36 protein-coding genes and 1 riboswitch are annotated in these 47869 nt (G+C 49.7%); of the genes, 15 read left to right on the forward strand and 21 right to left on the reverse strand.

Annotated features, from left to right (window positions below; genetic code table 11):
* Positions 1-241, forward strand: a 241-nt coding sequence (locus tag AC50Y3_RS29550; protein WP_494822235.1) for a hypothetical protein, incomplete at its 5' end; no start/stop codon positions are given.
* Positions 242-302: 61 nt separating this feature from the next.
* Here AC50Y3_RS29550 and AC50Y3_RS29555 read toward each other — a convergent pair.
* Both AC50Y3_RS29555 and AC50Y3_RS29560 read right to left on the reverse strand, forming a co-directional pair.
* The gene (locus AC50Y3_RS29555) at positions 303-1085 is read right to left on the reverse strand and encodes a phytanoyl-CoA dioxygenase family protein (protein ID WP_494822236.1); all 783 of its coding nucleotides are present in this window, start codon (positions 1083-1085) and stop codon (positions 303-305) included.
* 40 nt (positions 1086-1125) lie between these two features.
* Positions 1126-1452, reverse strand: coding sequence for a nucleoside triphosphate pyrophosphohydrolase (locus AC50Y3_RS29560; RefSeq protein ID WP_494822237.1), 327 nt, complete (start codon positions 1450-1452; stop codon positions 1126-1128).
* A gap of 194 nt (positions 1453-1646) precedes the next feature.
* Here AC50Y3_RS29560 and AC50Y3_RS29565 point away from each other — a divergent pair, with 194 nt between their 5' ends.
* Entirely contained in the window at positions 1647-2561 is a 915-nt protein-coding gene (locus tag AC50Y3_RS29565; RefSeq protein ID WP_494822238.1) for an NAD-dependent epimerase/dehydratase family protein, read from the forward strand.
* A 95-nt stretch (positions 2562-2656) separates the two neighbouring features.
* Here the strand turns inward: AC50Y3_RS29565 and AC50Y3_RS29570 are convergent, their stop codons facing one another.
* Together AC50Y3_RS29570 and AC50Y3_RS29575 are read right to left on the reverse strand one after the other, a co-directional pair.
* Positions 2657-3055, reverse strand: coding sequence for a hypothetical protein (locus AC50Y3_RS29570; protein ID WP_494822239.1), 399 nt, complete (start codon positions 3053-3055; stop codon positions 2657-2659).
* A 50-nt stretch (positions 3056-3105) separates the two neighbouring features.
* A complete protein-coding gene (locus AC50Y3_RS29575) occupies positions 3106-3441 on the reverse strand; it encodes a hypothetical protein (protein ID WP_494822240.1) in 336 nt (111 codons plus the stop codon).
* A 183-nt stretch (positions 3442-3624) separates the two neighbouring features.
* On the opposite strand from AC50Y3_RS29575, the gene AC50Y3_RS29580 reads away from it, so the two are divergent.
* A complete protein-coding gene (locus tag AC50Y3_RS29580; RefSeq protein WP_494822241.1) occupies positions 3625-4254 on the forward strand; it encodes a DUF1796 family putative cysteine peptidase in 630 nt (209 codons plus the stop codon).
* Between the two features lie 39 nt (positions 4255-4293).
* Here the strand turns inward: AC50Y3_RS29580 and AC50Y3_RS29585 are convergent, their stop codons facing one another.
* The 3 genes from AC50Y3_RS29585 to AC50Y3_RS29595 form a co-directional block, all read right to left on the reverse strand.
* Positions 4294-4488 carry a hypothetical protein gene (locus tag AC50Y3_RS29585; protein WP_494822242.1) on the reverse strand — a complete coding sequence of 65 codons (195 nt, stop codon included), beginning with the start codon at positions 4486-4488 and terminating at the stop codon, positions 4294-4296.
* Positions 4489-4512: 24 nt separating this feature from the next.
* Positions 4513-5724 carry a glycosyltransferase family 4 protein gene (locus AC50Y3_RS29590; protein ID WP_494822243.1) on the reverse strand — a complete coding sequence of 404 codons (1212 nt, stop codon included), beginning with the start codon at positions 5722-5724 and terminating at the stop codon, positions 4513-4515.
* Between the two features lie 223 nt (positions 5725-5947).
* Positions 5948-11899, reverse strand: coding sequence for an alpha-amylase family glycosyl hydrolase (locus AC50Y3_RS29595; RefSeq protein ID WP_494822244.1), 5952 nt, complete (start codon positions 11897-11899; stop codon positions 5948-5950).
* 495 nt (positions 11900-12394) lie between these two features.
* Here AC50Y3_RS29595 and AC50Y3_RS29600 point away from each other — a divergent pair, with 495 nt between their 5' ends.
* Positions 12395-12841, forward strand: a complete 447-nt coding sequence (locus AC50Y3_RS29600; RefSeq protein ID WP_494822245.1) for a GNAT family N-acetyltransferase — start codon at positions 12395-12397, stop codon at positions 12839-12841.
* A gap of 90 nt (positions 12842-12931) precedes the next feature.
* On the opposite strand, the gene AC50Y3_RS29605 is transcribed toward AC50Y3_RS29600, so the two are convergent.
* Entirely contained in the window at positions 12932-13942 is a 1011-nt protein-coding gene (locus AC50Y3_RS29605; RefSeq protein WP_494822246.1) for a Gfo/Idh/MocA family protein, read from the reverse strand.
* A gap of 14 nt (positions 13943-13956) precedes the next feature.
* Positions 13957-14805, reverse strand: coding sequence for a sugar phosphate isomerase/epimerase family protein (locus tag AC50Y3_RS29610; protein WP_494822247.1), 849 nt, complete (start codon positions 14803-14805; stop codon positions 13957-13959).
* Between the two features lie 183 nt (positions 14806-14988).
* On the opposite strand from AC50Y3_RS29610, the gene AC50Y3_RS29615 reads away from it, so the two are divergent.
* Positions 14989-15900 (forward strand): AraC family transcriptional regulator, encoded by a 912-nt coding sequence (locus tag AC50Y3_RS29615; protein ID WP_494822248.1) that lies wholly within the window; start codon positions 14989-14991, stop codon positions 15898-15900.
* A 1021-nt stretch (positions 15901-16921) separates the two neighbouring features.
* On the opposite strand, the gene AC50Y3_RS29620 is transcribed toward AC50Y3_RS29615, so the two are convergent.
* The 3 genes from AC50Y3_RS29620 to AC50Y3_RS29630 all read right to left on the reverse strand — a co-directional run bounded on the left by AC50Y3_RS29620 (position 16922) and on the right by AC50Y3_RS29630 (position 19870).
* Positions 16922-17080, reverse strand: coding sequence for a DUF3934 family protein (locus AC50Y3_RS29620; RefSeq protein WP_091225646.1), 159 nt, complete (start codon positions 17078-17080; stop codon positions 16922-16924).
* 10 nt (positions 17081-17090) lie between these two features.
* On the reverse strand, positions 17091-17513 hold the full coding sequence (locus AC50Y3_RS29625) for a HEAT repeat domain-containing protein (protein WP_494822267.1): 423 nt from the start codon (positions 17511-17513) through the stop codon (positions 17091-17093).
* 65 nt (positions 17514-17578) lie between these two features.
* Positions 17579-19870 (reverse strand): AraC family transcriptional regulator, encoded by a 2292-nt coding sequence (locus tag AC50Y3_RS29630; RefSeq protein WP_494822249.1) that lies wholly within the window; start codon positions 19868-19870, stop codon positions 17579-17581.
* A gap of 240 nt (positions 19871-20110) precedes the next feature.
* On the opposite strand from AC50Y3_RS29630, the gene AC50Y3_RS29635 reads away from it, so the two are divergent.
* From AC50Y3_RS29635 to AC50Y3_RS29645, 3 genes are all read left to right on the forward strand, one after another.
* The gene (locus tag AC50Y3_RS29635) at positions 20111-21037 is read left to right on the forward strand and encodes an ABC transporter permease (protein ID WP_494822250.1); all 927 of its coding nucleotides are present in this window, start codon (positions 20111-20113) and stop codon (positions 21035-21037) included.
* Between the two features lie 26 nt (positions 21038-21063).
* Positions 21064-21948 (forward strand): carbohydrate ABC transporter permease, encoded by an 885-nt coding sequence (locus AC50Y3_RS29640; RefSeq protein WP_494822251.1) that lies wholly within the window; start codon positions 21064-21066, stop codon positions 21946-21948.
* 65 nt (positions 21949-22013) lie between these two features.
* Positions 22014-23630 (forward strand): DUF3502 domain-containing protein, encoded by a 1617-nt coding sequence (locus tag AC50Y3_RS29645; RefSeq protein WP_494822252.1) that lies wholly within the window; start codon positions 22014-22016, stop codon positions 23628-23630.
* Between the two features lie 72 nt (positions 23631-23702).
* Here the strand turns inward: AC50Y3_RS29645 and AC50Y3_RS29650 are convergent, their stop codons facing one another.
* From AC50Y3_RS29650 to AC50Y3_RS29690, 9 genes are all read right to left on the reverse strand, one after another.
* Positions 23703-24401 (reverse strand): response regulator, encoded by a 699-nt coding sequence (locus AC50Y3_RS29650; RefSeq protein WP_494822253.1) that lies wholly within the window; start codon positions 24399-24401, stop codon positions 23703-23705.
* The gene (locus AC50Y3_RS29655; protein ID WP_494822254.1) at positions 24398-25957 is read right to left on the reverse strand and encodes an ATP-binding protein; all 1560 of its coding nucleotides are present in this window, start codon (positions 25955-25957) and stop codon (positions 24398-24400) included. Before AC50Y3_RS29655 ends, AC50Y3_RS29650 begins: the two co-directional genes overlap by 4 nt.
* 34 nt (positions 25958-25991) lie before the next feature.
* Positions 25992-28313 carry a histidine kinase gene (locus AC50Y3_RS29660; RefSeq protein WP_494822255.1) on the reverse strand — a complete coding sequence of 774 codons (2322 nt, stop codon included), beginning with the start codon at positions 28311-28313 and terminating at the stop codon, positions 25992-25994.
* 78 nt (positions 28314-28391) lie between these two features.
* Entirely contained in the window at positions 28392-28952 is a 561-nt protein-coding gene (kdpC, locus tag AC50Y3_RS29665) for a potassium-transporting ATPase subunit KdpC (RefSeq protein WP_494822256.1), read from the reverse strand.
* A gap of 12 nt (positions 28953-28964) precedes the next feature.
* On the reverse strand, positions 28965-31007 hold the full coding sequence (kdpB, locus tag AC50Y3_RS29670; RefSeq protein ID WP_494822257.1) for a potassium-transporting ATPase subunit KdpB: 2043 nt from the start codon (positions 31005-31007) through the stop codon (positions 28965-28967).
* An 18-nt stretch (positions 31008-31025) separates the two neighbouring features.
* Positions 31026-32699: a potassium-transporting ATPase subunit KdpA gene (gene kdpA / locus AC50Y3_RS29675; RefSeq protein ID WP_494822268.1), complete on the reverse strand. Its 1674-nt coding sequence runs from the start codon at positions 32697-32699 to the stop codon at positions 31026-31028.
* Between the two features lie 31 nt (positions 32700-32730).
* Positions 32731-32808: a potassium-transporting ATPase subunit F gene (locus tag AC50Y3_RS29680; RefSeq protein ID WP_091225672.1), complete on the reverse strand. Its 78-nt coding sequence runs from the start codon at positions 32806-32808 to the stop codon at positions 32731-32733.
* A gap of 329 nt (positions 32809-33137) precedes the next feature.
* Positions 33138-33554, reverse strand: coding sequence for a hypothetical protein (locus AC50Y3_RS29685; protein WP_494822258.1), 417 nt, complete (start codon positions 33552-33554; stop codon positions 33138-33140).
* A 129-nt stretch (positions 33555-33683) separates the two neighbouring features.
* A riboswitch (cyclic di-AMP (ydaO/yuaA leader) is annotated at positions 33684-33853 on the reverse strand.
* Positions 33854-34126: 273 nt separating this feature from the next.
* Complete coding sequence (locus AC50Y3_RS29690; RefSeq protein ID WP_494822259.1) at positions 34127-40594, reverse strand: DUF4350 domain-containing protein; 6468 nt, start codon at positions 40592-40594, stop codon at positions 34127-34129.
* Between the two features lie 198 nt (positions 40595-40792).
* On the opposite strand from AC50Y3_RS29690, the gene AC50Y3_RS29695 reads away from it, so the two are divergent.
* From AC50Y3_RS29695 to AC50Y3_RS29725, 7 genes are all read left to right on the forward strand, one after another.
* Positions 40793-41938: a HupE/UreJ family protein gene (locus tag AC50Y3_RS29695; protein ID WP_494822260.1), complete on the forward strand. Its 1146-nt coding sequence runs from the start codon at positions 40793-40795 to the stop codon at positions 41936-41938.
* A 146-nt stretch (positions 41939-42084) separates the two neighbouring features.
* Positions 42085-42825: a spermidine synthase gene (locus tag AC50Y3_RS29700; protein ID WP_494822261.1), complete on the forward strand. Its 741-nt coding sequence runs from the start codon at positions 42085-42087 to the stop codon at positions 42823-42825.
* 31 nt (positions 42826-42856) lie between these two features.
* Positions 42857-43453 (forward strand): RNA 2',3'-cyclic phosphodiesterase, encoded by a 597-nt coding sequence (gene thpR / locus AC50Y3_RS29705; RefSeq protein ID WP_494822262.1) that lies wholly within the window; start codon positions 42857-42859, stop codon positions 43451-43453.
* A gap of 81 nt (positions 43454-43534) precedes the next feature.
* Positions 43535-44503 carry a hypothetical protein gene (locus AC50Y3_RS29710; RefSeq protein WP_494822263.1) on the forward strand — a complete coding sequence of 323 codons (969 nt, stop codon included), beginning with the start codon at positions 43535-43537 and terminating at the stop codon, positions 44501-44503.
* 162 nt (positions 44504-44665) lie between these two features.
* Positions 44666-45250 (forward strand): type IV pilus modification PilV family protein, encoded by a 585-nt coding sequence (locus AC50Y3_RS29715; RefSeq protein ID WP_494822264.1) that lies wholly within the window; start codon positions 44666-44668, stop codon positions 45248-45250.
* Positions 45234-45860, forward strand: a complete 627-nt coding sequence (locus AC50Y3_RS29720) for a prepilin-type N-terminal cleavage/methylation domain-containing protein (protein ID WP_494822265.1) — start codon at positions 45234-45236, stop codon at positions 45858-45860. The genes AC50Y3_RS29715 and AC50Y3_RS29720 overlap by 17 nt, the downstream gene beginning before the upstream one ends.
* 19 nt (positions 45861-45879) lie before the next feature.
* The gene (locus AC50Y3_RS29725) at positions 45880-47724 is read left to right on the forward strand and encodes a hypothetical protein (protein ID WP_494822266.1); all 1845 of its coding nucleotides are present in this window, start codon (positions 45880-45882) and stop codon (positions 47722-47724) included.
* Positions 47725-47869: the final 145 nt, after the last annotated feature.

Genomic DNA, 47869 nt, shown 5'->3' on the forward strand with positions numbered 1-47869 from the left:
TTTCGCGATTTATGACCATTTGACTGGTCGCTCATTGTTCAGTTTTCAAAGAACAAATTTCATGTTCTGGTTTGTTGACCCAGAATCAGATCTTACCATACTTCGAAACATAATTGCAAGCTTTATTTTTCAACTTGCTTTCGTTTCGATCACCGCGTCCCTGTATCTCTCAGCGGCGGAATTAGAATATACCATGATTGCCAACGCACTTGCAACAGGTATTATTTTACAATCCATATAACCCATAACAAAAGCGCGCCTGCGTGAACAAGCGCGCATCCATGATGTCTTTCAGTTCTGCATTATTTCCATTCTTCGCTGCCTTGAAACGGCATATGGCGAGCTTCATCAAACTTAGGAAACGGCAAGTAATCATTAATACCCGGAACGGCTTTGCCGCGCAGCAAGAACGCCGAAGGCCACTGCGGTACTTTGATTAACGTGCTGGTCGGGATGTAGCGAATCGTCAATCCGCAGCGGCGCAGCGGGGAGTGATTGGCTTCAGAGCCGTGAATGATGCTTGGGTGATGGACGGATACGCCGCCTGCACGCAAGATGAGATCCACTGCTTTCTCCTCTTCCACTAATGCTGGATCCACTTCGGATTCCAGAACATTCGCTGTTGTCGTGTTGGCTTTCATTTCTTGAAGCTCCATCGTTTGCGTGCCCGGGATTACTCGCAGACAGCCGTTCTCAGGCAAGGAGTCATCGACTGCAAGCCACAATGTAACTACATTCATCGGTTCAAGCGGCCAGTAGCTGCCGTCTTGATGCCAGAGAACAGGGCGGCCATCAAATGGCGGCTTACTAATATAGTGGGAAGCAAACAAGGCGATATCCGGACCAATGTACTGCTCTGCGATATCGAGCAGGCGATCATCGCTTACAAGGCGAAGCCAGAATGGGTCATCCGCCAATAGCGTATGGCCAAGATTCTCCGGGCGAAGTCCCGGGTTCTTCTCCATGAGCCACTCCACATGCTGCTTGGCTTCTTGAATCAGTGATGCATCGAGAACTTCCGGATAGACGGCATAACCGTCACGATCGAATTTTTCTTTAGCCAGCTTTAATTGTTCTTGGGACATTGTTGGATCCTCCTCATGAATTTGAGAATAACTACGTGGATCAAGCTTCTTGTACATCCTCCAGATAAATTCGCTCGTCAAACCCGCCGCGCTTTGCGGATTTCTCCGCTCTTATCGTTTCCAACTGCTCGGCATTGAAGCCATGAACACGTGATAGCGCATGAAGGAGCTCAAGGATATCAGCCAACTCTTCTAGCGCGCTCGCGTTATCCTCCGCCTCCAAATACTCGCGGAGCTCCTCCGATAATTTAAGGCGCAGTTCTGCAAGATACGAAGCTTCATCCAGAATACGAGTCGTGCAAGTTTCGCCGTTGTTTGCGATGATTTCCGGAATACGGTCGCGTACAAGCTTATTGTATGTAGGCATACAACGACTCCTTCGTTAGCAAGTAATCATGGTAAGTAATCCTCACTTCGAGCCTATTATACCGTGATGAGGACACAGAATAAAACAGCTTCCGGATAAAAATCAGCACCATCGCAAGGCTTGTGCCCCATGCGGTTTCCCGGCTCCATGCGTACGATAAAACATCGGGATTCCAACGCGGGAGGAACAGGCGCATGAAAGTGGTTGTAACAGGAGGGGCTGGGTTTATCGGCTCGCATCTCGTAAAAGGTTTGGTTGAACGCGGAGCGGACGTTCATGTCATCGACAACCTCTCGTCGGGTTCGGTGGAACGAGTAGATCCGAAAGCGATCCTTCATATAGAAGATGTTCGGTTCGGAAGAGCAAAACGAATCATAACGTCCGTCAAACCGGATGTCGTCTATCACCTCGCCGCGCAAGCAGACGTACAGCGCTCTATCGCACATCCAAGCAGAGACGCCTCCATTAATGTCGGAGGTACGATAAATATGCTTGAAGCCTGTATACTAGCCGGCGTTCGCAAGCTGATTTTTGCCTCCACATCCGGGGTATACGGCAATTTGGAAAGGGATCGCATTACCGAACAGGATCCCACGGATCCGATTTCGTTCTACGCAATGTCCAAGCTGACAGCTGAACGTTATATCCGCCTCTATAGCCGTTTCTATGGATTGGGATATACAATTCTCCGCTACGGCAACGTATACGGTCCAGGTCAAACGGCCAAAGGCGAAGGCGGTGTCATCGCAAACTTCATAGAAAGAACAGTGAAGGGCCTGCCGCTTATGATCAATGGAGAAGGTCTCCAGACGCGGGATTTCATCTATGTAGGGGATGTCGTCTCGGCTAATCTTGCTGCAGCATCACGCGGGAATCTTGAAACGCTGCATGTAAGTACAGGGCTTCGGACGTCGATCAATCAATTGGCTGAGCTGCTCCAAGACCTTCACCCCAGCGAAATTGAACTGCTGTACCGTCCGGCTAAACCGGGCGACATTATGCACAGCTGTTTATCTTGTGAGCGAACACGTCACACGCTTCAATGGGAGCCGATCACCAGCATAGAGCGTGGCGTCGGTGAAACGTACCGATTCTGGACAGAATCGTAAAGCGAAGCACATCCAGCAGCTGCGGCAAAAATAACAACAGCCTCGTTCTCAGCTCTGAAGACAATCAGAGTGACGAACGGGGCTGGTTTATTTGCTCATGGTCCATAGACGAATCCTTGAAGGGAGAACGGACCCGTAATTCGCGCACGCGTATCGTTTGATCGGACAGTCAAGTAATAGTGCCGCTGCGGAACAGTTCCTCCGAAGGTCAGTTGTTCTTTCGTTCTGACTTTCATGAAACAGGACTCCATATTCCAATAGACAACCGCACCATCCGGACTGTCTTCTCGCAGCATGATTTCCATCTCACCCGAGTCCCAGCTCATGATATCCGAATTCTCCCACCCAACCTCAAGCCGCAGCACCAATCGGTCACCTGGCAGGATGGAAGTAAGCAATAGCGAAGTGAGAACCACTTGCTCGGGACCGACGAGAATGGGCTCAAAGCTGCCGACATCTGCACCACTTTTATCCGAGTATTTCATGCCGAACATTCCTTTCCTATTCCTTAAATGATTTGCAGCAAATGCACGAATGCCTCTCCTTAATCCAGCCGATCAAAGTCCTTCTCTGTCAATGTCGCGATCACAGCGCCTTGATTACGAAGCACGGCTTTAATTCGCATCGGCTTATACGTCGAATAGTTCGTCACAACCAGCAGACTGAACGGCGCATAGTTCGGCGTCAACGGGGGCAATTCAATCGGTTTTCGCGATTCCATCTCCTGCAGCGTCTCGTAGAATAAAATCCCGTTATTATAGACGTGCACGAGGCAATCGAATACCTCCTCGCCGTCATTGACGATCGACCACGAAATAAACTCTATAAACCGACAATCAATTCTCGCGAAAGCTGCGGCATCCAGCCGAAATATCGCCATGTATTCCCTCCTCCGCACGTCTTCCTTCTATTATCGTATGAGAAGCTATGGCAAACGTAAGGGCATAACCGCCCCGAACAGCCACCCAAAAACAAAGGTCACGCATCCATTTGTCCAAGCGGAATCCCTATCAGAAGCATTAACTAAATAGAGTCTATCTACGAAAGGAAGGATGTGTGGACGATGCAACTCGTAGACTTGAAAGGGAGCTACGACGCCATCTACAGCCTCGGCGATCTTTGTTTGCCGGCCATTCAAATGGAGCTTAATGAGATTCGGCCATTCGCCGGTCCGCTGGACTGGATGCAATCGCAGAACCTCTCCGATGTCACAAGACTGCTTCGAAACCGGTTCGCCCGCTTCATGGATTACAGCCATTTGGAGGTCATCAGCAAGGCAAGCGAGAAACTGTACTATGTCAAAGAGACCGAATACAATGTGTTCTCGAATCACGACTTCTACACCCACAACAATTTTCCGCCGGAGTTAAACGCTTATCCCGAGGTGAAAGCCAAATACGACCGAAGGGTCGCGCGTTTCCTGGAAAAGGCCGCCTTGAGCGAGCAAATTCTATTCATTCGTACAGAAGCAACCATCGAGGAAACGAGAGAATTGACTGACGTTCTTTCGGCTATGGTAGCAGGCAGTTATCGTCTGTTGGTTGTGAATCATGCACCGGTAAGCGGTATCGTCGAGCAGCACTGGCCATTGCCGCATGTATGTGCCATTCAGCTGCCGAACGAGGAAATATGGCACGGGAATGATCAGCTGTGGAAAGAGATTTTTCAGGGTATCGTGCTCCGTGAGGAATAAATGAGAAAAGGGCATCCTTATTGGATCGCCCTTTTGCTGTTATGACTTCTTCTGACTATCGACCACTGTTGAAAGCACAGGCCAGTCGGGCAGCTTATAGTCTTCCGCCCTTCTAAGCCCGGCTAATATTCGGTTCCACACCTCATAGTCCACCATGATCCCGGGATCCGGCGTTTGATCGGCGAATATACGGTTGTATAAATCGCCCTTCACCATGAATCGCTGATTCAGCATGGGTTCCCACCTCACTTCTCGCTGTTACTTCTTAATAACCGATTGATACACATCAAGTACCCGCTCCACCATCCTGTCCATCGACCAGTGGACAGTGCCCCATGCTCTTGCGTTACGTCCAAGCTGTTCTCGGAGACTGTCATTTGCAAGCAACAGCCCCAGCTGCTCCGCCAGTTTAACCGAATCCCGCACGGGAGAGATCAGACCCGTCACTTCATGCTCAACCATCTCAGGCAAACCGCCTGCAGTCGACACTAAGGAAGGCAGCCCAGCCACCTGTGCTTCCATTAAAGAGAAAGGCTGATTATCTTGAATACAGGAGTGAACGAAAATATCGGACATCCGAAGCAGCCCGGGAATATCATCCCGGACGCCTAGAAACAGGACATTTTGCTGGAGCTGATGGGCCGCAGTCAGCTGCTCAAGCTCAGCCCGTTGCTCCCCGTCCCCCACGATCCAGCACACCCAGTCCTGCCGTGTCCATTTCAGAATGCCAAGTGCAGCAATGAGAATATCGATTCCTTTAACGAATGAAAGGCGGGCAGGGCATATAATGATTTTCTTACCCAGTGGGCGCTGCATCGTCGTTCCTTTGCTTGCCTGCCGCTCGAATGCATCGATGTCGAGGCCATATGGAAACACCTTAATTCGCGTTTCCGGCACTCCGAACGTGTTTACCAGCAGCTGCTTCTGCCACTCGTTCGCCGTCAGCGTTACATCGCCCGAGTTCGCGCCGTAATGCTCGATGCCGTTAAAATAATTCCAAGCCGGCGAGTTCTCCGCTACGCCTAACTGGGGATTTAACCGATAGTTCATCGTCACTTCGATCGCGACAGAGCCATGAATATGCGCAACCAGCGCCGTTCTGGGGGACTTCACCCGCCCGAGCGCCCTAGCGGCAAAAATATCATGCGTATGGATAATGTCATAATGTTCAAGCCCAAAATAAGCAGCTCCCAGCTCCAAATAATAGCGTTCATATTCGCAATGCATCACATAGTGATCCACGTGAATCTGCGGGATACGAGACGCGTTCAGCTTGGCGGAGATTAGAGGACGCAGTACTTCCTTGGCAATCTCCTTGTTTAGTCCGGGCATATGCACTTTATCGGGACCGTTGCCGAGCAGGTCCACTTGATGTCCCATCAGCTCGAGCCGCTGCTTCAGCTGCGTCATATACTTCCAAACGCCGCCAACATGCGGAACCTGCCAAAAGGTGGCCAACAATATCTTCATGCTGTCCTCTCTCCCTGCATCCGTTAGCTGCCGGGACAGCTGCTCCGGCGCGGAAGTGGTCATACGTTGTCGTAGTACCATCATATTAACGAGACATTTCAAGAGGCACGACGGTTGAACCCCGTCAATGAACTATTTACTGGGTAGTTGCGAGATTTGTATAGCAAAAAGAAACCTGCTCCCCCTATCGGGGAGCAGGTTTCTTCATATAGAGGTGACTAGATTATGCCTCAAGCAGCTTATAAATCACTTTCGCGCTTTCGGCGCGAGTTGCATTACCTTGCGGCTCGAAGCTGCCGCCTGTCTTGCCATCCAGGAGGCCCAGCTCCTTTGCTGCTCCGATCGATGCTGCAGCCCAGCTGCTGATGGCATTCACATCGGAGAATTTCTTCAGCTCAGCTGCGTGATCAGCTGTATGTTTGCCATGCTTCACTTCATAAGCACGCATGAGCATGACCGCCATCTCTTCACGCGTAATCGTGCCGTTCGGTGCGAACGCCGTTGCGCTGCGCCCGTTCACGATGCCCGCTTCAGCTGCAGCCGCCACGGCAGGTGAATACCAAGCGCTTGCTGGTACATCAGCGAACGCAGCCGTCTTCGTCGCTTTGAGCTCCAGTGCATGCACAAGCAGCGCTGCGAACTCAGCACGGGAAATGCTGCGGCTTGGCTCGAAACGATCCGCGCTCGTACCGTTCATAATATGCTTCGCCGTCAAATCACCAATCATCGCAGCTGCCCAGTGAGTCGCGGACACATCTGCGAAGCGCTTCGTGAACTCCAGTACAGCGTAGCTGGAGAAGTGAGAAATCTCCACGGTCATCGTACCGTCATCATTCAGTTTACCGCCGATAAACTCAAGTTGACCGTTATCTGCGATGTAGTAGATACCGATCCGCTTCGTATTGGCATTAGCCTTCACCTTGAAGGTAAGAGTAAGCGGTTGTGCAAACTTGCTCAATACCGTCTTTTCCTTGCCAGCCGCGTCTACAAGGGCGAGGCGGAAATCGTAAATATCCGATGCCGCATTCAGCTCAGTTGTGCCATCTTGCTCGGCTTTAGCCAGTAGTGCTTGTTTAGCTTGCTCGTTCAACGGCTGCATGTGAAGTGTAATTTGCCCAACACCGTTGGCCGCGCCTTCGCCTTGCTTGACTAGCTCTTTCAATACACCGGTTGGAAGAGCAACTTTAACATCGCCTTGGATCACTTCCAGCGACTTATCGCCGAGAAGCTCTGCCGTATTAAGTGGCAATACCAGCTGACTCTTGCCTTCCGTGTCGACAATCACTTTGCTGCCTGTTGCTTTGCTGATTGCAGCTTTCAATTCGGATGGTGACATTTGTTTGCTATCGGTAACTACGGTTACAGAGCCCGATCCGCCGGATGAAGGCGGCGTAAGATCGCCTTCTCTTGTAATCGTAAGCTTAAGCGTCTTCGTCGCTTGTCCCGCACGACCTGCATCGGTGTACCACGGCAGTGCCAGTGTTTCCGCACTCGGCTCAATATGCAGCGTGAAGTTATTTTCACCCACTGCAAGCGGCACGTTCTCGACAAGCACATTCCCCGCTGCATCCATATCCGCTGCATCAATCGGCTCACCGTTGATGGTGAAGTTCACGCCATAAGGTACGTTTGCTTTTAGCGTGAAATCTTCTTCATCCGTCGTATAGGCAATATCATCGCCGTAGGAGATACGCGGCATAGTTACGATCATCGGCATATCCACCCAGCGCAGAACGTAATCGTCCACAACCATCGTGTTGCCGCCTTGGTTCTTGATCGTCAATTGCATATTCGTATCCGTCGAGGAGTACGCGTAATTGCCGGCATCCTCGGTGTCATTGGCCTTACGCGTATGCGAAGTCAATGCCTCCGTCGACCAAGCTCCACGTGTGTATTTGTATTGAATGGATTTGCCGGCCATCATCTTAAAGCTGTATTCCACCACATCGCGCGTCGTTGCACCGCTTGGTACATTCAGCTTGTTGCCCGATGCATTCCAGCCATTCAAGTCGCCTGCCAAGAAGATATCGTCTTGAACCGGCGTGTAGTTCGGAAGATGAACGCGCAGTTTCACATCCACCATGACAAGCTTCGGTGTAACCGACTTCTCATCGGAATACCCGCGATTATAAGCGCTGTCCACTGCTGCTACTTTGTACGTATACGCCGTATCATTGCTGACCGTAAAGTCCACATACGAAGAAACCGTAGGGTCTACAACAGCAATACGGACGAATTCCGTATCCGCCTTCTTGCGATACACTTCATAATGATGTGCCGCTTCTTCAGACACTGCCGCAGTCCAGTTCAATTGAACGCGGTTTGACTCCGTCATAATATCAGCGAGCCCAGGTGCTTCAGGTGCCGTCGTGTCCCCATTGTCTGCATGTACATCAACGCTCTGCTGCGCGGACTCTGTGAACGTATCGCCGTTGTCGCTTGAGACTTTGGCGAAGTAATAGTAGGCACCTGCTTCGATTGGCTCGAAAGCCGCCCAATACACTTTCTTCCCGTCTTGCGTGTCTTGCTTATAGCGCAGTTTGGTTTCTACCGCTTCGGCTTTGTTTGAGCCTTCTTGGTAATAAGCAAGGCGTGCAATCAGATTCGGCGCTTCGCTGCCTGCATAAGCTGCGTTATCCGTAAGTCCCGGAATATCGATCGTGACTTGGATTTCGGAGGTTTTGTGACCCACGCCAAGCGTAACCGCGTCAGATTGCTGCGTGATAACTACCCCATTCACTGCAAAAGAAGGCGTCGCCGATGCATACTCGCTCAGCAAACTCTCCCCGCTGCCCGTAACGGCTGTCACGGTGTAGTAGTACTTCTTCCCATTCTCCACGTTTACATCGGTCCACGTGTTGCCTTCTGCTTGGCCGGCCAACTGCAGCTCGGCACCTTCGATTGCCGCACGGTACACATTGTAGCCCGTTGCACCTTGAGCAGCATCCCATGTCAGCGCAACTTCGCCGTTACCGCCTACTGCAGTAAGGTTCTGCACCTGCGGCACAGTAACTAGCTCAGTCGTTGAAGTCAACATCAAACCGCTCATAGCTTTAACTGTAAGCGAGATCGTGCCTCCTGTAACCGTACCTTCAATCTCACTGCCCAGCTGATCTGCCAGCGTGATGCCTTCAGGCAGGAATCCGGCTACATTGGCTTCAATTGCCACATCGGTTGTGCCGCGATTCACGACAACTAGTCCTGCTTGATTGTCCGTCTTGCGGGCGTAGGCGATTACATCGCCTTGGTTGTAGGCTGTCTTCAGCTCACCTGTGCGGAATACTTCATTGCTCTCACGGATGTTGGCTGCTTTCTGATACGTATCAAACAAGGTTGCGTACTTGCCAACTCCTGCATATTCGCCATTGGAACCGGAAACGCGCTCCCATGGGAATGTACGGCGGGAATCCGGATCTTTCGTACCGGTCAAACCAACTTCATCTCCATAGTTGATCGTTGGCGCACCGGGATAGCCCAGTTGGAAAATCGCCGTTAGCGCTTGCATCCGGAGCGCTTTGTCCGACGCATCCGGTGCAATGGCCAAATGCTCTTCTTCCCACTCCGGTTTATCGTACTTCGTAATGGAACGAATCGTATCATGGGAATCTACGAGGTTCAGCATCACTTGCCATGCTTCTGCCGGGTAATCCTCGCGAATGGACTCCAGTGCATCATTGAACTGCGCCGCATTGCCGCTGATAATGAAGCTTTGCAGGGCAGCGCGGAAACGGTAGTTCATGACGGAGTCGAACTGATCTCCCAGCAGGAAGCGAGTTGCAACGCCCCACTCTTCGCCAAGAATGATCGGGTCCGGAATGGTGTTGCCATTGCTGTCCACGCGGCCGGCTGTCGATTTCACCGCTTTGCGGAACTGCTGCCAAGTCCCCGAGGACACATCAGGCGCAACGTCCAGACGCCAGCCGTTCGCACCCATCCACTCCCAGCGCTGCGAGTTCGCATTTTGCATCAAGGCATCTGCGTCTTCGTCTGTTTTGCCGCTTAGGTCATGACCGATAACGAGATCACGATACCCTTGCACGTTCCACTCATGGTTGCCTTGAAGGGCATCCGTATCGCCGGCCGCTGCTTGAGGTGCATCCACAACCGGTAAGGAATCGTAGCCCCACCAGCCTTCGTATTTGTAGTGACCGTCTACTTGCTCGTTGGAAACGGTAAACCAAGTTGTAAAGTCAAAATCATTCGGATACGCATAATGCTCCCCAGTTGCAGGGTTAACCTGTGCAGTGAACGCATTGATTGTCTGCTGTTTGGCAGCTTCAAGCGTTGCGCCGTCCTTATTCACTTTGTCATACACTTTCGCCCAGAATTCGTAAGCGCCGATCTCCGGATATTTCTCATAGCGGTCAAAATAAATCGAGTCATCGCCGACATGGTTGAACACGCCGTCCACGATCAGCTTGATGCCCATCTCGCTTGCTTTCTTCGTGAAAGCCGTGAATACACGGTCGGAAGCAACGCGCGTTGCTTCATAATCCAGTCCTGAAGCCGGGTTCCCAGGTGTATTGTAGACCGGTTCGCCAAACATCGGATCGAGATGCTGATAATCCGTCGCATCATATTTGTGATTGGAAGCCGCCCATGCGACTGGGTTGAAGTAGATGACATTGACGCCAATGGACTTCAAATAGTCGAGCTTCTGCGACGCGCCTGCGATATCGCCGCCGTAGAACTCATTTGTCCAGAGGTCATCCGAAGTCGCCCCCGGGAAATACGGCTGCTGCTCAGGCGTCGTCCGGTCCGGATTCTCCGGTACATCGTTCCATGATCCCCACACCTGATCCGGAGTAGGATCATTCGTTACGCCGCCATCAAAATATTGCAGCTTATGACCGTTCTTCTCTGTCAGGGTCTCGCCTGGGAGAGCTGCACCGCCGCGATAGCCATCTACGATCTTAGCGCGGTTGTTGGAAGCATCCCCATCGAAGAAACGATCGGGGAAGATTTGATAGACGACCGCATTCTTCATCCAATCCGGCGTCGTGAAATCTTTGTCGTACACAGTTAAATCGTAAGGTAGTACGCCCTCATCCGCAGAGGCTCCGCTGCCGCCGCGTGATCCATCGTCCCCATATTCAACTTTCGCAGGGCCGTCGATCAGAATGAATTTATACCCCCACACGCCAATCCCTTGGAATGCAGAAGCCGGAATCGTTACTTCCCAATAATCCTTCTCGTCAAATGAAGTCGCCTTGCGCATATCGAATGCGGAAGCCAGTCCTTGCGGGTTGCTCAGCTCGACGCGCACCACTTGTGCGTCGCCTGCTTCCGTTGCGATGCGGAGCGTTACCGCCTCGCTGCCTTCTTTGATCGCGCCAAAAGGTTTCTTATAGGTAACCGAACGGGAGTCATACACCAGCTTATCGCGGTGAATCATACCGTCGAACTGGCTATCTGCCGGTTTATAGTCCGTCGTAATCGTGCGGTCTGCTAGAACAGTAGAGAATGTCACATCCGCAGGATCCAGTGTTTGCAGCACGAAGTTGCCGCCGCCTGAACCGTAGTTGTTCGCATCCCAGTTATTCCCTTGCACCACTTTCATTTCGTAGCGCGCAGCCGGAAGCGTGCGTTGAAGCTTGTAAACCGATCCGTCGAAATTATAATCCACGAATAGCTGCTTCGCTTGATCCGGTGCCCATTCGGACTCGCCGAATACGGATTGAATGCTGCCGACAAGCCGCGGCCATTCCGCATAGCTAAGGGCAGGTGTATACTGCTGTGCACCTTCGACGTTCGGCAAGCTGATGCGCACTTGGCCTAACTCATCATTGAGATAGAAGTTGACTTTCGTTCGCTCAGTCAAAGTGAATTCGATGTTGTTGCCGTTGTTGGAATAACCGTCCCACGTACCTTGGTGCACGATTTTAAAGGCATACTGGCCTGCGTCCAACACAGTGGAGTACGCATAAAACTCACCAACAAGATGTTTCATCTGTGTCACGGTCGAGTCGTTACTCCAGCCTTGGAAGGAGCCAACTACAACCCACTTATGGTTGCCGCCCGGCTGTTCAACGAAGGTATCCGCTTGAATCGCATCCGCCCCGGCCTCGTCTGCATTTGCTTGCCGTGGAAAGAAGCCTACAATCTGTACAACCATAAGTATGGATAGAAGAAGTGCCCCTATACGAGTTTGACGTTTGCCTTTCATGGTTATCATTCCATTACCTCCCTAAGTTAAAATGACTGACGATGCTGTGCTCCCTGAGTCGATGAAAACATGAAATTTTGCGCAATCGTTTGCGCAAATGCCCGTAGAATCCCCTTTCTGCCGATAAAAAGAGCTATCCCCTGAAAGAAGAGATAGCCGGGTTGTTCCGCTTCGGTTCTCGAAGGCCGGAAAGCATTGCCCTTAAATTAGCAAGAATCAGCATAGTTCTTTGCCTTTATCTTAGTATGAAAACGCTTTACAGTCAATGATATCCATTAAGGAAAATCATTGGCGAAAATCATGTGGAGCTCTTAGCGGAGCGCAATCGTTTGCGCTAACTCCTATAAAAAGTGAATATTTCTTTATTTTGGCTGTGTGATTTCATGCTTAGCTTGTATGCAAACAAGTTTCTCAAGATTGTGTTAAAATTTCATGAACTGTATTGTATATTTATACATACTATCATATAATTATCCGTAACAAGATCATAAGGGAGGACCCATAATGTCACTCGTAGTACGCAATGTAGAGTTTGAGGATGTAAACGGCCTAACAGCCTTAATGCATAATTATATCGTGGACTTCTATCGGAAGGCATGGCCGGGAGATCGAGTTGTTCGTCAGTTGATTCAAACCTTGCTCGAGAAACAAGAAGGCATTCAATTCGTAGCGCTTAAAGATGGAGAACTGGTCGGCTTCGCCACGCTCTATTTTACATATAGCACCATGAAAGCCGAACGGATCACCGTTATGAACGACCTTTATGTCATGGAGCCCTATAGAGATACACAAGTGGAATCTCTGTTGTTCCTCGCTTGCCAGCGTTATACCCATGATCTCGGCTATGCGCGCATGTCCTGGATTACCGCCAAAGACAATACCAGAGCGCAATGCTTCTTTGACAAAATGGGCGGCGTGCAAGATGAGTGGGTCAACTATTCGATCGGATAAGATGATAGGACTGTTGACGTCTTTTCGGCAGAACTGCGTGAATCGTTTAAAAAAGCCGCACCCCTCAACAGGGATGCGGCTTTCGCCATTCTATAGGGAGATGAACGAACCGCCGGCATCTGCCGACTTCTGCTCTGCTTCGATAATATCCAGTGTGCGCGCTGCGCTCTCCGGCGTACAAACCGTAATCGGCTTATCGTTCGCCAGCGAATCGATGAATGAACGGATCTCGAAGTAGTACCCCATATCATCGGATAGCTCCGCTATGAAGCTCGGCTCCTCGTTTGGATTAACCTTCACCTTATTGTCCGCGAAGATGAGGTTCCCGCCCTCAAAATTAATGCGGTAAGTCATTTCGAAGCCGAAGTCGCCGCGAAGCGTCCAGTCTGCTTGTGCATTCAATACAAGACCACTGTCGTATACATAGTGCGTCGACACGATATCATAGGCGCTGCCAGGAATAACATTGCGACCTATTGTAGAAACCTTATCCGGCACACCGAACAGCCAGTGAACCATATCCGTATCATGGATGTGCATGTCAAGCAGACAGCCGCCGCTCTTGCTGCCATCTAGGAACCATTCTGCCGGCAGGCCTGAGCCGCGGAAGAATGAACCGCCGAGCGGCTTACCGTAACGTCCATCCTCGATGCATGCTTTTGCATATTCATAGGCCGGCCAGAAGCGCAGACATTGACCGATCATGAGTTTCTTGCCTGTGCGTTCTGCAGTCGCTACCATTCGCCATGCATCCTCGGCGGTGCGAGCAATCGGCTTCTCACACATGACGTGGTAGCCTTTCTCCAGCATCATACAAGTGATATCGGCATGAAGCCCGGTCGGCAGCGTGATATCGATCATATCCAGCTCTTCACTCGCGATCATTTCTTCAATATCCGTATAGAGATTGAACGGATCAAGGTTGTACAGCTCTTGATTCGTCGCAATATTACCGATTGCTTTGCCGTCCTTCAATTCCTCGATGCGCACATCGCAAATGGCCTTCAATTGAACCGGCGCGCCTTCTGCCATAAGCCGTGTATAGTTGTCAAAATGCATCCGTCCCATAAAACCGAAGCCGATCAGACCTACCTTAATCATGCTGCTTCCCCCTTTTAGTTGTTGCCCCGTCCCAGAATGGCATCCATCGCACGGGATGTGTTGTAAATGATTTGCTCACCGTGGTGCGTGTAACCCGGAATCATCTCTGCAATGACATAGTTGTTATACTCGATCGCGCGAAGTGCCTCCACTACTGCAGGATAGTTCACGTCACCTGCAAGCAGATCAACAAATCCATGCAATCCGCCCGCTTGTCTGCGGTAGTCTTTGAAATGCACTTTCTTGATACGGTTGCCCAGAATGCGTACCCATTGCTCGGGATATCCGTTGCTGACGACGTTACCCACATCGAAGTAGGAGCCGACATAATCGGAATTAACGGTGTCGATGAATGTCCGCAGCTCAAGCGGGGAAAGCAAGAACTTGTTCCACACGTTCTCGATCCCGATTGAAACGCCCGCTGCCTTAGCATCAGACGATAGCGTGGTGATACATTCAATCGCGCGCTCATAAGCACGCTCGTAGTCGACTACTTCACTATCCGGGATGAAATCAACGCCTACTGCTCCTGGAATAACCAAGATTGTATCGACGCCAAAAGATGCAGCAAGCTCCAATTGCTTGCGTGTAATATCCATTGCTTTCGTGCGGTTAGCCGCCGATTCGCTTGTCATGGAATAGGACCAGTAGAGACCCGTAGCAAGACCGCAAATTTCAAGATCCGCCTGCTCCAATCGGGACTTGATGTCACGAACCTCTTGGTCTGTAGCTTCCAAACTAAGCTCGCCTGTTTCGTTCAAGGACAGCTCGATTCCTTCGAATCCAGCGTCTTTAGCAATGCGTATCGATTCGGCAATCGTCGTCCCTTGCGGAAAAGACCAAATGTTAACTCCCTTTTTCATCAGGCTTGCCTCCTAAGTGATTTGTATTTTTCCTGTTTATTGCTTGGACCTCATCATTTATAATGAAACTGCCAACATTAATCAAAGTATAGTAGAAATAACGAGAAAAATATTTAGCGGAATCAGATATAATTTAAACTTTTCCGAGATCCTATCCGGTGAAGAAGAGTGAGGTTCGTTCAGATGGAGCAGCTGTACGCAGAAAATCGTCATCAACTTGCCCATGCCCATTTTCGGGAGTGGTCGCCAAGCATCCATTATGCCAAATATCAGAGCCTTCCCCCGGGGAAGCTGCCCAAACGGCGACTCTATGACTACGAAATTCTATATGTGAGTCAAGGGGAAGCCGCGACGACGATTGGGGAAACGCGATATGAATGGAAAGCCGGACAGCTGATCTATCTGCCAGCGGGCTTGTTCCATCAGAACGAGGTTGTCTCCCAGCCAAACGCCCAATTTCTCGGCATCCACTTCGATTACTTCGATGAGCTCGAAGTTGGCTCTGACGAGGATATGGTTGTGAATGAGGCGCACCCCCTGGCGGAGAAATTTTGCCGCGAGGCCGCAAATGAGACCTTCCCGCCGCTGTCGGAGCAAATTATCTATACGCCCTCTTTGCTCTGTGTGCAGCTTATGGAGCAGCTAGTCGAGGAGTTCACTGCGCGTCCTCCCGGGTATGAGCTCGCTTGTAAGGCGCTAATGCTGAACATTCTGTCGCAGCTGCAGCGTTCCAGATCCACGCTCCATCAGCGTGCGGCCGATACGGTTCACGGCCAGCGCCTGTTATCCCTCATGAAGCAGATGGAGTCATCTCTGTCTGAGGCGTGGAGCAACAAACGATTAGCCGATTTGCTGCTCATGAATGAGGATCACGCTGCGAAGCTGTTCAAGCAGGTTGCCGGACAGCCACCAGGTGAGTATCTGCGCTCTATTCGGCATCGCGAAGCCCGCAGGCTCCTCCGCGAGACCGACTTATCCGTGGAAGAGGTCGGCGAACGCACGGGCTGCCCCGACATCCACTACTTCAGCCGGCAGTTCCGCAAGCAGGAAGGGTTGTCGCCGAGTATGTACCGCAAGCTCTCGCGGGTGCTGTAGGGGGAACGTCCGCGTCCGGCGGAGTCGGGGGGCGAGGTGCGTGAGAAGCTGAGCGTTCGAAAGTTGGACTCTCAGCTCTGAGACCACTACGAAAAATCGAACTCTCAGGCCTCAAACTAACCAGGTTGGACTCTCTTGCGTGGCTGAAAGTTCGAAAGTCGAACTCTTAGCGCCGAAACCGCTTCGATTAATGACTGAGAGTTCGAAAATCGCACTCTCAGTCTCCAAACTAACCAATCTGTACCCTCACAAGAAGCTGAGAATGCGAAAATCGGACTCTCAGCGCCGAAAACACCTCGAAACGAGGCTGAGAGTATGAAAATCGAACTCTCAGTCTCGCGGTATATTGGGTTTGGGGTTGGGGTTGGGGTTATAGCTTGTGGTTTGCGGTTTGCGGTTTGCGGTTTGCGGTTTGCGGTTTGCGGTTTGCGGTTTGCGGTTTGCGGTTTGCGGTTTGCGGTTTGTTGCGGCAGCGGTTTGTGGTTTGTGGTTTGTGGTTTGTGGTTTGTGGTTCGTGGTTCGTGGTTCGTGGTTTGTGGTTGGTGCTTGGTGGTTAGTGCTTGGTGGTTGGTGCTTGCAGCTTGCGATTGCGGTTTACAACTAGTGATCGGCGGTTCGGGTTCGGAGAGGTGGAAGTTGGGGTTGGCGGTCGAAGTTGAGATCGACGTTGGAGCGCTAACGAACCGTACAGGTCTTATTCGGGCGAAATTAGCCCCACATTTATTCTAACGAACCGTAGGGGTCTTATTAGGGGGAAATGGAGCGAAAACGAGCCATTCAACACCAAATAAGACCTGTAGAGTTCGTTAGAATTTCAAACCCAGCCATTTGGCTGAAATAAGACCTCTGTGGTTCGTTAGAGTTGAAGTCCCACCTAGTCGATGCTTGATGCTGCTTTGCACAACGCGAAGCATTTGCGAAATGAAGTGGTAGAGGACTGCGCGTGCCACCCGCTCCCGCCGTACAAAAAAACTGCCCCACAAAGCGCGCAATCGCGCTTGTGAGACAGCTCTCCTTCCAACTATGAACCGTTGGCACCGCCGGTGCCTTCGGGATTCTTGGTTCCTTTGCTCTTGTAAGGCTTCGGAGCGCTTTTCTTCCGATTCTCGGCAGCCTGCCAGCGGTTCCAGCCTTTCTTGCCCGTGCCGCGGCCTGTGCCGCCGCCTTTACTCTTGGTCATATCAACTAGCCTACCTTCTCGAAAGCGATGCCCACGTGCTCTCGAGCCACTGATCGAAATCCGCTTCTTTATCGCCTTCGTAAATATCGTAAACGTCGGATCTCATCTTCTTCAGCTTCTCTTTGAACTCTTCGTATGTGTGGCCATCCGGCAAGCTCTTCTTGATCCGCACCAGAATTTTGTTCAGGCCTTTTACCAGTTCGCCTGTCTTGCGTGTCGGCACTTCCACATCTTCGCCAAGCTCCTTCAGCACACGCTGAGCGGCCGCTTGCACTTGATGCACCATATCGCTTTGCGCAATTCGCTTCAACAGCAGAGTAGCCTGCTCCTCGCCTAATTGCCCAAGCTCCTCAACAGCACGAAGGCGTTCACGCCAGTTCGACGTACGGCCTGCGGCTTTCTTCAATTCTTCATAACTAACGGGTTGTTCCATTACTTCTTCTTCGGTATGTTCCAATTTCGATCAAGCTCCCTCGATTAACTATTCTATACACGCTACTAGAATGATTCAGGAAAGTCAATGTTTGGCTTGTCCGAGTAGCCGGATTGCTTCGCATTCATGCGATATTGGCTGGGCGTTAAGCCATAGGCCTTCTTGAATTGGGTGAAGAAATGGCTCCGGCTCAAGAATCCCGACTTTTCCATAATATCCGTTATCGTATCCGTGGATGTCGCAACCAGCTGACTGGCATACGCGAGCCTCACATTATTGATGAAATCCGATACGGACACAAGCCTATGCTTCTTAAATAGTTTACCCAGATATGGCGGCGACAGATCAACCTCATCCGCAATATAGTCTAGCGACAGCGCAGGATTCGCCAGCTCACGGTGAACAATCTGATTGACCATATCGAGCAGCTTCAAATACTTATTGTCTTTCTTGGCTTCGAGCTCCTGTGCCAAACTGTCAAACAGCGCGGAGAAGTCGGCCATGATCTGCTCAATCGTTTCCATCTTCTGCAGCTTCATGAGGTAGGCGTTAAAATGAAAATCCACCTTCATCGCATGATTGGTTTCCAGCACCTCAATGGCATGCCGAATGAGCAGCAAAATCCGAATAAACATGGAGCTCAGCGCCGAATAGCTGTATGCCGAAGCATCCTTAAGCATGGCGGACAGCGCATCCTTCGCTTCTTGAAAATGCCCCTGGATAAGCGCCTCCTTCAATTCATCATCTTTCTCCTGCGACGATTTGAAATCATCCGTTCGGACCGTAATGTGCTCGCTGAAAATCATACTTTCATGACCGTAAATCAGTCGGTAATAGGAGAGGTCGAGCGTCTTCAAATAATGAAAATTCAGCTGGGATACCGTTTCGAACGGTTCACTGAATGTGACCGATACGGCAAGACGCAGATACTGTTTCGTATGCTGCTGAATCTGCTGCATCCATTCAACCAGCGCCAGCTGCTCGGACGGTGCGCCAAGCGAATCTACATTGAGCAGCAGCATGACCTGATCCTCTTCAACCTCCAAACATTCATGGGCGGCCTTCTGCTGCATCAGCTCAGTAACAATATTGACGATGCCAAACTTTAATAAACTCCGGTCCCCTCTGCTATATGTCGCGCAGAAGTCCGAGAAGTGATCGATTTTGAAGAGCACGATGAGAAAAGCTGCAGAAGGATCAAGGGAAATATCGTATTTGAGAAATTGCTTCCTTAATTCGTCCGCAGACAGCGGCCCCTTGGAATGCATGATTTTGCGCAGAAACTGCTGCTTCCGATCGTATGACTCGCCCCGCTTCTCCATCTCCAGCTGGTTATATTTCTGAATGACGAGGGACATCGGGACGACCAGTCTTCGAGAGAAATAGAAGGTGAGCAGAATGCTGCCGACGATAAACAAGACGACGAACAGATACGTCTTCTGCTTCATCCGTTCCACATCTTTGACGATGTCGTGATACGGCGTAATGCTGACGAGATTCCAATCGAAGGCATCCGTACTCGTATAGGTAACAAACGAATCGACGCCATCCACATTCATGCGGAAGTTCCCGGCCCGCACCTTAGAATCATTAATGCGCTTGATATACGGCTTGTCCGACAAATTCGCCAGCAAAGGATGCGTCTGATCTGCCGATAGCAGCATGCCTTTACTATCGGTGACGAAGATACGGCTGCCGCCGGCATCGTTCTGCGAATGGATGCTTTGGCGAAGCCACTCCTCCGATATATTCAGAATGATCGCTTCATTGACTTTGCCGCTCGCAACTTGGGAGTCAAAGAACAAATACGAATAAACGTACATATCCTTGACCGCGCCCGTGGCGATGCCGGACATGATATTCGGAATTTTGCGCAGCACGATGCTGTGCGAAGGGTGGTTCTTAATGTCATCGAGAATCGGGAAGATGCCTTGATCATCAAAGGTTGTGCGGTCATAGATGAATTGTTCACGGGGGACGGCATAGATTTGCTCACCGTTGTAGATATAGATGGATTGAAGGAACGGATAAATATTTTTGTAGGATTGCAGTTTAATCTGATACTTCACGTAGTCATCTGAATCGATATCCGAGTAAAGCAGGTCCGTAATAATGTCATCGAAGAAAGCCGTTGTCGACACCGATCTGGCCGTCTGCTCAAGCGTGCTTACATTTCGGCTCGTGTATTGAAGGTCGGCGAGCTGCTCGCGATAGACCTGTTTCAAGGCGAAGTTCTCGAAATTCCGGCTCAATAAGGAGGATTGAACGAAGAGCAGCAGTACAGTACTGACCAGGAAGGGAAGCAGGATCGTCAGAAAGAGCTGAAACGGGTTCTTCAGAACAAATTTCTTGAACATTTTGTATGCAACTCCTCTACCTCCAAGACTATCACACAACGCGAAAATGATTCAATTCGATTTGTATTTTGACCTCAAAAGCCTCTTTTCAGAACAAAAAGTGATTTTGAGAACTGCCCCATTCGTTCGAAAGCGAACTGAAATGACATTTTAGAAATTGTCAGCACCCACTCTGTTCAACTATGATCAAATCAGCTCTTGAGAACGTTTACATTCTTACCTGAAGGAGGCCTAGCTACTATGAACAAGATTCCGTTCTTAGCTTCATCTCGCCATCTAAAAAAGAATCTGCAGCTGGCGCTGCTCGCACTGCCCGCCTTCCTTGTGATCTTCGTCTTCTCTTATCTGCCGATGGGCGGGATCTTCATTGCCTTCAAAAATATCAATTATACCGATGGTATTCTGCGGAGTCCTTGGGTCGGGATTGATAACATCAAGTTCTTCTTTACCTCCAGCGACGCTTGGATGGTCGTTCGAAACACGCTTCTATATAATAGCGTCTTTATTGCAGTAGGCACCTTCTTATCCGTCGTATTCGCAATTCTCCTCAATGAAGTCGTTAGCCGCAGATGGGTCAAGGCCTACCAAACGGTTTTCTTCTTCCCCTACTTCTTCTCCTGGATCATCGTGGCTTACATGGCCTACTCGTTCATCGGGCCATATGGCGTCCTTACTACGTTAACCGAGAAGCTGGGCTTTGAGGCGTTCGACTTCTACTCCACCACGTGGGTCTGGCCCATAATGCTAACCCTCATCAATATCTGGAAAGGGCTTGGCTATGTCAGCATTATTTTCTACGCAGGCATTCTGGGCATTTCACAGGAATACTTCGAGGCGGCTGAGATCGACGGCGCTTCCAAACTTCAAATTATCCGCAACATTACCATACCGCTCATCATGCCGCTCATCACGATTATGACACTGCTCTCCATCGGCAAAATCTTTTACTCGGATTTCGGCTTGTTCTTCTTCGTCCCAAGGGAAGTCGGTCAACTATTCCCGGTCACCCAAGTTATCGATACGTATGTGTATCGGATGCTCAAAGTTTCAGGCGATATCGGCATGTCTTCCGCAGTCGGGTTATTCCAATCCGTTATGGGCTTTATCGTTGTTCTGGGAAGCAACTACGTCGTGAAGAAAATCGATGATGACAATAAATTATTTTAGAAGACGTCTGGAGATGAGATGAGCCTATGCCACAGAAGAAAAGGAAGATTTCGCAGCTTCTTATCCATTTGATCTTTATTCTCTTTAGTCTATGTTGTATCCTGCCGCTCGTCTCGATCTTGTCCATCTCCTTCAGCAATGAAGTGGACATCATCAAGAACGGATACAGCTTAATTCCGCGCATGTTCGATTTGAAAGCTTATACGTACGTCCTCTACCGCCCTATCCAGCTTCTAGGCGCGTTCAAAGTATCCATCATGGTCAGCTTCATCGGCACCTTTCTCGCCGTGCTGTTCATGGCCGGCATCTCCTACACGCTCTCCCGCGAAGATTTCAAATACAAGAATAGCCTCAGCTTCTACGTCTTCTTCACGCTGCTGTTCAACGGCGGCTTAGTACCTACCTACATCTTGATCAGCAATTACCTGCATTTGAAAAATACCATCTGGGTGCTCATCCTTCCATACTTAGCCGTACCGTGGTTCATTCTGCTGCTGCGCTCCTTTATGCAGAAGATCCCTTTCAACATCATTGAATCCTGCATGATCGACGGAGCGAGCGAGTTCCGCATCTTCTTCCAAATCGTGATCCCGCTTGCCAAACCCGGTTTGGCGACCGTTTCCTTATTCACCATGCTGCTCTACTGGAACGATTGGTGGCTCAGCCTGCTCTACATCGAGAATGAACACCTTGTTCCGCTTCAATATATGCTCTATCGCATGATGAACAACATTGCCTATCTCACCAGCTCGACCAACATGATGCCGGCTAATATGAAGAATGCTGAGCTCCCTTCGGAATCCGCGCGGATGGCGATGGCGATCTTGGCAGCAGGACCGATGCTCGCTGTCTTTCCGTTCTTCCAGAAGTATTTTGTCAAAGGACTTACTGTCGGTGCAGTGAAGGGATAGCTTAAACGTGGATCTATGATCCCATTTAAGATAGCAATGCCACTACAAAAAAGGGAGGATTCACAATGCAACGAGCAAGAGCATTCCGATTTTCCAAGTTAGGCCTTCTATGTACGATTATGCTTCTTGTATTCAGCATGCTGGCTGTCGCTTGCGGCAACAACTCCAATAACAATGGAGGAAATGCGAGCTCGAACAACACTAGCAAGTCCGACAATACAGCCGCGGCGAATGACACTTCAAATGCAGCTGCCACAACAGACAACACAGCAGCTACAGATGCGAATACAGCGGCGGATCTGCCTGAAGTGAAGCTTACCTGGTACTTCCCCGGAAACTTCCCGCAACCCCAACAAGATAAGATTTTCGCTGAAGTAAATAAAGTGATTAAAGAGAAAATCAATGCTACCGTTGATTTCAAAGCGATCCCATTTGGCGATTTCGATCAAAAAATGCAGGTGGTTATTGCCTCCGGCGAGCCTTATGACATTACGTTCACAGCCGGCTGGATCAACAATTATACGCAAAACGTAGCCAAAGGCGCATTCCTTCCGCTTGATGATCTGCTTGCCAAGTACGCGCCGACAACGTTAGCCTCTATGCCCGCTTCCTTCTGGGACGCAACGAAAATTAAAGGGCAAATCTACGGCTTCGTCAATCAGCAAATTTCTGCAAGAACGCCGGCCGTTACAGCTCCAAAAGCATTGATCGATAAATATGGCTTAGATTTGAATTCCATCAGCGGCAAAATCAATGAAAACAGCTTAGACCTGCTCCTGCCGTTCATTCAAGCGGTTCAAAAGGATTATCCTCAGAAATACCCGGTTATCGGGATTGACCCGGATTTCTTCAACATGGAGGCTATCGTCGGCTTCAATGTACCCGGCGTCGTGAAGTTTGGCGATGACTCGCTCACGGTTATCAATCAATTCGAATCCGATTCTTACAAGAAATTCGCAGCTACGCTTAGAGATTGGAACGAGAAAGGAATTCTGCATTCCAAAGAACGGATCTCCAAGAAAACCGATGATTGGACAGACGGAAAAGCAGGCAAATGGGTGCTGAACATCGGCGGCGCATTCAAGCCGGGCGGCGCTAACCTTGACTCTGCACTTGGCGGAGAGCCGTACCTTGAAGTTCCTGCCGGTACTGCGCATTTGACAACAGGCGGTATCACGGCAACGATGCAAGCGATCAACCGCAACTCCAAAAATCCGGAAAGAGCGATGATGCTGCTTGAATTGCTCAACACGGACAAAGATCTCTATAACCTCTTGAACTTCGGTATTAAAGGCGAGCAATACGATTTCGATGCTGACGGACTCATGATCCCGGGACCTGCGCAAGCCGACTACAACCCGCAAGTGCCTTGGATGTTCGCGTCCAACTTCTTGGCTAATGTAGAGAAAGGCATGCCAGCGGATGTTTGGGAGCAAACGAAGAAAGTGAACGCGGAAGCCGAGCCTTCCAAGCTGCTGGGCTTCACCTTCGATGCTGAGCCTGTAAAAGGCGAGATTGCGAAAGCATCTGCGGTAAATGACGAGTATTCCCGTGCGATTAGCTTGGGTGTTACTTCCGAGGAGAAATACAACGAGTTTGTGGCGAAAATGAAAGATGCCGGTGCGGAAAAAATTATCGCGGAAATGCAGAAGCAAATCAATGCTTGGAAAGCAGCAAAATAAGGATGGAATGAAAGAAGTCGTGCAGCGAGCTGCACGACTTCTTTTCTTTGTACTGATTTGTACCCTGCCGCGCTAATCCTGCAGCAGGAACCGATATCCGATGCCCGGCTCCGTCTCAATGAACACGGGTCTCGTCGGATCCTCCTCCAGCTTCTTGCGCAAATGGCCGATGTAGATACGCAGATAATGGCTGTCTGATTCATGGTGATGCCCGCCCCAAACCTGCTGCAGCAGCTGCCGCTGCGTAATGACCTTACCCGCGCTCGAGGCTAATACTTTGAGCAGATCGTACTCCGTAGGCGTTAGCTTCACTCGATTGCCGTCCAGTTCAACGACCCGCTGCGCCAAATCAATCATAAGCCGGCCGAATTGAAGAACCGGCTCATCGGTTGATTTCGCTGCATGACGGAGCGCAACGCGAATTCTTGCGAGCAGCTCCCCCATGCCAAACGGCTTGGTGACGTAATCGTCCGCTCCGCTGTCGAGCGCCGCAATCTTATCGTCTTCCCGGTCCTTGGCCGTCAATACGATGACCGGTATCCGCGTCCACTCTCGAACTCGGCTCAGCACCTCCATGCCGGATATATCCGGCAAGCCAAGATCGAGCACGATAAGGTCGGGATGGATAATGCTTGCTTGATAAACGCCGTCTTCTCCCGTTGCAGCCGTATGAATGTCAAAGTGATGCGCTTGTAAGGAGACTTGGAGCAGCTTGCGAATTTGCGGTTCGTCATCAATGATCAAGATACGTGCTCCGGTTGTCGTGGTCATATCAGTTCGTTATCCCCTTCCGGAGTCATTTGATCGAGAAAGCTCTGGTCTCCCAGTGGCAGCGCAATCCGGATAACAGCACCTTTCGGAAGGTTATGCTCAGCCGTAATCGTTCCCCCATGCGCTTCCATGATGCCTTTGCAGATCGCAAGCCCAAGCCCTGTTCCCGGTACATGCTTGGTCCTGCTGCCACGGTAAAATTTATCGAATATCCGCTCAAGGTCAGCGGCTGGAATCCCCATACCGGCGTCCGCTACCCTGATGATAACATGGGTTTCATCCTGTTCGACGGATATCACGACGGTGCTCTCATCCGGCGAGTACTTTATCGCATTGTTGACCACGTTAACGAGCACTTGCTCAAGCAGCACTTCATCGCCAAGCACAATCGGAATTCGCTCCGGCAGACTCACCTGTATTTCGCGATTATGCTGAAAGTCCTTCACTTGGGACAAGACAACTCCGATAATGTCTCCGACGTCGCACCAGTTTTTACGCAGCCGGAGCATGCCGCTTTCCAATTGGACCATGCCAAGCAGGTTCGTGACGAGCCGATTCATGCGCAAAGCGCCGTCTCTAATGGTCGCAAGCAATTCGAGTCGATCCTCGGAGGAAAACATCCGATCTCCCTCGATGAGTCCCGTTGCTGACCCGATAATCGTTGCGAGCGGTGTACGTAATTCATGGGAAACGGAGTCCAGCAATGCCGTTCGGAGGCGCTCGGATTCAGCCGTCAAATGGGCAAGCTTCGCCTCTTCCCCTAACTTCACCCTTGCGATTGCACTCGCCGCAAGTCCGGCGAAGGCTTCCAGCAGCCTTTTATTCTCCATAGATAGAGTAGTCGAATTACCGCTTGCAAGATTCACGGCTAATACCCCATACACCCGCTCTTCCGTGAGCAGCGGCACATACAAGCCCGGGAATTCTCTTAATGTGCCTGAACCCCGTCCTGCCATCTCTCCGTGTGAGTACACCCATTTGGCAATAGCCGTCTCCGATTCCCCTCTGCCCCAATCCTCGCTTGCGGAAGAAGCAGCAATTGTAAGCTCATCCTGACTGTCTGGCAAATAGAGCGCTACCTGCGAATGGATGGTAGCCGAAACTTGATGGCAAACGTTCTCAAGCAGCGATCGAATGTCCCCAATGGCCGTCATTTGCCGACTCAGTGTGTAGAGCGATGCCGTGTGGGCTTCTCTTTGCTTAGCCAGCTTCAGCTGCTGTTTGAGCCTTGCAGCCAGGCTGGCCGTCAGTGCAGCAACCGCAAGGTAGACGACAAAGGAAAAGATATAACGCAAATCCGCTACCGTAAAGCTGAGGAAAGGCGGGACAAAGAAAAAATCAAAGGCAAGCACGCCTAAAGCCGCAGCATAAAACGAAGGGGCAAGTCCCCAATATACGGCGCTGAACAATACAGGGAATAAATAAATAAGTGCAATGTTAACCATATCGAAAGCCAGCTCAAAAGCATGGAGGACGATGGTTAACAAGGTGACGCATAAAGTAACCCAAACATAAGGCTTCATCGAGAAAGCTCTGATTCTCAAGGCTAGATTCATTCTCATCACATCCTGTAGAGACGATATGCCATCATTATTGCGTTTGGGCATCAAAGTCCGCCACAATTAATACATCCATATGCCTGGTAAGCCGAATCAACTGATTGACGACGGAACCCTTCCATAGCGATTCCCAGAAGGATAGCTTCGGTTGACCTATAACCAGCTGTGTCGCTTCAACCTCATCTGCTTTCGAAGCTAAAACGGCGGCAATTTGTCTGTTCTGATGCTCTTCGTGGATAATAAACTTCCCGCCTAATCGCTCCGTCAATTTCTCCAAAGCAGCCAGCCGTTTCTTCAGTTCATCCGAGCAGCTGCCTCCCACTTGTACATAATTGACATACCATGCGGCTTTAAGCCTGTACGCCGTACGGAACCCGCGCCGTATCAGACGTTCGGCATGCGGCGTACTGTTGACGCAGATAAAGATCACTTCTTTCCTTCGCCACGGGCCACGCAGTGAACTCTTCCGCTCGAACGATTCCAATCGTTCATCGACATCGTCGGCGATTTCGCGAAGGGCCAGCTCTCGCAAAGCAATCAGGTTCCCTGTTTTGAAGAAGTTATTAAGCGCCTGATCGACTTTCGTCATGGCATAGATTTTGCCTTCCCGCATCCGATGCTGGAGCGCTTCCGGAGCAACATCAATGAGCTGCACTTCATCGGCCAAATGAAGAATACTATCGGGTACCGTTTCCCGTACGCGAACTCCGGTAATTTGTTCGACAGCATCATTCAAACTCTCCAGGTGCTGCACATTAACCGTTGAAATGACCGAAATACCCGCATCCAATATTTCCAGCACATCTTCGTATCGTTTCTTGTACTTGCTTCCGGGTACATTCGTATGGGCAAGCTCATCGACCAGTACAACCTCGGGGCATCGTCGGATGATCTCATCGGTATCCATTTCTTCAAGGGTAACTCCTTGATATACCATACGCTTTCGGTCTATGACATTCAAGCTGCCGATCTGCTGGATCGTTTCGGCTCGGTTGTGGGTTTCCAGCAGTCCAATCTGGACATCAATCCCCTTTCTCAGATGGTCATTCCCTTCGCGCAGCATCATATACGTTTTGCCCACGCCGGGAGCAGCGCCGATATACACTTTAAATTTGCCGCGTCTGATTTGGTCGATCTTCTCCGCTACTTCCTGCTGGCTGAGCCGCTTATATTTCTGCTGCTCCGTGGCCGCTGTCATTTGGGCGGGGAGAACCCGCTCTCCCTCATTCGCTGTGGAATCAGCGACCAGAAACAGATCGATATTTTTCGTGATCTTCAGCAGCTCACTTATAATGGATCCCTGCCAAAACTCTTGCCACCGTGTTTGCTTCGAATGCCCCATCACGATGCGCGTCACATTATGCTGTGTGGCATAGTTCACTAATGTCCTCGGAATGCGCCTTCGCTTCGGGAATGGCAGCTCTTCAAACTTACCATCCACTTTCTCTACAAGCTTTATCGTGCTCCTGCGGAAGGTTGCCTCTTCTTTCGATAAAGACTTCTTCAATTTGCGAAACGTGATCACGACCAGATCGCCGTTCAGTCGCTTGGCTATTTGCTGTCCTCGCCTTACATAGATGGATCCGTTCCAGTGGTACTGCGTCGTGACCAGGATGCGCTCCGCTGCGCCGGATGGGCCGATCAGCCCCATTTCTTCGCGATGCAATTTCAAGGATTCATTCACATCCTCCGCAACCAGCCGAAGCGCCAATTCACGGAGCACGCCCAAATTGCCTCGTTTAAACACCGTTGCATCCTTATTCCCTTTCAGATGTCCTTCGGCCATACGATTTAATACCGTTTCCGGGGTGACGTCAATCAACCTCACCTCATCGGCCAGTTCAAGCGTATCCGCGGGAACCGTACACGCCGCTTCAATCCCCGTAAGCTTATGGGCGATTTCGGTATAGCCCTCAAGCTCGTATACGTTAACCGTTGTGATCACGCTTATCGCATGCGAGAGCAGAAATTTGATGTCCTCCAGTCTGGTAGCAAAACGGGCATCCGGACGATTGCGGTGAGCAAGACCATCCACGAGAACGACTTCCGGATTTCGCTCGATCAGCGCATCGAGGTTCAAATCCTTGAACTCCGCTCCGTCTTTAAACCAATGTATACTGGGCACCCGCTCCAGATCACCCAGTTGCTCTACGGTCTCGGGACGCTGCAGTGTTGACACTGCGCAAATCACTACATCAATGCCTTGCTGCTTCAAGGTCTGTCCTTCGCGCAGCATATGATAGGTTTTACCCGAGCCGCTTACAGGACCGATATAAATCTTCAGCGTACCGCGGTGGAGCTTCGAGATGGAGTGCAAGATATCTTCCGGCGTTTTGCGTTTAAAGCTTTCCACTGGCGATTTCCCCTCTATATGAAAGATGAATAAAACCGAGAAAGCCACCCCCACAAAGTGGAGGCGGCTGCTTGATTATTACTTCACTTGCTTCATGAGTTCCATATTGATACCCGTTACGTTCACGCGCGGTTCTCCGAAAATGCCAAGCTGCCGACTTGTCGTATTGGCATCCACAAGTTCATTAAGCTCCTGCTCCGAAATCCCCGTCTCTTTGCTGATTCTCGGCACTTGCGCTTTGGCTGCTTCCGGAGACAAATCCGGATCATAGCCGGAGCCGGAGACAGTTACCAGATCGGCCGGGATATCCGTCAAATTCGGATTTTCCTTCCGAAGCGCGTCGATTTGCTCTTTCATCGCCTTCACGTATTCCGGATAGGCAATGGCCATATTGGAGCCCGCCGAGGCTGTTGGATCGTATTTCGCATTCGAAGCTCGCGGATGGAACAATTTGGACGATTGGAAATCCTGGGCTAAAAGCTCCGAACCGACAACCTTGCCATTCACTTCAATTAAGCTGCCTGCGGCTTGTTTCGGGAATAACGCTCCCGCTACACCGGTCGTGACTAAGGGATAAAGGAGTCCGCAAAGCACCATAAGCACTACGGACAGTCGTATCGCGGTCAGTGTCATCTTCATATGATTATCTCCTTAAACGAGTTGAAGACCATGAAGCACCAGGTCTATGATTTTGATGCCGATGAAAGGAACGATAACCCCGCCAAGGCCGTAAATCAGCACGTTGCGAGTAAGCAGCGTATCGGCTGTCATGGCACGGTATTTCACGCCTTTCATCGCAATTGGGATGAGCAGCGGGATAATGACGGCATTGAAAATTAACGCGGACAAGATCGCCGATTTCGGCGAAGTCAGATGCATGATGTTCAGCGATTGCAGCTGAGGCATCGCCAATATGAACATAGCCGGAATGATCGCGAAATATTTGGCGATATCATTGGCAATCGAGAATGTCGTAAGGGCGCCACGGGTAATGAGCAGCTGTTTGCCGATCGAGACCACAGACAACAGCTTCGTCGGATCGGAATCCAAATCGATCATATTGGCCGCTTCCTTCGCAGCCATCGTTCCCGAATTCATCGCCAGACCAACGTCGGCTTGAGCCAGCGCCGGAGCATCATTCGTACCGTCGCCCGTCATCGCAACGAGCTTGCCTTCTTGCTGTTCCTTCTTAATCGCGGCAATTTTGTCCTCCGGCTTCGCTTCGGCGATGAAATCGTCGACTCCCGCTTCAAGAGCAATTGTAGCCGCTGTGAGCGGATTGTCACCCGTACACATGATTGTTTTGATGCCCATTGCCCGCATCTCCGCGAAGCGTTCCTTCAGTCCGGGCTTCACGGTATCCTTCAAGTAAATGACACCGTATATGCGATTACCTACGGCCGTAGCGAGTGGAGTGCCTCCCGCTCTGGCAATCCGATTCGATGCTTCTTCTAAATCGCCCGGGATGCTGCCGCCATTGGCGGAAACAAATTTCTTAATGGCATCGACCGCGCCTTTACGGATCTGAACGCCGCCGGCCATATCAAGTCCGGACATTCTTGTTTCTGCCGTAAACTCAACAATTTCGGCACTTGCATATTCGCTCTCCGCCCAAGATTCGCCGAGTTTACCGGCAAGCTCTACGATCGAACGACCTTCAGGCGTTTCATCCTTTACAGAGGCCTGCAAAGCAGCGAATGTCATTTCCTTGGCCGTGACGCCTTTTACAGGAATGAATTCAGCAGCCATCCGATTCCCGTACGTAATCGTACCCGTCTTATCCAAGATCAGTGTATCGATATCGCCGGCAGCCTCAACGGCCTTACCGGACATCGCAAGTACATTATATTGCGTAACCCGGTCCATACCGGCAATCCCGATAGCGGACAACAGCGCGCCGATTGTTGTCGGTATTAAACAGACAAGCAATGCGATTAGGGTAGCAATATCCAGATTGACATTCAGATAGTTCGCCATTGGAACCATTGTCATGATAACAATAAGGAAAATGATCGTTAATACAGCAAGAAGCGTCGTTAATGCAAGTTCATTCGGTGTTTTTTGCCGTTTGGCGCCTTCTACGAGCGATATCATGCGATCCAGGAAGGATTCACCCGGATCTGTCATGACTTTTACAATAATATAGTCGGAAGCAACTCGCGTCCCCCCTGTAACCGAGGAGAAATCACCGCCGGCTTCCTTGATCACAGGTGCAGATTCACCTGTGATCGCCGATTCATCGATGGATGCCAGACCCTCGATAATCTCACCGTCTGTCGGAATAAGCTCGCCGGCTTCCACGCGGACAATGTCGCCTTTCTTCAGCTGCGTGGAAGGAACCTGCTTGAAAGAGCCATCCCGCTGAACAAGCTTCGCCATCGTTTCGGACTTCGTTTTCCGAAGGGTATCCGCCTGCGCCTTGCCTCGGCCTTCCGCTAAAGCTTCAGCGAAATTACCGAACAACACGGTAAAGAGCAGGATGAAAAACACGGCCAAATTATAGCCTCGACCCACAGTCTCTGCCCCAAATAGATCAGGCGAGATGGATAGAAGCAACGTAATAACCGTACCTACTTCAACGATAAACATAACCGGGTTCTTGATCATGACCGCCGGATTGAGTTTTTTAAAGGCATCTAGTATCGCCTGCGATGCAATTTCCTTCGTTATCGTTTTTCTGCGTGCAGCAGCCATTGTAATCTCTCCTTAAGTTTAGTGCGGCATGGCCAGATGTTCGGCGATAGGTCCCAGTGCAAGTGCAGGGAAGAACGTAAGCGCTCCGATCACGAGAATGATCATGATCAGAATACCCGTGAACAATGGCGTATTCGTGCGAAGCGTTCCTGTGGTTACCGGTACAACACGCTTCATAGCAAGAGATCCGGCAATCGCGAGCATGGCAATGATGGAAATATAACGGCCGAACAACATGACCAGACCGATTCCCACATTATAGAAGTCGGTATTCGAGGTCAGACCGCCAAATGCGGAACCATTGTTCGCTGCGCCGGACGTAAAGGCATATAGTACTTCGGACAATCCATGCGTACCTGCGTTCGCTATGGACGCGGTAGCCACCGGCGTTGCGAGTGCAATCGCAGTCGGTGCCAGAATGATCAAAGGATGAATGAGAAGTGCAATTGCAGCAAGCTTCACTTCTTTTCCTTCAATTTTCTTGCCGAGGAATTCAGGCGTGCGTCCAACCATCAGACCGCAAATGAATACCGATAAAATGAGATACAACAACCCATTGAGGAGCCCAACGCCTTTGCCGCCGAATACGTTATTCAGCATCATTTCGGCGATCGTAACAAAGCCGCCCATCGGCGTTAACGATTCGTGCATATTGTTTACGGCCCCTGTTGTTGCAGCCGTCGTAGTTGCCGCAAACAAGGCGGACTCGGAAATACCGAACCTAACTTCCTTACCTTCCATATTTCCGTGAAGGCCAGCCGCATCTAGAGCTGGAACGCCTCTGTACTCAGATACAAATATGACTGTAAGCATAACCAAGAAGATGAGTCCCATAGCCCCAAATACAGCCCAGCCCTGCTTCTTGTTCTTAATCATCAGACCGAATGCATAGACAAGCGCTGTAGGAAGCAGCATCATCGAAATAATTTGAACCATATTTGTGAGCGGTGTTGGATTCTCGAACGGATGCGCCGCATTCGTACCGAACCATCCTCCGCCGTTCGTGCCGATATTTTTGATGGATTCAAGTGTTGCAACAAGGCCCCTGGTGATCGTCTGCTGAGCACCTTCAAGCGTGGTCGCATCTACAGCACCTTGGAACGTTTGCGGAATGCCTTGGAAAACGAAGAATAAAGCGACCAGGAAGCTCAGCGGCAAGAATACACGCGTAATTCCGCGAACCATATCCACATAGAAGTTACCAAGATTATCCTGACGGCCGATGAGTCCACGTATGAACGCAATCGCTATAGCAAAGCCGGTCGCCGCCGACGTAAACATTGGAAACGTGATCGCAAGCAATTGAGACAAGTAAGAAAGTCCATTCTCGCCTGAGTACGACTGCCAGTTTGTATTCGTAATAAACGATACGGCTGTATTAAATGCCTGCCCTGCCGGCATATTGGCGATCCCGTCCGGATTGAGCGGCAAGAAGCTTTGAAACCGCAGAACAAGATACAGAAGAACCATCATGACGAAGTTGCTCAGCAGGACGGCTGCTATATACTTTTTCCATCCCATTGCTTCATCTTCGCGTACGCCCATCAAGCGATACAGCATGCGTTCGAAAGGACCGAACACACGATCGAGCCCCGTTTTTTCTCGTTGAAAGACTTTCACTAAATAACTGCCTACCGGCTTAACCAACAACATTAAGATGATAAGCGTTATGGCAACTTGTATGAACCCCATACTCATGTTATGAATCCTCCGCCCTTACCATTTAGAATTTTTCAGGTTTTACTAATACAAATCCAAGGTACAAGATTAGAACAGCTGCAATAATACCGACGATAATCATAGCGTTACCTCCCTAGGCTTTCTCACAAAACTTAAGAAATCCCCAAAATATAGCAAATGCAGCAACAAACAATACGACCATTGTAAAATCATTCATCATGTCTCTTTACTACCTCCCTGTACCTACAGCAATGAATTGAGAATATTTTCCCCAATAGGATGCAGACTATACTCCGTCACATTCAGCTGAATTGAAGTTTAGCTGCCCGATCGCAACCTTTATTCCCCCTCATCGGCATAGAGAAATCTTAATACGATTTGCTGTAAAAAGGGGGTAAAGAAACCTGCTGCCAGGTGTAAAAAAAATATAAAAATCGCCGTTATCGATGTTTAGAATGAGACATAGGCCTGCGAGTGATCGAATAAATACGAACGATCCCATAGTGCGCAATTGCGGTTGGTTATGCCTTTCGCTGTGCAATCCAGCTGCTCAGCCAAGCTCGTTAATGCGGATTCCATTAAATGTGCGCGTTCCGTTCCCCACGATTCTTCCTTCTGATGGATATAATCCAAACTTTCCGCTAGTGTAAGACCCTTGATTCGCTGGTAGATGGCCGTCCACTGCACGATGTCCCCCTTCAGGTTACAGCCGTGCATCTGGAATTCAATGAACCCACTTCCGCCGTCATTCGTGGTAATCGCAAGCAAACCGCAAATACAGTCTTCACTATGTCCGGGCAGCCTTTCATCGGTGAGTTCACCATCAAATTGAAACAGCTCAATCGCTTTAATCTTGCAATCTTTCACACTACTCACTCTCCTGATTGTTTGTTGGCAAATGATAGAAAACACAAAGAGGCCCGGGAGCAGAGAAACTCTGCTCCCGGGCCTCTTAAACAGCGTAAAGAAACAAGCTGTTGCTAGCTCGATTGAAGGGGGTTCTCTCTCATACGCTTACGAGGTTAGCTGTCGGATTCGGGCTTGAGAGTACCCTACCTTAACAAATAACACCTGTTATGGATTCACCCCAAGAAGCCGTTCTGATCGAAGTCGGCTTCCTAATTGGTTCCCCCGTTCCTCTTGCGAGGACTCAGCGTTTAAAGCAAGATTTGATGTTGTTGAATCAAATCTTATTCCTTCTCGTGATGCCTGTAAAACCCGATTTCAGTTCTATTTACGCCATTTTAATCGAAATGAGCGCATAATTGCGCTTCCATCTTGCGGACTCATTCTTTTCAATTGGATTTTCATAGGTATGCTTCCAAACCTTTCTGCGAAGACAGCAACAACAAAGGAGCTAAGCACATTCATCATGTCGCTTAGCTCCTTGTTCAATCCTATTATTTTATTTTTGTAACGATCCGTGAGGTAGCGTACTTTTATTTTGTAAAGCTAACTGCCGACAGCATTCGTGTGATTAGAGCGGCGCTTTCTGCACGTGTCGTCATCGAGCTCGCGTTAAATTTACCCGAAACTCCTTTGATCAGCTTGGCGCTCTCCAATTTCGTTACGGCATCCAGTGCCCAGCCGTGAATACTGCTCACGTCGCTAAAGCCGGACTCCGCTGCCGCTTCGTTATAGTGATAACCTGCGAGTCCCATCGCTCTGTAGAGAATGACCGCCATCTCTTCCCGTGTAATCGTTGCTGACGGGTTGAAGTTGCCTGCAGCGTCACCTTTCACGATGCCATAGCCTACCAACGATTGAACAGCAGCTGCGTACCAAGCATTCGCACTGACATCGTGGAACATCGAAGTCGAAGCTATGCCTTGCGTCTTCATCCCCAGCGCATTTGCCATCATGAGCGCAAACTCAGCACGGGTCACCTGTTGGTTCGGTTTAAACTCATCCGCACTAAAGCCTGCGATAATCATCTTGCCTGCCGCCGCTTCAATATCAGCGCGAGCCCAGTGCGTTGCAATGTCCTTAAACGTGTGCTTGTTGCTAAGAACAAGGTAGGTGCTGTTGGAAAGACTGTAAATATGAATGACTTTCCCATCTGTGGTAAACGGTACAGGCTCATACGACGTATTACCGTCAGCTCCTTTAACTTCTCTGACAACAGCAAGCTTGCTGTTGTCGATTGCAGTATCAAGTACAACGGTTCTCGCAACATACTGCGTAAATGTCGATAGCACGTGTTTCTTCCCATCTGTATCCGCTGCCGTCACCGTGAAATCAATCGCCGCAAGAACTTGATTACCAAGCTTCTCGGCGATTTGCTCCGCATCCTTATTCACGGAGATCATTACTTCGACGTTAGCTTCTGAATGATTGCCAAGCAGCGCGCTAATTTCTTCCATCGGCAGTGCATACTCACCGATCGATGTTTTTACCTTCAAAGTTGCCTTAGCCGAATCCGCCAGCAATTGACGAACAACATCGGCATCCAGAGAAACATGTACCTCGCCGACCTTCTCAGAAGTTGTTGCATCTACAGTGACTGTACCTTCCGCAGATGGCTTCAACGTCTCATCTACCTTGAGGGTGGCGATTTTGTTGCCGGCTGAATCCGTGGAGACTACCGGTTTGTCTGTGGATGGGTTCGTGCTAATCGGTCCTGTACCCGTTGGTGGCCTGCTGGCAGAAACCGCAGAAAGTTCCCGTGTATCACGTACCCTAATCCGCACACCTTCCGAATACTTACCTGTTACGCCTACTGCTTCGTACGTATCGCCTGCATCCATCTTCGGAACGGCAACGCCATTCTGAAGTGCAATATAACCGTCTGTAAATACGAGCACTGGGCCTGTTCCATCATCAATTACGTACGAGTTGTCGTCGTATTTGGAAACAACCGTGCCTTTTACCCTCACAAGTAAACCCTGGCTGTTCTCTTGAGCTGCATCATGTGTGGATACCTGAGCAGGCTCGATTGGGTTCACATGGCCAATCTTGACGACATCTCCAGCAAATGTATCAAAGATAAGCTCACGATTATTCTCGAACGTTTGCAGCTTACCATAAACGCGAACACGGTCACCAGGTACAAGGCTGCCTGACGGCACATCCTGGAATGCCATAATACCGCCTGTAGCATCTTGCAAATAGAAAGCATCAAAGAATACATCTGCGCCTGTCGTTACTGTACCTTCCACGACAACAGCGGTATCATCCGCATGCGACTTCGCATCTGCAATCGTGCTTACTGTGGCTTCATGTCCTGCCAGCCAATTGAACAGGTTAACACCAAGTTCATCATTGCCTTTAGGGTTATAGGCCTCATCCATTTGTTTATCATTCACGAAATTCATACCGGACACGACAACTCGGCCGGCACCGACTTGCTCCGATGCAATCGCCGGAATAGCACTGCCGCCTGTAGCATCAGATACAGTATCGTAAACATGATAGCCGCTAGTTACGCTGTCTTGATAGGTGGTTTCATTACCGGAAACGAGTACGGTCACCGTATCGCTGTCTGTTAACGGCAAATGACCGACTTTCTCAAGGCTTGAACCACTGTAATATTCGACAGTTGCCACATGATCCGTCAACAGATTACGGACCGGTGTAGGATGCAATCTGACCGCAAACAGCGAAGTTGCTGGTGTCGTCCAGAAGTTTCCTTCTTTGGATGCATCGAAGATACCGTCATGATTGATTTGAATCGTGGAGCCGATTTCCGTCAGCAAGTCGTTGTTAATCACCGAATTGTTGTTGTAATTACTCTTATCCGCCAAGAACAAGGAGCCGCCGTTTTTCACAAAATCAGCAACCGCGGTATTTTCCGCTGCCGTTAGGTCTGTTTTCGGATGGGAGACGAACAGTACTTTCACCCCGCTCAGAACAGCGGATGTAATCGTTGCTTTATTCTCCACAACCGTATAACCAAGCTGTCTCAGCTTCTGCGTAATGGCTTTGAGATTGTCTTTGTACGTACCGGCGTCCGTTGTCGTATTCTCGTTGCCATGCGCGGCATCGATCATAATGGTGATGCCGAGCGTCGGCTTCACGACCACATCTTTCGTGTAGCGATTGTCTGCCGGATCATCGGCAGGCGGCGTGCCTACAAGATCTACAATCACTTGATGATTGCCAAGCACAGGGCTCGCCCACGTTAATTTGGCATTATAGGTAGATCTTCCTGCCAAGTCAGGGATTGGAACGCTGCCGATCAGATGAGCTTCATCCACGACGTCATAGTAGAACTTAGCCGTAAACGTTGAAGCCGTTCCGCTTCCCATGTTGCTGATACCGGCTTGAAGCTCAACCGGATTGCCTGCAATCAGCGCGCCTCCGATGACATCGAAGCTGCTCACTTTCGCATCAACCGGAACCTCTTGCGACCAGATCGGCGAGGAGTAGATTTTTTCGCCGTCCTTTTGCGTAACTTTGATCATATACCACTGTTGACCGCCGTTAACGGCAACCGATGGCGACCATGTGAAGTCCTTCGTTCCAGGAGTATAAGTTTCAAGCACTTTACCACCGTTAGAAATCAGTTCCACCTTATCGATCACATCATTCGACTTATAGCTGTCGGAAAGGTAGGAATAGCTTGGCATCGACTTCGCTTCAGCAACAGGATCGCTGCCGTTCACTTCAAAGTTCAAAGTGTCGCCTTCAACGACTGCACCCATGTAATAACCGTTCGCTGAGAAATCGAGTGTAAAGTTAGCATCCTCTGTCATATAAACTCTGCGTTTCTTCATCGAGTCAAAGAGGGAGGCTTCGGATAGATCCTTTGCAACAATGACAGTCCGTTTCGTCGTTTGACCCCATGTCCCGTCATGGTTGTCTTCCCCGAAGGTAGGCGCAACATGCCAGCCCAGATCAAGCGCGTTATAGTACGTTTTCTCCGCATTCGCATAGGCATAGTGACCGGAGCCATTACCTACTTCAAGCATTGTAAAACGTTCATCAACCGCGCGTTGGTAAGGTTTGAAATTGTTAAACGCATTTGCGGACATATCAGGGTGATTGAATTGACCGACAACATTATCGTACGTCAACACCCAAGCATAATATTGATTCAAATCCTGATACTTGCCGCCGTCTTGCTTGCGGTCTATAAAGTTCTCTGATCCGAAAATATTAGAGTGACCCCATGTTGTTGATGTCATCTCGAATGCCGGGAATACGACGAATTGATCATTCTTCGTGTATTCTTTAGCCAGGTCCTTCGTCAACTGCCAGTTGCCTCCGCCTGTACGCTCCGGCATGCCGTTATGTGTTGTGCCATCGGTCGCGCGCGATGAATCGTCGAGATCATGCGAGTGATCCGAGAATGCAAACCAATCGTAATCATGCGCGATTGCCGCTTGCAGTGCTTGCTCCGGTGTGCCGGCAGCGTCATGCGAAAGATTCGTATGGTTATGTGTCGTACCTCTGTAATGGTTGCCGCCGGTAAAGACTTCGACCACTTCAAAGGCCCAGTTCTTCACCGATTCATTGCCGCGAATGTCTTGAACCGTTACTTGCACGTTGTGTGTGCCAAGTGCCATGTTCGCAGTAGGCTGGTAGCTTACGCTGCTCGTGCTCACGACCGCTTGAGCCGTAACATCTACATTGTCTACTTTGAGCTTAACGGAAGCCGTATTAATTCCGCTCGGATCCTCGTATTGCAGCGAGATCGTCGGCTTGAAATTCTCGACTCGCGTCGTTGCTTCTGGTTTCTCTACGCCAAAAGCTGGCCCTACCGCATCGTCAATGACGCTGACGGAGTAAGGTGCAGCAGACGTGCCTGCTTGCTTCGTTCTAGCCCCGTTGGCTGCTTCGATATAATATTCGATACCGGCATTCGGAACTGAAGCAGACGGCAGTGTTGCCGTGTAATCCATTTGATTCGAGCTGCTCATCGGAAGAGCCGTATAAGCTGTTCCGCCAGTTGCTCTGTAATACACCGTTACGCTTGAAGCACCTGACGCTTTTGCAGTAAATACGGCATCTGCGCCTTTATACGTTTCCGTCATCGGCGTGTGCGTAATTGTGAGTGCCGCAACGATATCCGCAGCACTCCGAGGGAACAATTGATAGCCCGTCGTAAACGGCGACGAAGAATCGAATTGTCCTACAATCCCCGTCACTGTGTACGATTGATTCACCGCCAGCATCGTACCCACATCAATTCCGGTTGTGCTAATGACGCGCACGGTAATCGATTTCGAGGAATCGGCTGTATCTTGGAAGGTGACGTTATAATTAGCTCCGCTTGCTGCTACCGCGGATACAGTTCCTGTCACTTCAACAAGCTTTCCTTCTAGCGGCTCGGCCGAAGCGTAAGCCGTCAGCTCGGTTACTGTTTTCGAAATCGGAGCTGGGAGCGCCTGAGTGCCAAGTTTCTCCGTAGCAGAGGGGACAAATTCAAGAAGGCCGTTATAGAACGCCAATTTGCCTGTCAGTCTTACAATATCGCCGGCAGCGATCGTCACTCCAGGTGCTGTGCCGCCAAAAATATTAATACCGCCGGTTGCATCCTGCACATAGTAATTGTTCGTTTGCGTACCGAAGATTTGGTTATTGACTGTTGCGACACCTTCAATAATGAAATCCTGCAGCAAGCTGGATGTCGGCGATCCGTTGGCGTCAGACGCGCGAAGCGTCTGGATCGGCGTCGCACCTACTGGATCGGCTACCTTCGTTACCGAAACCGGCGTGCTCTCCAGATTCTTCCCTGCATCCGTTACTTCAAGCTGCGCCACATAAATCGTGTCCGGAGCGTTGGTAATCGGGAAGCTGAAGGCTTTATTGCTACCTGAGGTAACATAGTCAGCACCAGTTGAGGTCTGCAGTCGATTAGCAAGACCTGCTTCGCTTGCTGAATAGACATAAACCCGTGCGTTAGCGGAACTAGTAGTACCTGTCAGCGTTCCGGTTGTGCCGGATTTAACATAAGTAAGCTCCGCAGCATTCAGCGCTGCACTTGCTGTCGCGGCGCTAATTGGTGTGCGGCTGCTCTCGGTTTTGCCTGTTGCCGTCGCAGATATGTACACGCTAGCCAGTCCAGCCAATTGGCTTCTGCTAATCGTAAAGGAGCCATCCGCACCGGCTGTTGCAGTCTCAAGTGCCGTAGTTGCGCTATTATCGGCATACACTTTGATGATTGCACCATCTGTTGCCGATCCTACTTCAGCAGTCAGGGTACCGTTCGCACCATCCGCATTGTTGAACAGCATCTTCGTGCCGGCCATCGCTCCTGTTTGCACCATTCCTCCGCCTACTGGCGGCTCTGCTGGTGAGGCCGTGTTGCGAGGATTCGGTGTGCCTAAAACAAAATCGCTGCCGTTGTTATCATCATCCCAGCCATTGCCGCTGCCATCCGTTGCAGGAATGGCATTATTGTTCGATTTCCGCTGCATGCTTTGCGTTACGGTTGGAGCCGGGCCCACTGAAGTACCTTCGTACGCATTTGCCGTGCCCGCGCCAACGAAATCGATCACGCCTGCAGGTATGCCTGCACCGCTCAGCGTTGTCTGACTGTTGATCAGCGCTACTTTAAAGTTATTCGCACCCATTGCAATGGCTCCGCTGGCATCAGGTGCCGGCATTGCACCTCCAACGGCTGTGTTATTGGATGTTTCCTGTACAAGATAATAGCCGTGCGGCTGGATGGCACCGCTCAAGTTCGTCACCGAATACGATGTTCCGCTGGTAGATGCATACTGAACCGACCATCCTTCTAAACTAACAGCCTCATCGGTCGGGTTATACAATTCAATAAAATCGTGCGTTAATACTGCACCGGAGTTGCCGCCTGCACCAAAAACTTCACTAATCACGACATGTCCCGCAACAGCTGCCTCAGCCTTCTCCGGCTGCATAATAGGCAGCAACTGCCCAACACTTAGCGCAGATGCCAGCATAATGCCTGTCCATCTTTGCCTTCTTTTGCTCCAAATCGTCACTTAAGTAAGTCCCCCTCGTAGTTAAAAATGAGTGCAATATTTGGACACCATATCACAAGAACCAATTCTACCATTTATATGTTAATTTGATTATTAAAATTTCCAATAGTTATATTAATAGTTTGTAAAATGTTTATTTTCACGAAAATATCGACTACACTTAGGAAGCAAACTTACCTATTTGGAGGTCTTCATCAGGTGTATTTCAAATTTTTCCAGAAAATTGGACTTCTTTTCTTACTTCTATTAGCTGCATTACCGCTTACAATCGCTTCTGCTCATCCATATAGTGTCAGTTATACCGACATAGAAGTGACGGATGATGCTACGTTAGTTAAGTTTTCGATGGATACGGTATCTGTCATTGAACAAACCAAATCCGATCTTGATGCAGACGGATCGCTAAGCGCAGAAGAACTACAAGCACATAAAGCTAAAATTAATCACTTTTTGGAGGATAGCTTGATTCTCGAAATCGATAATGCCTCCCATGAATACGAACCTGTTGATGTGGTGCTGGAAACCAAGGCGGATAAAGAGGTTGCCACCTTTACCTTCCAACTGCCGAAGCTGCTTCCGGGTCAAACGTTTAAATTTGAAGACGGGCTTTATACCCAAGATGAGAATACCAATTACGCGGATTTTGTATCGATGAATTTCTATCAACAATCGACGGATAGCGTACTGCGAGGCAAGGACCGCAGCTTTGTCGTACTTGTTACCGAGAATCAAGACGTGCAGCAAGATCCTGGCACCGGCGCAACTGTCGAACAGGTGACATCGGATGGCAGCAAACCTGAATCGGCTTGGGTCACTTTCTTCAAACTGGGGATGGACCATATCCTCGGCGGCTACGACCATCTCTTATTCTTGCTTGCATTGCTGCTAAGCCGGCAAACCTGGAAACAATATATTTCCGTGATCACTGCATTCACAATTGCGCACAGTATTACACTTACACTAGCAACGCTAGAGATCATTCACGTTCCATCTCAGTGGGTCGAGTCTATCATTGCACTCAGCATCTGCTATGTTGCGCTTGAAAATATTTTCCGTAAACAAGTCCGTTATCGCTGGTCGATCACTTTCCTCTTCGGGCTCGTCCACGGGATCGGATTTGCCGATATTCTAATGGAGATGTCATTGCCAAAGTCTAAGCTAGCAGTCAGTCTTATCAACTTTAACCTAGGCATTGAAACGATCCAGCTGCTGCTAATGGCCTTGATCGTACCGCTGCTCAAGCTCATGCAAAATAAACGTTACTACCCTACAGCCGTCAAAATTGCTTCCGCTGCCGTATGTGTCATGGGTGGCATTTGGTTGATCGAGAGGCTTGCTGGATAAACATCTATCGCCCTTTTAAGCCGAGCAGGATCTGATCCTGGCTCGGCTTTTTTGTTGTTTTGTATTTGAATGTGCCCCAGAGATGCGGTACGCTGAAATCATAGTGGAGCCAGCCGGCTGGCTAAGACGAAGGAGATTGGATCATTGTGCAGATTTTGCACCGGCAAAGCAGCGGACAGCAGGAAATAATCGTTTACGATACGAGTGAGTATGGAGAGGAGCGCGGACGATTCCGCATCCTTCAGTTCTCGAACAGCGCCATGCAAGGCGCTATGGATTTGGATCAGCCGGAACGTATCTTGTTTGAATACCCGAAGGCAATGATTCACCTTATGAACAGCAGCAATGCGTCCTTCCAGCGTGTGTTTATGATCGGGCATGGCATTGGAACGATTGCGCAGAATTGCCCGGGGAAGCGGTTTAAGGTTGCAGAGCTGGACGAGCAGGTGGTGGCGTTAAGCAGGCAATATTTTGGCTATAGTGATGATAATGTGGTGGTTGGCGATGGCCGAGAGTTTCTTGCTGACGAGGATGCGTATGCGCATGATTTCATCGTGCTTGATGCCTTCTCCGATAAGGGCACACCTCGGCATTTAACTTCGCGGGGCTTCTTTGAGCTCGCTGCCGCCAAGCTGGATGAGAACGGCGCGATCCTTATCAATCTGATGGGTAAACGTGAAAATGACACTCATATAAACGCCATCTATACGACGCTGCAGGAAGTGTTTCGCTCTGTGCAAGCTTTTGCCTTGCCAGCTGAAAGCGCGTCCGATCAAAGGAATTACATTCTCGTGGGCAGTAACGAGCCGCTTCCCTATCAAACTCGGCACATGGCTGGGTTTATGGAGATCGAATTGGGGCAAGGCTATATCATTGAAGATCGCTAGCACCATGCACTAGAGAGGTTGATATAAACTGATGAATACGCCAGTCACGACGGAGCAGACCGTCCGCTTGTTCGCCGCCGTCTCCGTTCCGGATGCCATCAAGCAGTCCATTTCCATCATGTGCGAGGACATTAAGTCACAGCTCCCCTTCCGCAAATGGGCACATAGGGACGATTATCACATTACGTTGCAATTTCTAGGCGATACGCCGAGTACGCTTGTTCCAGCTATATCAGAAGCACTTCGCGAAGCAGCGACTGCCGTTCCCGCTTTTGAGTTAAGTGTTACCTCGCTAGGCGTTTTCGGTCGCCCGATTCGCCCCTCCGTCTTGTGGGCCGGCGTTGAAGGAGATCTTGCGCAATTGCATAAGCTGCAACAATCTGTAGCTCGGATGTTGAAGCCCATCGGGTTCACTCCGGAGAGCCGCACCTATAACCCACATCTCACACTTGCACGAAATTACGCGGGCAAGGATGCATTCGAGCCTTCGATGCTTAGCAGCTTCCAAGTTCCGGCTTCAGGCAGCCCGCTCCAGTGGAGAGCAGATGCCATCACGCTCTATCAGAGTCACCTGCAGCGGCGTCCCATGTACGAGGCTATTTCGGTTGCTCCACTCCTTTCGGATTGAGCGAATTAGCCCCCTTCAACCTCCATCATTTACGATATACTTGGTTTGTAATAAAACCATTTCGGAGGTCGAGATGTCCCTATGAAACCACGATATAGAATAGAAAATACCACCTTTCAAGACTGGCCAGCCGTCCTCATGGAATCTAGCGGACTACGAATTATCGTCATTCCCGGGCTGGGAGGCAAAATCGTCTCTCTGCTAAACCTCGTAACCGGCAAAGAGTGGATCGTCGGCACCGGATCTCGACCGCTAGCCAAGGTGGAGCATGGCTCGAATTTCCTCAAGGCGGATATGAGTGGTTGGGATGAATGTTTCCCTACTGTTGCTGCCTGCACTTATCCGGTAGATGGTGCCTACTTCGGACAACACATGCCCGATCATGGCGATGTATGGTCGATTCCTTGGGAGGTTTCTCTCGATGAACAGGATGCACTTGTGTGCAGGGTAGTCGGCAGAGCTCTCCCTTACGAAATGACAAGAACCATCCGCTTCGAAGGGCAGCAGCAGCTACGGTTCGATTACTCCGTTCGTAACCTCAGCTCGGAGACGTTATCTGCATTTTGGCTTGCCCATCCCCAATTTGTTGCCACGGCACAGACACGGATTTTACTGCCTGAGGAAACTAAACAAGTTCGCTGTGTAGGAGGCGGACGCTTGCTGCAGAAAGGTGAACTGTATGATTGGCCGGAAGCGGTTATTGATGGTTCGAAGCTTCGCCTTGATACGATCGGCCCCGCTTCCGCCAAGGATGCTCGTAAATTCTATATTGACGGGGCAGTCCAAGAGGGATGGACCGGACTATATGAACAAGACAGTGAAGATTATTTGAAGCTGGAGTGGGATGCTGAATTCGTGCCCTACTTAGGCATATGGATTGACGAAGGGCTATGCAACGAGCAAGCCGTTTGTGCTCTGGAGCCAAGCAATGGATACTACGACAACCTTACGGTAGCAACTGAACGAGACAAGCTTCTACGCATTGATCCGTACTCCTCGAGCGAGTGGCATTTAACTGTCAAACTAGGCTGTGGCTCGATAGACAGATGAGTAATTAGTCCTATATTAAAAACGCCGTTTCTCTTGAGCTTACGCTTTAGAGGGAACGGCTTATTTTTATTGTGGCATGACTTTAGAACTAGGAGGAATTGCGACGTTCTGTGTCGAATATATCCAGCAAATGTGCGATTAACGAAGGGAACTGTGATGCTTATGAAAGCAACCGAGCAGCAACAGCGGCCATCCAGAGAGAGTGGCTTTACATTAGTTGAAATCTTAACCTGCCTCATCGTCCTTTCCGTCGCCGGACTCGCGATGACAGGCTTTTTTGTCCATGCGCTCTCCTATGCCAAGGGCAACCAGAATAAGACGGTTATGATCAATCTGGCGCGAAATACACTCTTCTATATGCAGAAGCAATCGGATTATGACAAGATGGTCAAATTTTTCAAGATCGGACAGCCCACCGGAATTGGTGAGAACCGTGATGAAATTGATTCAAAAAACTGCTTGAAGGACAGCGGTTCTTGCTTGCAATATGAAACTCTCTTCTCAGATCCACAGTCACTCTACTATATTTTGAATCCCGAAATTAACGGTATCGCTTATCATGTGAAGGTCATTTACCAGGAAGGGCTCAATGATCTAGACAACACAACGGATGGAAATATCGGCAAATATCTGATTCCTATTAAAGTTGAAGTGACATCAGCTTCTTCGGAGGGAGAAGATGGCGGCTCGAGTAAGCGTGAAAGCGCCGAAGTGGAGGGATACATAACCGATGAATCAATTCGTTAACAATCTAAGGCTGCGAATGAAGCTCGGACAAAATGCGGAGGGGGGCTATACATTAATCGAGCTCATCGCTACGCTGGCACTATTGTCGGTTGTAATGGGGGTTATCTACTCCTCCATCACGTTTGGACTCCATACATACAACAAAATTCGGATCGAGAATACACTTCGTGACGAAGGCGACCTGCTCATGTCTTCCATTATTTCGGAATTGTATCGAGTGGGGCCAAGTCGAATTTCGCAATTACAGACCAACGGAAATCTGCGGCAATCGATTTTATTAACGCTCCCTCAGGTTCCCTCAGATGATGATTTAAATTCAGGTGGCACGGCGCTTCAAGAAGGGATCGCCATCAAACCGAATGATTCAGGTAAAAATGCCTTATTTATCAACGATCGCGAGATTGCAATTGAATCAATAGTTGTGCCAAATGCTGTGCCCTTGGATTTGGGCCAAGAGGCTTCCTCTCACAACGATTCCTTCATTAGATTGAAATGTTTGAATGATCAATCCGGCTGCAGCAGTGGGATGTTGGAGATCAAACTGAAGCTTCGGCAAGCATACGGCGGCAAGGACTACGACCTTGACCTTGAAAGTAGATTCGGATTTTAGAAAAGGAGGCAGGTGACGCATGTATCGCGATGAAAAAGGTTCTGCCTTTCTCCTTGTCGTCTTTATGATGCTTCTCTTTACCATGATTGGGGTTGCCGTACTCGGCGCAACCATTGGCGGAGCCGCGCGGACGCAGAAGTCAGAGGACAATCTACAGACGATTCATCTTGCGGATAAGGCGCTTAGTGAAGCCATGGCACACATTATGGCACGCTTCGATAACCAGTCTATTAGCCCATCGGAGATGACGAAGGAAGTAGAAAAGTTTGTACAGGGGTTTAACGGATATGGTGGACGAGACTCCGCTCTGGATCCTGCTAAGAAACCGAAATATCGGATTCAGAAACTATGTATACTCGGCAATACTAACGACCCTGCTATGCAAAATACGGTTTATTGTCCGAACCAAACAGGCAGCTTGAATCAAGAAAACAAGGAGCCTTACCTCACTACACTTCGAGTAACTGCAGAAGCTGAGGTAAATGGCGCCAAACGAGATCTCGTCCAAGATGTAACGCTGGACACGTTCCCTGATTTTCTCAAATATGCCATGGGCTCGGAAGGCGATGTCATCATTAACGGCGCCCCCGCTTTCAAAGGCAATATCTATGCAGGTAAGCAATTAGCTATACGGAACGCCGCGGAATACAGATACAACGACGTAGATCTCGTGAAGCAAACGCAATATCTGTATGTTGACCCTGTAGAATCTTCAGCCTTGGATAACATTTATGTGGCAGAAGGCGATGACCTCGGCAATGGTAAAATTCAGATTAAAACGCAAAAAAATATTGAGATCTATGATGCCTCCGGTAACCTCCTAACGGATGTGGACTTTCATCATGAACAGTTCCACGGCTTGGATACGAAGATCGAGTTGACCGAGACGAAGAAATTCATATCCATTGACGTCGCTCAATCTTTCGTTGACAAAGCTTTCGACTCGCTTGGTGAAGAAATACCTCCAACGACCTGGGATGATCTATGGCGTGCTTATAAGAACGCTCCCGTTAATAAAGAGGACGCGCTGTTGAATCAACTGAGGTTATATTATAACTCAAACCGAATTCTCGTCCCGCCTACAGCACCATCCTTGCCAGCTGGCAATGTTACGAACGAAGAAACCGATGCTTACAATGTGGAAAAAGCAAAATATGATCAAGCCATGATTGACCTCAATAATCAGTTAGGCCATTTGTCAGGTGCATACTTTGTTGATGGTAGTTTATCGATAGGAGATCAGCTAACCAAAGTTAACTACATAGACAAAGGTAAACATGATTGGCTGGTCATCAACGGCGATTTGACTATTCAGAACAATGACCCCCATTCCACAATTCCGATTCGGGCCAATATTCTTGTCAAAGGCAAAGTGACGCTGAAAGGCAATCTGGAGATGGACTCCACCATCTTCTCGTTACAAGATCAACTGAATGAAATTATTGATGCCCAAATACGTGGCACAGGGCTTGTTATGATCGCAAACGGACCCATTGATATCTATCGGGTAGACTCCTTCCAGGACATTGGCGAAGGTTATGAGAAAGAAAGTACAAATACGCTGGATGCTTTCTTCTATACGGATAAGACAGCTGAGCTGTACGGCGTAGGATCACTATTTTGGATACATGGTGGCTTCTTCGCCAAGAAAGGGATTACGATAAACGCTGTGCTTGGAAATACAACGGATCCGGACGGGATTTCGCTCAACTTCAAAACCCAGGTTGGGTTGGATCAAGATCACGCCCGTTTCGTCATTGATTACAATAAGGGTATCTTCGCCAGTCAAGTAGCCGGACTGCCACGCGTTAACAAAATTAGAGTGAATATCGGCCAGAAGAAGCTGCTTCCGATACATAACTAATCATTCAATAGTAAAAAGCCTTATCGCTCAGTATGGGACTGACCCCATAACGTGAGACAAATTAAAACACCTTCAAGTGAAAGACCCCATGTCGTAAGATGTGGAGGACAACTTGGAGGTGTTTTTGCGTTGGCAACTAGAGTTA

This window comes from Paenibacillus sp. J22R98, assembly GCF_059383835.1.

Excerpts from the sequence above, each read along its gene's own strand:
- AC50Y3_RS29715 (WP_494822264.1), top strand. The coding sequence starts at position 44,666 with ATGAAAGCAACCGAGCAGCAACAGCGGCCATCCAGAGAGAGTGGCTTT.
- kdpC (WP_494822256.1), bottom strand. The coding sequence starts at position 28,952 with ATGAAGATGACACTGACCGCGATACGACTGTCCGTAGTGCTTATGGTG.
- AC50Y3_RS29710 (WP_494822263.1), top strand. The coding sequence starts at position 43,535 with ATGAAACCACGATATAGAATAGAAAATACCACCTTTCAAGACTGGCCA.
- AC50Y3_RS29720 (WP_494822265.1), top strand. The coding sequence starts at position 45,234 with ATGAATCAATTCGTTAACAATCTAAGGCTGCGAATGAAGCTCGGACAA.
- AC50Y3_RS29590 (WP_494822243.1), bottom strand. The coding sequence starts at position 5,724 with ATGAAGATATTGTTGGCCACCTTTTGGCAGGTTCCGCATGTTGGCGGC.
- AC50Y3_RS29555 (WP_494822236.1), bottom strand. The coding sequence starts at position 1,085 with ATGTCCCAAGAACAATTAAAGCTGGCTAAAGAAAAATTCGATCGTGAC.
- AC50Y3_RS29680 (WP_091225672.1), bottom strand. The coding sequence starts at position 32,808 with ATGATTATCGTCGGTATTATTGCAGCTGTTCTAATCTTGTACCTTGGA.
- kdpB (WP_494822257.1), bottom strand. The coding sequence starts at position 31,007 with ATGGCTGCTGCACGCAGAAAAACGATAACGAAGGAAATTGCATCGCAG.
- AC50Y3_RS29565 (WP_494822238.1), top strand. The coding sequence starts at position 1,647 with ATGAAAGTGGTTGTAACAGGAGGGGCTGGGTTTATCGGCTCGCATCTC.
- AC50Y3_RS29620 (WP_091225646.1), bottom strand. The coding sequence starts at position 17,080 with ATGACCAAGAGTAAAGGCGGCGGCACAGGCCGCGGCACGGGCAAGAAA.
- AC50Y3_RS29600 (WP_494822245.1), top strand. The coding sequence starts at position 12,395 with ATGTCACTCGTAGTACGCAATGTAGAGTTTGAGGATGTAAACGGCCTA.
- thpR (WP_494822262.1), top strand. The coding sequence starts at position 42,857 with ATGAATACGCCAGTCACGACGGAGCAGACCGTCCGCTTGTTCGCCGCC.
- kdpA (WP_494822268.1), bottom strand. The coding sequence starts at position 32,699 with ATGGGGTTCATACAAGTTGCCATAACGCTTATCATCTTAATGTTGTTG.
- AC50Y3_RS29655 (WP_494822254.1), bottom strand. The coding sequence starts at position 25,957 with ATGAATCTAGCCTTGAGAATCAGAGCTTTCTCGATGAAGCCTTATGTT.
- AC50Y3_RS29575 (WP_494822240.1), bottom strand. The coding sequence starts at position 3,441 with ATGGCGATATTTCGGCTGGATGCCGCAGCTTTCGCGAGAATTGATTGT.
- AC50Y3_RS29650 (WP_494822253.1), bottom strand. The coding sequence starts at position 24,401 with ATGACCACGACAACCGGAGCACGTATCTTGATCATTGATGACGAACCG.
- AC50Y3_RS29635 (WP_494822250.1), top strand. The coding sequence starts at position 20,111 with ATGAACAAGATTCCGTTCTTAGCTTCATCTCGCCATCTAAAAAAGAAT.
- AC50Y3_RS29630 (WP_494822249.1), bottom strand. The coding sequence starts at position 19,870 with ATGTTCAAGAAATTTGTTCTGAAGAACCCGTTTCAGCTCTTTCTGACG.
- AC50Y3_RS29725 (WP_494822266.1), top strand. The coding sequence starts at position 45,880 with ATGTATCGCGATGAAAAAGGTTCTGCCTTTCTCCTTGTCGTCTTTATG.
- AC50Y3_RS29625 (WP_494822267.1), bottom strand. The coding sequence starts at position 17,513 with ATGGAACAACCCGTTAGTTATGAAGAATTGAAGAAAGCCGCAGGCCGT.
- AC50Y3_RS29580 (WP_494822241.1), top strand. The coding sequence starts at position 3,625 with ATGCAACTCGTAGACTTGAAAGGGAGCTACGACGCCATCTACAGCCTC.
- AC50Y3_RS29610 (WP_494822247.1), bottom strand. The coding sequence starts at position 14,805 with ATGAAAAAGGGAGTTAACATTTGGTCTTTTCCGCAAGGGACGACGATT.
- AC50Y3_RS29585 (WP_494822242.1), bottom strand. The coding sequence starts at position 4,488 with ATGCTGAATCAGCGATTCATGGTGAAGGGCGATTTATACAACCGTATA.
- AC50Y3_RS29570 (WP_494822239.1), bottom strand. The coding sequence starts at position 3,055 with ATGTTCGGCATGAAATACTCGGATAAAAGTGGTGCAGATGTCGGCAGC.
- AC50Y3_RS29560 (WP_494822237.1), bottom strand. The coding sequence starts at position 1,452 with ATGCCTACATACAATAAGCTTGTACGCGACCGTATTCCGGAAATCATC.
- AC50Y3_RS29615 (WP_494822248.1), top strand. The coding sequence starts at position 14,989 with ATGGAGCAGCTGTACGCAGAAAATCGTCATCAACTTGCCCATGCCCAT.
- AC50Y3_RS29640 (WP_494822251.1), top strand. The coding sequence starts at position 21,064 with ATGCCACAGAAGAAAAGGAAGATTTCGCAGCTTCTTATCCATTTGATC.
- AC50Y3_RS29605 (WP_494822246.1), bottom strand. The coding sequence starts at position 13,942 with ATGATTAAGGTAGGTCTGATCGGCTTCGGTTTTATGGGACGGATGCAT.
- AC50Y3_RS29595 (WP_494822244.1), bottom strand. The coding sequence starts at position 11,899 with ATGATAACCATGAAAGGCAAACGTCAAACTCGTATAGGGGCACTTCTT.
- AC50Y3_RS29645 (WP_494822252.1), top strand. The coding sequence starts at position 22,014 with ATGCAACGAGCAAGAGCATTCCGATTTTCCAAGTTAGGCCTTCTATGT.